The sequence below is a fragment of the Sphingomonas sp. MJ1 (PH-R8) genome (assembly GCF_048058635.1).
Classification (GTDB): Bacteria; Pseudomonadota; Alphaproteobacteria; order Sphingomonadales; family Sphingomonadaceae; genus Sphingomonas.
Genome location: NZ_JBBEFX010000001.1, coordinates 55,416 through 110,756, shown reverse-complemented (window position 1 = coordinate 110,756; position 55,341 = coordinate 55,416). Strand labels below are relative to the sequence as shown.

Here is a 55,341-nt window from a genome sequence, read left to right as displayed (position 1 = left end):
GGCAGGCCGATCGACGCCATGGTGAAGAACAGGAAGAACACGGCGTAGCGCGGCATGTTTTCCGCCAGACCGCCGTAGCGGGCGATCTCACGGGTGTGCAGGCGGTCGTAGATGACGCCCACGCACAGGAACAGCGCGCCCGACACCAGGCCGTGGCTGAGCATCATGATCATCGCGCCTTCGATGCCCTGCCGGTTGAAGGCGAACAGGCCGATGGTCACGATCGCCATGTGCGCGACCGACGAATAGGCGATCAGCTTCTTCATGTCCGACTGCACCAGCGCGACCAGCGAGGTGTAGACCACCGCGATGGCCGAGAGCAGGAACACCAGCCAGGCGAGATCGCCCGAGGCGTCCGGGAACATCGGCAGCGAGAAGCGCAGGAAGCCGTAGCCGCCAAGCTTCAGCAGCACGCCCGCCAGGATGACCGAGCCCGCGGTCGGCGCCTGCACGTGCGCGTCCGGAAGCCAGGTGTGGACCGGCCACATCGGCATCTTGACCGCGAACGATGCGAAGAACGCCAGCCACAGCCAGGTCTGGACCTGCGGCGGGAAGTCGTACGCCATCAGCGTTGGGATGTCGGTCGTGCCGGCAACCGAACGCATGTAGATCATCGCGATCAGCATCAGCACCGAGCCGAGCAGCGTGTACAGGAAGAACTTGTACGACGCGTAGATGCGGTTCGCCCCGCCCCAGATGCCGATGATGAGGTACATCGGGATCAGGCCACCTTCGAAGAAGATGTAGAACAGCAGCAGGTCCTGCGCCGCGAAGGTGCCGATCATCAGCACCTCGGTAAGGCAGAAGGCGGCCATGTATTCCGGCACGCGATCCGTCACCGACTTCCAGCTGGCGCCGATGCAGATCGGCATCAGGAAGACGCTGAGCATGATCAGCAGCAGCGAGAAGCCGTCGATGCCGAGCGCCCAGTTAAAGCCGCCGACGTTGATCGGGCCTTCCACGAACTGCCACTGGGCGCCGCCGACGTCGAACGACGCCCACAGCAGGATGCCCAGCGCAAAGTCGATCAGGGTGGCGAGGAGCGCGATCCAGCGCGCCGCCTCCGCCTTGACGAACAGGCAGGCGATGGCCGCGATCGCGGGGACCGCCAGCATCACCGACAGGATCGGGAACTCCATCACTTCGCGAACCCCCGAACCACGATCGTTACATAGCCGGCCATTGCCGGACCCCCCATTGCTTGTTCGGCCATCCCGGTGCCGCGCACGGCCGGTGCGCTCGCGCCGCCGATCACGACGCGATCGCCCAGGTGACCGCCGCCGTCAGGCCGATCAGCATGACGAAGGCATAGGTGTAGAGATAGCCGGTCTGCATCTTCACCGCGACGCGGCTGCCCAATGCCACCACCGCGGCCGAGCCGTTGGGCCCGAACCGGTCGATGGTGCCCTCGTCGCCGCGCTTCCAGAAGAAGCGGCCGAGCGCGAACGCCGGGCGGACGAAGATGAGGTTGTACAGCTCGTCGAAGTACCACTTGCGCAGCAGGAACTGGTGCAGCGGACGCAGGGCGGTTGCCGTGCGGCGCGACGTTCCGGGCTTGAGCACATAGGTGACCAGCGCCGCCACGAAGCCGAGGATCATGACGATCGTCGCCGCCAGCTTCACCAGCATCGGCACCTCGTGCATCGCGTGCATCAGATGCTCGTTGAAGAACAGGCTGCCGCCCCAGAAGCGCGCGCCCTCCTCTGCCCCGATGAACCACGGGTTGAACACGAAGCCTGCGGCCACCGCGCCCACCGTCAGCACGATCAGCGGCACCAGCATCGGCAGCGGGCTTTCGTGCGGGTGATAGCCGCCGGTGCCGGCCGGAATCTGGTCCGCGTGCGCCGCAAGGGTCGAAGGCGCATGGCCTGCATCCTCGGCATCCGCGTGCACTTCCTGGCCGTGCGAGTCCGCGGCGGCATGGGCATGGGCGTGGTCGTCGTGACCGTGCGCGTCATGGCCATGGCCGTGGGCGTCGTGGAGCGCATGCTGGATGTGCTCCGACGCGGCCCAGCGGGGCGTGCCGAAGAAGGTCAGGAAGATCAGGCGCCACGAATAGAAGCTGGTCAGCAGCGCGGCGAAGGTCCCGACATAGAACGCCAGCGTACCGGTGCCGCCGGCTGCAAACGCCGCCTCGAGGATCGCGTCCTTCGAGTGGTAGCCCGCAAAACCGCCCACGCCGTAGATGCCCACGCCGGTGATCGCGAGCGTGCCCGCCATCATCGCCCAGAAGGTGAGCGGGATCGACTTTCGAAGGCCACCGTAGAAGCGCATGTCCTGCTCGTGGTGCATCGCGTGGATCACCGAGCCCGCACCCAGGAACAACAGCGCCTTGAAGAAGGCGTGGGTGAACAGGTGGAACATCGCCGCGCCATAGGCGCCGACGCCGGCCGCGAAGAACATGTAGCCGAGCTGCGAGCAGGTCGAATAGGCGATCACACGCTTGATGTCGGTCTGCACGAGGCCGATCGTCGCGGCGAACAGGCAAGTCGCGGCACCGACGACGGTGACGACGGTGAGCGCCGTCGGGCTCACCTCGAACATCGGCGACAGGCGGCACACCATGAAGACGCCCGCGGTGACCATGGTCGCCGCGTGAATCAGCGCCGACACCGGGGTCGGGCCTTCCATCGCGTCCGGCAGCCAGGTGTGGAGGCCGAGCTGCGCCGACTTGCCCATCGCGCCGACGAACAGCAGCAGGCAGAGGACGGTCATCGTATCGAAGCGCGCGCCCAGGAAGCCGATCGTCGAGCCGGCCATGCCCGGTGCCGCCGCCAGGATCTCCGGGATCGAGACGGTGCCGAACACCAGGAAGGTGCCGAAGATGCCGAGCATGAAGCCGAGATCGCCGACGCGGTTGACGACGAACGCCTTGATCGCGGCGGCGTTGGCGCTGGGCTTATAGTACCAGAAGCCGATCAGCAGGTAGGACGCGAGACCCACGCCTTCCCAGCCGAAGAACATCTGCACCAGGTTGTTCGCCGTCACGAGCATCAGCATCGCGAAGGTGAACAGCGAGAGATAGGCGAAGAAGCGCGGCTGCGACGGGTCCTCGCTCATATAGCCCCAGCTATAGAGGTGGACGAGCGCGGACACGCTGGTGATCACCACCAGCATCACGGCCGTCATCGCATCGACGCGCAGCGCCCAGGCGATGTCCATGTCCCCGGAAACGATCCAGGTGAACAGCGGCTCGACGTGCGGGACCTGCGTGCCCGTCATGAAGCCGATGAAGATCGGCCAGGACATGGCGCACGAGGCGAACAGCGCGCCCGTGGTCACGATCTTGGGAAATGCGGTGCCGAACGCACGGTTGCTCAGGCCCGCGATCGCGGCGGCCAGGAGCGGCAGGAGAACGATAAGCTGGATCACCGAATGATCACCCCTTCATCCGGTTGACGTCGTCGACCGAGATCGAGCCGCGGCCACGGAAATAGATCACCAGGATCGCGAGGCCGATGGCGGCTTCGCCGGCGGCCACGGTGAGCACGAACATCGCGAACACCTGCCCCACAAGGTCGCCCAGGTAGGAGGAGAAGGCCACGAAGTTGATGTTCACGCTGAGCAGGATCAGCTCGATCGCCATCAGCAGCACGATCAGGTTCTTCCGGTTGAGGAAGATGCCGAGCACGCCGAGCGTGAACAGGATCGCCCCCACGACCAGATAATGGATCAGACCGATCACAGCTCCACTCCCTGCCCGACGGGCTGATTGACGTTGCGGGTCGCGTCCTTGGAACGACGGTTGACCTGACGGCTGACGTTCTGGCGATGGCTGTCGGTGCGGTTGCGGTGCGTGAGCACGATCGCGCCGATCATGGCGACCAGCAGCACCAGCCCTGCGCCTTCGAAGACGTAGAGATAGCGCGTGTAGAGCAGGTGGCCGATCGCCTCGATGTTCGGGAGCGCGCCGTCGATCGGCGCGATGCGCCGGCCGAGCTCGATGCGGCCTGCCGACCAGGCGCCGACCGCGATCAGGATCTCGGCCACCAGCGCAACCGCGAGCACCAGGCCCAGCGGCAGGTAGCGGACGAAGCCCGCGCGCAGCTCCGCGAAGTCGATGTCGAGCATCATGACTACGAACAGGAACAGCACAGCGACCGCGCCCACATAGACGATGACGAGCAGCATCGCGATGAACTCGGCACCGACGAGCACCATCAGGCCGGCCGCGTTGAAGAACGCGAGGATCAGCCAGAGGACGGCGTGGACCGGGTTGCGCGACGTGATCGTCAGCGCCGCCGACACGATCACCACCGCGGCGAAGAGATAAAAGGCGAGTGTATGGATCACGGACGCGTTGGGCCCCCTGCCCTCCGTTCGCCCCGCGCGCTGCGCGAGGCCGGTTCACTTCTTGAGGAAGCAGCGCAGGGCCTCGACTGGCTCGGCCCGAACGGCATGAATTTCGAAGTCGCGCGCATTACCGGTACGGCGCGTCGCTCGCAAGGTTCGCGGCGATGGCGCGTTCCCAGCGGTCCCCGTTCGCGAGCAGCTTGTCCTTGTGGTAGATCAGCTCCTCGCGCGTCTCGGTCGCGAACTCGAAGTTGGGTCCCTCGACGACGGCGTCCACCGGGCATGCCTCCTGGCAGAGACCGCAGTAGATGCACTTGGTCATGTCGATGTCGTAGCGCGTGGTGCGGCGGCTGCCGTCCTCGCGCGGTTCGGCCTCGATCGTGATCGCCAGCGCCGGGCACACCGCCTCGCACAGCTTGCACGCGATGCAGCGCTCTTCGCCATTGGGATAGCGACGCAGCGCATGCTCACCGCGGAAGCGGGGCGACAGCGGGTTCTTCTCGTACGGATAGTTGATCGTCGCCTTGGGCTTGAAGAAATAGCGCAAGGTCAGCGCGTGGGCCTTGATGAACTCCCACAGCGTGAACGATCGGATTACCTGTGCGACGCTCATGCGGGCACTCCAACGCGGTCGAGCATGAGATACCCCGACACCATGAACACGAACAACAGCGACAGCGGCAGGAAGATCTTCCAGCCAAGCCGCATCAGCTGGTCGTAACGGTACCGCGGCACCGTCGCGCGAACCCAGCTGAACACGAAGAAGAAGAACAGGATCTTGGCGAACAGCCAGATGATGCCCGGCACCATGTACAGCGGCGCCCAATCGACCGGCGGCAGCCAGCCACCCCAGAACAGCGTCGCGTTGAGCGCGCACATCAGGAGGACGTTGGCATATTCACCCAGCCAGAACAGCGCGAACGCCATCGAGCTGTATTCGGTCTGGTAGCCGGCGACGAGCTCGGACTCCGCCTCGGTCAAGTCGAACGGCGCGCGCTGGGTCTCGGCCATGGACGAGATCAGGAACACGACGGCCATCGGGAACAGCAGCGGGTTGAAGCCGAAGCCGTTGATGAAGCCGAAGATGTGACCCTTCTGCTCCGTCACGATGGTCGAGAGGTTGAACGACCCGGCCCAGAGCACGACCGCGATCAGCACGAAGCCGATGGCGACCTCGTACGACACCATCTGCGCGGCACCGCGAAGCGCCGAGTAGAAGGGGTATTTCGAGTTGGATGCCCAGCCCGCGATGATGATGCCGTAGACGCCAAGCGACGAGGCCGCGAGCACGTAGAGCAGGCCGACGTTGATGTTCGAGAGGACCACGCCCTCCTGGAACGGCACCACCGCCCAGACGATCAGCGCCACCGAGAAGGTGATGATCGGCGCGAGCAGGAACAGGCCCTTGTTCGCGCTGGTCGGGATGATGGTTTCCTGGAGGAACACCTTCAGGCCGTCCGCGAAGCTCTGCAGCAGGCCGAAGGGGCCGACCACGTTGGGGCCACGGCGCAGCGCCATCGCCGCCCAGATCTTGCGATCGGCGTAGATGATCATGGCGACGGCCAGCATCAGCGGCAGCGCGATCAGCAGGATCGAGACGACCGTGCCGACGAACCACGCCCAGTCGTAGGGAAGCCCTACGGTATTCTGAAAGAACGAAGTCACTCCGCGGCCTCCGCGAAATCCTGGCCATGGACCAGTTCAGCCGAGCAGCGCTGCATCGTCGGGCTCGCGCGGCAGATGGCGTTGGTGAGATAGAAGTCGGCGATCGGATAGGTCACGCTGCCTTCGGCACGCGCGTCCAGCACCGGCGGGTTCCAGTCGTAGCGGACCAGCCCCTCGGTGGCGAGCGCGGGCACTTCGGCGAACATCGCCGCGCGCAGCCCCTGGAACGTGTCGAACGGCAGGGTCGCGCCGAGCCGATCCGAGAGCGCCCGCAGGATCGTCCAATCCTCGCGCGCGTCGCCCGGTGCGAACACCGCCGCGTCGCCACGCTGCACTCGCCCTTCCAGGTTCACATAGGTGCCCGCCTTTTCGGCGTAGCTCGCACCCGGCAGGATCACGTCCGCATGGTGCGCGCCCTTGTCGCCGTGGTGGCCGATGTAGACCTTGAAGCTGCCCGCAAAGGCCGAGAAGTCCACCTCGTCGGCGCCCAGGAAGAACACGAGCTTCGGATTGGCGGCGACGATATCGGCGATGCCGCCTGCTTGCGCGAAGCCGAGCATCAGCCCGCCCATGCGTGCCGCCGCGGTGTGGACGACGTTAAAGCCGTTCCAGCCATCGCGAACCAGATTGCCGTCGGTGGCAAGCTTGAGCGCGGCCGCATGACCGTTCTTGAGCGCGCCCGGGCCGACGATGACCATCGGCCGCTCGGCCGCGTCCAGCGCCTCTGCGGCGCGGTCGGGAAGACCGCCCAGCAGCGACAGGTCCTCGCCCAGCCACTCGACCTTGTAGGTCAGGTCCGTCTCCGGCCCGATCGCGAACACGCGCGCGCCGCGCTTGATCGCCTTGCGCACGCGGGTGTTCACCAGCGGTGCCTCATGGCGGAGGTCGGTGCCGACCAGCAGGATCGCATCGGCCTGCTCGACGCCCGCGATGGTGGTGTTGAACGCCACCGCGCCGAGGTTCGAGACGTCATAGGCCATGCCGGTCTGGCGGCCCTCGATCAGCGACGAGCCCAGGTTGCGGACCAGCGCCTTGGCGGCGAACATCGTCTCGCAATCGAGCAGATCACCCGCGATCGCGGCGACGCTGGAGCCGGCGTTGACGGCGGCGATCGCATCGAACGCCTCGTCCCACTCGACCGCGACCAGCTTGCCGTCGCGGCGGACGTACGGGCGGTCGAGCCGCTTGCGCACCAGACCGTCCACCGCGTGGCGGGTCTTGTCGTGCGCCCACTCCTCGTTGACGTCCTCGTTGATGCGCGGCAGCGCGCGCAGCACCTGGCGACCGCGGCTGTCGAGCCGGATGTTGGTGCCGACCGCGTCCATCACGTCGATGGCGAGCGTCTTCTTGAGCTCCCAGGGCCGCGCTTCGAACGCATAGGGCTTGGAGGTCAGCGCACCGACCGGGCACAGGTCGACGACATTGCCCGAGAGCTCGCTCGACACCGCGCGTTCGAGGTAGGAGGTGATCTGCATGTCCTCGCCGCGATAGATCGCGCCGATTTCCTCCACGCCCGCGACTTCCTCCGCAAAGCGGACGCAGCGCGTGCACTGGATGCAGCGGGTCATCACCGTCTTGACGATGGGGCCCATGTACTTCTCGGTCACGGCGCGCTTGTTCTCGTCATAGCGAGAAATGCCGCGGCCATAGGCGACCGACTGGTCCTGCAGGTCGCACTCGCCGCCCTGATCGCAGATCGGGCAGTCGAGCGGGTGGTTGATGAGCAGGAACTCCATCACGCCTTCGCGCGCGGCCTTCACCATCGCGCTGTCGGTGCGGACTTCCTGGCCGTCGGCGGCCGGAAGCGCGCACGACGCCTGCGGCTTGGGCGGCCCGGGCTTCACCTCGACCAGGCACATGCGGCAGTTGCCGGCGATCGACAGGCGTTCGTGGTAGCAGAAGCGCGGGATTTCCTTGCCCGCGATCTCGCACGCCTGGAGCACCGTGGCGCCCTGGGGGACCTCTACTTCGATCCCGTCTACTTTGAGCTTCGGCATTACTCGGCAGCTTCCATCATCGGTTCCAGCCCGCCGCCGCGCTTCTCGAGGATGCGGCGTTCGATTTCGGGGCGGAAGTGTCGGATCAAGCCCTGGATCGGCCATGCCGCCGCGTCGCCGAGCGCGCAGATGGTATGGCCTTCGACCTGCTTGGTGACCTGTTGCAGCGTGTCGATCTCGGAAATGTCGGCGTCGCCGGTGCGCAGCCGCTCCATCACGCGCCACATCCAGCCCGTACCCTCGCGGCACGGCGTGCACTGGCCGCAGCTCTCGTGCTTGTAGAAGTACGACAGGCGGCTGATCGCGCGGACGATGTCGGTGGACTTGTCCATGACGATGATCGCCGCGGTGCCCAGGCCCGAGCCCAGCGCCTTCAGGCCATCGAAGTCCATCGGCGCGTCCATGATCTGCGCCGCCGGCACCAGCGGCACGGACGAGCCGCCCGGGATCACCGCGAGCAGATTGTCCCACCCGCCGCGAATGCCGCCGCAATGCGTCTCGATCAGTTCGCGGAAGGAGATCGACATCGCCTCCTCCACCACGCACGGACGGTTCACATGGCCGCTGATCTGGAAGAGCTTGGTCCCCTTGTTGTTCTCGTTGCCGAAGCTGGAGAACCACTCGGGACCGCGCCGCAGGATCGTCGGCGCGACCGCGATCGACTCGACGTTGTTGACCGTCGTCGGGCAGCCATAGAGGCCCGCACCGGCCGGGAACGGCGGCTTCAGGCGCGGCTGGCCCTTCTTGCCTTCCAGGCTCTCCAGCATCGCGGTCTCTTCGCCGCAGATGTAGGCGCCGGCACCGCGGTGCACGAAGACGTCGAAGTCATAGCCCGAGCCGCAGGCGTTCTTGCCGACCAGGCCGCGCGCGTAGGCCTCGGCCACGGCTGCGAACAGCGTCTCTGCCTCACGGATATATTCGCCGCGGATGTAGATGTAGGCCGCCCGCGCGCGCATCGCAAAGCCGGCGACCAGCGCGCCCTCGATCAGCTTGTGCGGATCGTGACGGATGATCTCGCGGTCCTTGCACGAGCCCGGCTCGGACTCGTCGGCGTTGATGACCAGGAAGCTCGGCCGTTCCGGCGTCGGGTTCTTGGGCATGAAGCTCCACTTCATGCCGGTCGGGAAGCCTGCGCCCCCGCGGCCGCGCAGGCCCGAGGCCTTGATGCGATCGATGATCACATCCGGGCCGAGCTGGAGCAGCGCCTTGGTATTGTCCCAGTCGCCGCGCTTGATGGCGGCGTCCAGGTTCCACGGCTGGAAGCCGTAGACGTTGGTGAAGATACGGTCCTTGTCCGCGAGCACGGTCAGCGCCCCTTCCCGATAAGCTTTTCGGCCAGCAAATAGGCCACAACCGCCACGCCGATCGCGATCAGGACGCCGATCAGCTTCAGCGCCCCCACGAACAGCTGCAGCAGCACCCAGAGCGCCACGAACCCGACGAGGATCGCCAGGACCAGGGATCCCAGCGCCTTCACGCCGCCGAGCCCCATTCGCCGCGATAGTCGTGGTTCTCGGTCACCATCGCCTGGAGCGACGTCGGGCCGCCTTCCGGCGCGCTCGCCTGACGCTCGATCTGCGGACCGGGCTTCGGAGTCTCGCCCCGGGCCAGCGCGTCCAGGATCGCGACGGTCTTGTCGTAGTCGAGATCTTCAAAATTATCGTCGTTGATCTGGACCATCGGCGCGTTGGCGCAGGTACCCAGGCACTCGACCTCGGTCAGCGTGAACAGGCCGTCCGGCGTGGTCTTGCCCTTGGCCAGACCGCGGTTCTTGCAGGCCGCGAGCACGTCGTCGGAGCCGCGCAGCATGCACGGCGTCGTGCCGCAGACCTGCACATGGTAGCGGCCGACCGGCGCCAGGTTGAACATAGTGTAGAAGGTCGCGACCTCGAACACGCGGATATAGGCGACGCCGATCTCGCGCGCGACGAACTCGATCACCGGGACCGGCAGCCAGCCCTGGGTGTTCGTCTCCTCGCCGACCTGGCGCTGCGCCAGGTCGAGGAACGGGATCGAGGCCGATTGCTCGCGGCCGGCCGGATAGCGCGACAGGATCTCGCGCGCCTTTTCGGCGTTCTTCTCGTTCCACGCGAAACTGCCCCAGCGTGCGCGGGTCTCTGCCTCGTCCGGGATATGGGGTGCGTCAGCCATCAGCGGTCACATTCACCAAAAACAATGTCCATCGCGCCCAGGATGGCGGTCGTGTCGGCGAGCATGTGCCCCTTCGACATGAAGTCCATCGCCTGGAGGTGGCTGAACGCGGTCGGGCGGATCTTGCACCGGTACGGCTTGTTGGTGCCGTCGGAGACCAGATACACGCCGAACTCGCCCTTGGGGCTCTCGGTCGCGACATAGACTTCGCCGGCGGGCACGTGGAAGCCCTCGGTGAAATATTTGAAGTGGTGGATGAGCGCTTCCATCGAGCGCTTCATCTCGCCACGCTTCGGCGGCGCGACCTTGCGGTCGAGGCTGAGCGTGGGACCTTCCGGCATTTCGGCCAGGCACTGCTTCATGATGCGCGCCGACTGGCGCACCTCTTCCACGCGAACCATGAACCGGTCGTAGCAGTCGCCCCGCGTGCCGACCGGCACGTCGAAGTTCATGCGACCGTAGACGTCGTAGGGCTGCGACTTGCGCAGATCCCAGGGCAGACCCGCGGCGCGGATCATCGGACCCGAGAAGCCCCACTTGAGCGCGTCTTCGCGGCTGACGATCGCGATGTCGACGTTGCGCTGCTTGAAGATGCGGTTTTCAGCCACCAGGCTGATCGCATCCTCGAACAGGCGCGGCAGGCGGGTATCAAGCCACTCGGCGATGTCGGTCAGGAGCTTCAGCGGCACGTCCTGGCGCACGCCGCCGGGGCGGAAATAGTTCGCATGCATGCGCGCGCCCGAGGCACGCTCATAGAAGTTCATGCAGTCTTCGCGCAGCTCGAACAGCCACAGGTTGGGCGTCATCGCGCCCACGTCCATGATGTGCGAACCGAGGTTCAGCATGTGGTTCTTGATGCGGGTCAGCTCCGCGAAGAACACGCGAAGGTACTGCGCACGCAGCGGCACCTCGAGGTCGAGCAGCTTCTCGATCGCGAGCACATAGCTGTGCTCCATGCACATCGGCGAGCAGTAATCGAGCCGGTCGAAGTACGGGATCGACTGCAGATAGGTCTTGTGCTCGATGAACTTTTCAGTCCCGCGATGCAGCAGGCCCACGTGCGGGTCGACCCGCTCGACGATCTCGCCGTCGAGCTCCATCACGAGACGAAGCACGCCGTGCGCGGCCGGGTGCTGGGGCCCGAAGTTGATCGTGTAGTTCTGGATCTCGACATCGCCGGTCGACGTATGATCGTCGGCGCGATGCTCGAGCTGGTCGAGATACTCAGCCATTACTGGTTCTGCCCTTCGCCCTTGGACGGAATCACATCCGGATCCTTGGGCTTTTCCTCCGGCTTGTTGCCCGGATCGGACTTGCCGACGCCGGTCTGCGCGGGAGAGTCGGTGACCTTCGCCTCCGGCGCGTTCGGCGGCGAATCCTTCTTGTCGTCGTCGGCGCGGCGCACCTGCTCGGCCGTCACCGGCGAGGGCGCACCCTTGGCCTGCGGCAGCGCCGCCTTGTGCTCGCCCGCAGGTGCCGCCTTCTCGTCACCCGGAAGGACGTATTCCGCACCCTCCCACGGGCTCATGAAGTCGAAGCTACGGAAGTCTTGCGCCAGCTGCACCGGCTCATAGACCACGCGCTTGGCGGCTTCGGAATAACGCACCTCGGCGAAGCCCGAGAGCGGGAAGTCCTTGCGCTGCGGATGGCCGCGGAAGCCATAGTCCGTCAGAATGCGGCGCAGGTCGAGGTTCCCCTCGAAGATCACGCCGTACATGTCGAACACTTCGCGTTCGAGCCAGCCCGCGACGGGCCAGATGCCCGTCACCGACGGCACCGGCTGCACCTCGTCGGTGCGCACGCGCACGCGGAGGCGGTGGTTCCGGGTGACCGAGAGCAGGTGGTAGCAGACGTCGAACCGCTCGACGCGCGACGGATAGTCGACGCCGGCGATTTCCATCAGCTGCTGATATTCGAGGCCGGGCGTGTCGCGCAGCGCGATCATCGCCGGCACGAGCTGATCACGCTCGACCAGCAGCGTCACTTCGCCGACGAGATCCTGCGCCTCGAGCAGCGCCGCGCCGAGGGCCGCGGTCGCCTTGTCGATGACGCCGTCGTTGGCGGCATAGGCAGGTGCGGGCGCCCTCACCGTTCGATGCTCCCCGAACGGCGGATCTTCCGCTGCAGCTGCATGACGCCGTAGAGCAGCGCCTCTGCGGTCGGCGGGCAGCCAGGGACGTAGATGTCCACGGGCACCACGCGATCGCAGCCGCGCACGACGCTGTAGCTATAGTGGTAATAGCCACCGCCGTTGGCGCACGATCCCATCGAGATCACGTACTTCGGTTCCGACATCTGATCGTACACGCGACGCAGCGCCGGGGCCATCTTGTTGCACAAGGTGCCCGCGACGATCATCACGTCCGACTGGCGCGGAGACGCGCGCGGGGCGGCACCGAAGCGCTCCATGTCATAGCGCGGCATGTTGACGTGGATCATTTCGACCGCGCAGCATGCGAGGCCAAAGGTCATCCACCACAAGCTGCCGGTGCGCGCCCAATGGAACAGGTCTTCGGTCGAGGTGACAAGGAAACCCTTGTCGGTCAGCTCGCCGTTCAGGTCGTCGAAGAAGCGCTGGTCCGGCGCGACGTGCGCACCGGGGGCCAGGGCGTTCTGCTCACCGAAAGCGGCAGGCGACGGGTTCAGTTCTACTCCCAATCCAACGCTCCCATCTTCCACGCGTACACGAGGCCCAGCGCCAGTTCGCCGATGAAGATCATCATGGAGATCCATGCCGTCCAACCGAGGTCGAACACCGACACTGCCCAGGGATATAGGAACGCCGCCTCCAGATCGAAGACGATGAAGAGGATCGCCACCAGATAGAAGCGGACGTCGTACTGGCTGCGCGAGTCCTCGAACGCGGGGAAGCCGCATTCATATTCCGAGAGCTTCTCGGCATTGGGCTTGTCCGCGCCGGTAAGGCGCGACACCAGGATCGGCAGCGCCACGAAGGCACCGGACAGGAGAAGCGCGATCCCAAGGAAAATCAGGATCGGCAGATATTGCGATAGGTCGACCAAGGTCATCTCGCGGTTGCGGAATGCTGAGGGGCTTCTAGGCGCATGACCCGGAGGCATCAAGGCGCAAACCCCTTGAGAATCGCTCGCAATTAGGCTCTAATATGCGCTGGAACCGGCTTGCCGCGGCCACGCGCGGCGCCGCCCGCGGCCAAGTGGCGCGGACGGTGCGGAGCAGGACAAGATTTGTAACGGAACGCGGCGTCAGCCTGCCCTGCAACCGGGCGGCGGGACGAATCGCACGGGGGCCGCGAAAAGGCGGCGGAACGCACGAGGTTCCGCCGCGGTCAGGTCAGCGCAGGGCGCCTGCGACCAGCTTGTGAAGGCGCGAGTGGAGCGCGTCGTTGGCGGCCAGCACTTCGCGCTTGATGAAGGCGCGGTCGGCGCCCTTGAAGTCGGTGACGAAGCCGCCGGCCTCGCGCACCAGCAGGATGCCGGCGGCGATGTCCCAGGGCTGGAGACCCGATTCCCAGTAGCCGTCGAAGCGGCCGGCAGCGACCCAGGCCAGGTCGAGCGCGGCGGAGCCGAAGCGGCGGATGCCGGCGACCTCGGGTGCGACGGCGCCGAAGATGCGGCTCCACTCGGCGAAATTGCCGTGGCCCATGAAGGGAATGCCGGTCGCGATCAGCGACTCGGTCAGGTCGCGGCGGGCCGAGACGCGCAGCCGCTGGTCCTGGTGCCATGCGCCCCGGCCCTTTTCGGCCCAGAAGCTCTCGTCGGTGATCGGCTGATAGACGAGCGCGGTGGTGATTTCCGGCTGGCCGCCGGCGCCCATCGGCTCCTCGACCGCGATCGAGATCGCGAAGTGCGGGATGCCGTGGAGGAAGTTGCTGGTGCCGTCGAGCGGATCGATGATCCAGCGCGGCTTGGTGGGATCGCCTTCGATCTTGCCGCCTTCTTCCAGCAGGAAGCCCCAGTCGGGACGCGCCTTACGCAGTTCCTCGACCAGCGTCTGTTCGGCGCGCTTGTCGGCGACGGAGACGAAGTCGGCCGGGCCCTTGCGGCTGACCTGGAGGTTCTGGACCTCGCCGAAGTCGCGACGCAGGCGGGGACCCGCCTTGCGCGCGGCGCGCTCCATGACCGTGAAGAGGCCGGAATGTGCAACCATGATATTTAGCGTCCCTGGGGCTTCTTGGCAGCCGGCGCGGCGCCGGGAGGCGCTTCGCGCACGCCGCACACGGCCGCGACCGCCGAGAGGCGATCGGTCGTGTTGGACGCGTTCAGCTTGTCCTTGTTCTTGTTGAGCATCTCGGTCGTGCGCAGGCTGATCTCCGCCAGCGGCGCGCGATAGATGCAGGCGAACAGCGCGCTCTTCACCTGTTCGGGCACCTTTTCCGACTGGAGCCCGCCGATCATCGCAGCAAGCGTCTTGGAAGCGTTCTCCACCTCCTCGCGGGAGGGCTGGCCGGCGGCAGGCTTGGCAGCCGCGGGCTTGGCACCGCTCTTCGCCTTCTGCGCCGAGGCGCCGGGGCTCAGGACCAGGGCGGCCGCGGCCGCGAGGGGGAGGAGAAGCTTCATACGCGTTACTCTCGTTGCTCAGTCCGCGCGGCGGACGTAGGTCTGCTCGTACACGTCAACCACGATGCGGGTTCCGCTGGCGATGTGCGGCGGCACCATGACGCGCACGCCATTGTCCAGCACGGCCGGCTTGTAGGACGACGAGGCGGTCTGCCCCTTCACCACCGCGTCCGCCTCGACGATCGTGGCTTCGATCGTGTCGGGCAGCTGAACGCTGATCGCTTCCTCGTCGTAGAGTTCCATCACCACGTCCATGCCGTCCTGAAGGAAGGCGGCCGCGTCGCCGAGCAGGTCGCGCGGGAGCGAAACCTGATCATAGGTTTCCTTGTCCATGAAGACGAGCATGTCGCCTTCCGGATACAGGAACTGGAAGTCCTTGGTGTCGAGGCGCACGCGCTCCACCGTCTCTGCCGAGCGGAAGCGGACGTTGTTCTTGCGGCCGTCGCGCAGGTTCTTGAGTTCCACCTGCATGTAGGCGCCGCCCTTGCCGGGCTGGGTGTGCTGGATCTTCACCGCACGCCAGATGCCGCCTTCATATTCGATGATGTTGCCGGGACGGATGTCGACGCCGCTGATCTTCATGCTGGAACCTGTGGTGGAAAGAGCCAAGGGCCGGCGACGCAAATCGCCCGGGCCACGATGCGCGCGGCTTTAGCCGCCGCCACCGGTTCCGGCAAGCAGCGGATAGGGGTTGAGCGGCGTGCCCTGGTGCCAGCGCTCGCCCGGTGCCATGTGCTTCACCGCGAAATGGAGGTGGGGACCGTCCGGGCTGGCGTTGCCGGTGGAGCCGACGGTGCCGATCCCCTGCCCCCGGCGCACCAGCTGCCCCTCCTGCAAGCCGGGGGCATAGGCGTCGAGGTGCGCGTAATAGTCGACGTGGGCGCCATCGGCGGTGCGGATGTAGATGGTGTGGCCGCCAGCGGCGCTGTCGAACAGCTTTTCGATGCGTCCCCCGCGGGCGGCGAGCACGGGCGTGCCGCGCGGCGCCATGATGTCGATCGCCTGATGCTCGCGCGCGCCGCCGTCGCGGCTCTGGTCCCAGGTGTCAACGAGCTGGTCGGGCGCGATGCCGGCGACGGGGACGATGAGGCCTGCGGCGTTGGGGCGCAGCCGCGTGGGGGGTGGGGCAACGGCGGGCGCGGATGCGGCACCGGGTGGCGGTGGTGTGGTGCCCGGCGACAGCATCAGGATGAACGCGCCGCCCGCGACCACCAGCAGCAGCAGGATCGACCAGCCGAGGCGGTTCATGGCTGGCGTGCCCGCCGGTTGGTGGTGCCGCCGATTGCTGTCCGACCCATCGCGCGCTCCCAGGATGTTTCGGGTGGAGAACGTTCGAGGGGGCGGTGGTATCCCGCGGCGGCGGCGGCGCGAGTCTCACGGGCGCCTTCCCAACTGGGCCCTGGCCTTCGCCGGGGTACAGGAGGGTTGTGCCGGCCCGCCCCACTCCCGGCGTATCCCCGCGCAGGCGGGACTTCTGCGAAACAGGGCCGCCGTCCTTTGGCCACACCCGTATTCCTGCGCAGGCAGGAGTCCAGGGCCAAGCAGAGCAACGACGTGCGGTGCTTAGGACCCTGGACTCCTGCCTTCGCAGGAGCACGGGGACGTGAAGCCTAGCGCGTCTTGCCCTTGGCGAGCAGCTCGGTGAAGGCGCGGACGGCGGCGGCTTCGTCGCCGTTCCAGACCGAGCCGCTCACCGCCAGGAAATCGGCGCCGGCGTCGATCAGCGGCTGCGCATTGTCCGGCGTGATGCCGCCGATCGCGACGCAGGGCAGCTCGAACAGCGTGGTCCACCAGGACAGGATCGCCGGCTCCGCGCGGTGGCGGACTTCCTTGGTGGTGGTGGGGTAGAAGCTGCCGAAGGCGACATAGTCGGCACCGGCCTCCCCCGCTCCCATCGCCAGGTGACGGCTGTCGTGGCAGGTCACGCCGATCTGGACCGACGGGCCGAGCGCGGCACGCGCCTCGCGCGGGTCGCCGTCTTCCTGGCCGAGATGGACACCGTCCGCGCCCAGCCGCTTGGCGAGGCTGACGCTGTCGTTGACGATGAACGCGACTTCGCGATCGGCGCAGAGGCGCTGGAGCGGTTCGGCGAGACGCGCCGCGGCGTGCTGGTCCATGTCCTTCACGCGGAACTGGAAGGCTGCGACGGGGCCGGCGTCGAGCGCGCGGGCGAGCCGGTCCGGGAAGGCGCCGGACACGTCGAGCGGCGAGATGAGGTAGAGCTGGGTGGCCGGCCTGCGATTATGGGCCTCGAATTGATCCGCAAAGCCTTCCAGCGCGTTGTCGGCTTCGAGGTCGTCTTCGGGATCGTGCATGCAAAGCTCCGGGTTCGCGGCAGTTCGGGTGGGGTGTTCCGGTTGGATCTACCCGCATTGGCGTGGCCGCTTCTACCCCGAGAAGCTGGCGGTCAAGGGCTGGTTCGCCTTCTACGCCGAGCATTTCGACACGGTGGAGATCAACAACAGCTTCTATCGCCTGCCGAAACCCGAGACGTTCGACGGCTGGGCGGCACAGGCGCCGCCGGGCTTTCGCTATGCGGTGAAGGCCAATCGCTTCCTGACTCAGGCCAAGAAGCTGAAGGATTGCGAGGAGCCGATGGCGCGGATGATGCCGGCATTCCGGCATCTGGGGGAGACGCTCGGGCCGGTGCTCTACCAGCTGCCGCCGCGATTCAAGATCAACCTGGAGCGGCTGGAGGCGTTCCTAGAACTCGTGCCAAAGGACGTGGTCAACGTCTTCGAATTCCGGGAAAAGAGCTGGTACGACGACCGGGTGTTCGCGTTGCTGGAGCGATATGGCGCGAGTTTCTGTGCGCACGACATGCCGGGGTCGGACAGCCCGGACCTGGCGGTGGGGCCGGTGGCCTATGTCCGCTTCCATGGCGGCGAGGGAAAGTATTGGGGGCGCTATTCCGAGGAGCGGCTGCTGCGCTGGACCGACTGGATGATGGCGCAGGCGGGCGCCGGGCGCGCGGTGTGGGCGTATTTCAACAACGATGCCGAGGCGCATGCGGTGGAGGATGCGCTGACGCTGAAGGCGATGCTGCGGCAGGCCGGGCGGTAGGTAGCGTGCAGTGCGGTGGGAGGCTCACTTCCGGTATCCCGGCGGAGGCCGGGGTCCAGTTGCGGGCGGCCCGCGGGATGCGGAAAGGTTGCCCACCTGGACCCCGGTCTTCGCCGGGGTACGAAAAAGCGGATGCGATCAGCCGCCGGCGAGGAAGCTGCCGGGGACCGGGCGGGTCTCGGCGCTGAGGTCGAAGCCGGCGATCAGGGGGCGGCCCTTGGCGATCGCGTCCTGGACGGCGGGGAGCTTCAGCGAGGCGGCGTGGCTTTCCTTGGCATCCCAGAGTTCGGTGATCCAGATCGCGTCCGGATCGGCCGCGTCCTCGGCGATCAGATAGGCGAGGCAGCCCGGCATCGCGCCGGTGCCGCTGGCGAGGATGGCGACGAGCTCGGCGCGGGTGCCCGGCCTTGCCTTGATCTTGCCGATCATGCCGAAACCTGCGGTCGTGCCTGCCATCGCCATCTCTCCATTGAAAAGGCGCCCGCCGACCAGCGCGAGCGCCAGCCCAGCCAGCAGCGGGCGCCGCTCCATCAGTCCTGACCCTGATAGATGCCGATGATCTTGTCGAGCATCGCAAGTGCCTTGTCGCGCGGACGCTGGAAGGTGTTGCGGCCGATGATCGAGCCGTTGCCGCCCCCGTCGCGGATGTCGCGTGCGTCCTGGTAGACCGCGTCGGCACCCTTGGCGGCGCCGCCCGAGAAGACGACGATACGGCGGCCGTTGAAGCAGCTCTTCACGACATGGGCAACGCGCTTGGCCTGGGTGGAAGCGTCGAAGCCCTCATAGACCTTCTTGGCTTCCTTCTGCTCGATGTGATCGGTCGGCAGCTTCACCTTGATGATGTGCGCGCCGAGCAGCGCCGCCATGTGCGCGGCATAGGCGCCGACGTCGAGCGCGAGCTCACCGTCCTTCGACAGGGTGCCGCCACGCGGATAGGACCAGATCACGGTGGCGATGCCGACCGACTTGGCCTGGGCCGAAAGCTCGCGGATCTCCTCCATCATGTCGAACACGTCGTCGGCGCCCGGGTAGATGGTGAAGCCGATCGCCGAGCAGCCGAGGCGGAGCGCATCGTCGACGCCGCCGGTCACCGCCTGGTTGATGCCGGTCGCCCAGCTGTTGGACGAATTGACCTTCAGGATGGTCGGGATCTGGCCGGCGAAGGTGCCCGCCCCCGCCTCCAGCATGCCGAGCGGCGCCGCATAGGCGGAGAGGCCCGCGTCGATCGCGAGCTGGAAGTGGTAATGCGGGTCATAGGCCGGCTCGTTGACCGCGAAGCTGCGGGCGGGGCCATGCTCGAACCCCTGGTCGACCGGCAGGATGACCAGCTTGCCGGTGCCGCCCAGCCGACCCTGCATCAGGATGCGGGCGAGGTTCGCCTTCACGCCGGGATTGTCGGACTCGTAGTTCGCGAGAATTTCTCTGACGATCGGCGTCATTCTGGAGGTCTCCCATGCTGCTGGTTCGCTGCGGCTGTTACCGCTTGCCCGACTTCGTTAGGCGGGCACCGCCGGCCCCACAAGGGCAGCCCAGCCATGGGAGCGCTCACTTCGTCGCGGTGCAACAAACTCGGGCTCGACGCGTATGTCCGTGATGCCTGAATGGCCCCCTGCGACCCCGCGCCACCGCCCGCTGAGCCCCGGCGAGACGGCCATGCTGCGCAGCGTGTTCGGCGAGGGTATCGACTATGCCCGCGTGCGCATCCACCCGCGAAAATGGTGGTTCGTGTTTCCGGGCAACCGGCCGATGGCGCCCAACGGGCAGGCCTATTTCCCCGGCGACACCCATGTTCCCGATTTCGCCGCGCCCGGCGTGCCGCTGTGGCGCAAGGCGAGCTTCGTGCACGAGGGGACGCACCTCTACCAATGGTATGGGCTGAAGCAGTGGGTGTGGGTGCGCGGGCCGTTCCAGCGCAACTACGACTATCGGCTGGAGCCGGGGAAACCCTTCACCGCCTATGGGCTTGAGCAGATGGGCATGATCGCCCAACATTATTTCACGCTGGCGAACGGCGGCCGCATCCCCCTGCCCTATACACTGGCGGACTATGCGCCGCTGCTGCCGCTGACATGAGGCGGCCGTTGCTGGCGCTGGCGGTCGTGCTGGCGGGCTGTTCGAGCCAGAGCGCCGACGATCCGGACTGGCATTCGAGCAAGCGCGCGACCGACCTGGTCGTGGAGGAAGCGCTTGCGGCCGAACCGCCGGACTATGCGCGGGCGATCACCGCGATCGAGCGATCCGGGCGACCGAGTGCGACGGTGGCGCTGGAAGCCGGCGACCTGATCGTCGCCGGACATCGCGAGGTGGAGCCGGACCGACGTCCGGCGGCGACGCTGGACCAGGGGCTGTCGCTGCTCGAACAGGCTGCGAGCGGTCGCGGCGAAGCGGCTGATATCGCGCCACAACATCTGCGGCTCTGGTTCGAACGCGGGGTCGGCAGCGGCGTGTACCAGGCGATGCCGCCGCGGCCCGAGCTGGCGCGATGCTGGCGGGCGGTCGAGGACCGGGAGATGCGCGCGGCGGTGTGTATCGCGATGCGGGCTAGCGGGCGGTAGGCTGACCCGAGACCGCGCCAAGAGGTGACGGTACCCCGGCGGAGGCCGGGGCCCAGGTGGAGCGGATCGCGAGGTGCGAAAAGACATCCCAACTGGACCCCGGCCTTCGCCGGGGTACGAGTTAGGCTTTAGCGCGCCAGGGCGGCGACGCCGGGGAGTTCGCGGCCTTCCATCCACTCCAGGAAGGCGCCGCCTGCGGTGGAGACGAAGGTGAAGGCGCCGGCCGCGCCAGCCTGGTTGAGGGCTGCGACCGTGTCGCCGCCGCCCGCGACCGACACGAGCGAGCCGTCGCTGGTGAGCGCGGCTGCGGTCTTGGCGAGCGACACCGTGGCGGCGTCGAACGGCGGCGTCTCGAACGCACCCAGCGGGCCGTTCCACACCAGCGTGCGACAGTTCTTGAGCACGTCGCCGAGCGCTTCCACCGCGGCCGGGCCGACGTCGAGGATCATCTCGTCGGCGGCAACCTCGTGGACGTTGACCGTGCGGGTAGCGGGGTTCGGCTTGAACTCGGTCGCGACCACCACGTCATACGGCAGGTGGATGGTGCAGCCGGCCTTGTCGGCGGCGTCGAAGATCTCTTCGGCGGTGCCGGTGAGGTCGTGCTCGCACAGGCTCTTGCCCACGTTCACGCCACGCGCCGCGAGGAAGGTGTTGGCCATGCCGCCGCCGATGATGAGGTGGTCGACCTGCCCGACGAGGTGCTTGAGCACGTCGAGCTTGGTCGAGACCTTGGCGCCGCCCACGACCGCCGCGACCGGGTGCTCGGGGTTGCCGAGCGCCTTGTCCAGCGCGTCGAGCTCGGCCTCCATCTGGCGGCCGGCGAACGCCGGCAGCTTGTGGGCGAGGCCCGCCGTCGATGCGTGGGCGCGGTGCGCGGCGGAGAAGGCATCGTTGACGTAGAGGTCGCCAAGTGCTGCGAAGCGATCAACCACGGCGGGATCGTTCTTTTCCTCGCCGCCGAAGAAGCGGGTGTTTTCCAGCAGCGCGATGTCGCCCGGCTGGAGCGTGGCGACCGCGTCGGCTGCCCCCTCCCAGTCGATGTAGCGGACCGGGCGGCCGAGCACCTGGCCGAACGGGATCGCCAGCTGGGCGGTGGAGAACTCCGGGCTCGGCACGCCCTTGGGGCGGCCGAAGTGGGCGAGCACCAGCACGATGGCGCCGCGATCGGCGAGTTCGGTGACGGTGGAGATCGCCGCGCGCAGACGGGTAGCGTCGGTGACATGGCCGTCGGCCATCGGCACGTTCAGATCCTCGCGGACCAGCACGCGCTTGCCCGCGATGTCACCCATGTCGTCCAGGGTCTTGAAATTGCGTGTCATGTCTCGATCCTGATTGTGTCGCCCACGGCGATCGTTCCGCCCGCCAGCACGCGCGTGCAGGCCCCGCCGCGCCAGTCCGGCAACAGCGCCTCGAAGAGCCCCGGCACCAGCGCGTCCATGCGCTGGCACGGGTCGCATTCACAGGTGATTTCCAGCACCACGTCGGCGCCGATCCGCAGCAGGGTGCCGGGCACCTGCGGCACGTCGAACCCGTCGACCAGCAGGTTGGCGCGGCGTTCCTGCCATGGAAGGGCCCGGCCGACCGCAGCAGTGGCCGCTTCCCAGTCGCCGCGCTCCATCAGCGTCACCTGGCGCTTGCCGGTGCCGCCGGGCTTGCGCCGGCCGCGGTGGTCGCCGGCGATGCCGGCTTCCACGCTGACCTCGGCGCGGTCGAGCACCTCCATGGGTGCCCTCACAAAGGCGTGGCGCGCGATGCCGGCGATCGTGCCGACCCGCGCGCCCGCTTGCCCGTCCTCTCCGGCATCCGCCAGCGCGACGGGCATCGACATCAGCCGAACTTGGCCATCGCGCAGGCGGTGTCGACCATGCGGTTGGAGAAGCCCCACTCGTTGTCGTACCAGCTGACGACGCGCACCAGCTTGCCGTCGATCACCGCCGTCTCCAGGCTGTCGACGGTCGAGGATGCCGGCGTGTGGACGATGTCGATCGAGACGAGCGGCTCGTCCGAATAGACCAGGATGCCCTTGAGCGGGCCCTCTTCCGACGCCGCCTTCAGGATGGCGTTGACCTCTTCCTTCGTGGTGTCGCGCTTGGGCGTGAAGGTCAGGTCGACGAGGCTGCCGTCCGGCACGGGCACGCGCACCGACGAACCGTCGAGCTTGCCCTTGAGCTCCGGAAGCACCTCACCCACCGCGCGGGCAGCGCCCGTGGTGGTCGGGATGATCGACATGGCGGCCGCACGCGCGCGACGCAGGTCCTTGTGGATCTGGTCCAGGATCTTCTGGTCGTTGGTGTAGGCGTGGATCGTGGTCATCAGGCCACGCTCGATACCGATCGAGTCGTTCAGCACCTTGGCGACCGGCGCCAGGCAGTTGGTGGTGCACGATGCGTTGGAGACGATCGTGTGGCCCGCCTCCAGCTTGTCGTGGTTCACGCCATAGACGACGGTCAGGTCGACGTTCTTGCCCGGAGCCGAGATCAGCACCTTCTTGGCGCCCGCGTCGATGTGCTTCTGCGCGCTTGCACGGTCGGTGAAGAAGCCGGTGCACTCCAGCACCAGATCGACGCCGTTCTCGCCGTGCGGCAGGTTCGCGGGATCGCGCTCTGCGGTCACCTTGATGCGCTTGCCGTCGATGACCAGGTCGTTGCCGTCGGCCGAGACTTCACCCGGATAGCGGCCGTGGATGCTGTCGCGGCTGAACAGCCAGGCGTTGGACTTGGCGTCCGACAGATCGTTGATGGTGACCAGTTCGAGGCCGCAGTCCGGGCGCTCCAGAATGGCCCGCGCCACCAGGCGGCCGATGCGCCCGAACCCGTTGATCGCTACCTTCGTCATGTTGCCGATCCTTTCACTTGGATGGTCCATGCCCGCGTTGCCGCGAGCCTCAATTCTCGAGCGCGGCCGCAACCTTGGTGGCGATCGCGTCCGCGGTTAGTCCGAAATATTCGTAGAGCTTGGGTGCCGGGCCCGATGCGCCGAAGCGGTCGATGCCGAAGCGCAGGCCGTCGAGCCCGGTATAGCGTTCCCAGCCCATGGTGGTGCCGGCCTCGATCGAGACGATCAGGGCATCCTTGGGCAGCACATCGCGACGATAGTCGGCAGGCTGTGCGTCGAAGCGCGACCAGCAGGGCATGGACACCACATCGGCACCGATACCCCGCGCTTCAAGCTGCGCGCGGGCGGAAACCGCGAGTTCGACCTCGGAACCGGTGGCCACGAGCACCACACGGCGCGGCGCCTCGGCCGCGACCAGGCGGTATGCGCCCTTGGCGCACAGGTTTTCCGAGGCGTCGGTGCGCAGCTGCGGCAGGTTCTGACGCGACAGCGCGAGCAGCGACGGACCGGTCGCGTCCTGGAGCGACAATTCCCAGCACTCGGCCGTCTCGATCGTATCGCACGGGCGATAGACGTCGAGGTTGGGGATCAGGCGCAGGCTGTTGAGGTGCTCGATCGGCTGGTGGGTCGGGCCATCCTCGCCAAGGCCGATGGAGTCGTGCGTCATCACATAGATGACGCGCGCGTTCTGGAGCGCCGACAGGCGGATCGCCGGACGGGCATAGTCCGCAAACACCAGGAAGGTGCCGCCGAACGGGATGATGCCGCCGTGCAGCGCCAGGCCGTTCATTGCCGCCGCCATGCCGAACTCGCGGATGCCGTAATAGACATAGCGGCCGGCATAGTCGTTGCGGTTGAGCGGCTGCAGCGCCTTGGTCTTGGTGTTGTTCGAGCCGGTGAGGTCGGCGGAGCCGCCGACCGTCTCCGGCAGCTGCTCGGTGATGGTGCCGAGCACCAGTTCCGACGCCTTGCGGGTCGCGAGCTTCTGCGGATTGGCGAGCAGGCCGTCGAGATACGGCTTGAGCGTGAAGCCCTCGGTCAGCTCGCCGGACATGCGGCGGCGGAAGGTCGCGCCTTGCGCATCGGCGTCGCACCGCGTTTCCCAGGCGAGGCGGACGTCGCGGCTGCGGACGCCGGCGGCGGCCCAGGTCTCAGTGATTTCCTCCGGCACCTCGAACGCCTCGGGCTCCCAGCCCATGGCGAGGCGGGTCTTGGCGACGATGTCGGGGCCGAGGGCGGCGCCGTGGACGGCGCTGGTGCCTTCCTTGCCGGGCGCGCCCTTGCCGATGATGGTGCGGCACGCGACCAGCGACGGACGCGGATCGGCGAGCGCCTCGTCGATCGCGCGGCAGATGTCGGCGGGGTCGTGGCCGTCGCAGGCAACGGTGTGCCAGCCGGTGGCGGCATAGCGCGCGGCGACGTCCTCGCTCGACGATAGCTCGACCGCGCCGTCGATGGTGATGCGGTTGTCGTCCCACAGCACGATCATGCGGCCGAGGCCGAGGTGGCCGGCAAGGCCGATCGCCTCGTGATTGATGCCCTCCATCAGGCAGCCGTCGCCGGCGATCACCCAGGTGCGGTGGTCGACCAGGTCATCGCCAAAGGTGGCGTTGAGGTGGCGCTCGGCGAGCGCGAGGCCGACCGCGGTAGCCAGGCCCTGGCCGAGCGGACCGGTGGTGGTTTCGATGCCCGGCAGCTCGAAATTCTCGGGGTGGCCGGCGCACGGGCTGTGCAGCTGGCGGAAGTTCTTGATGTCGTCGATGGTCGGGCGCGCATGGCCGGTCAGGTGCAGCAGCGCATAGATCAGCATCGAGCCATGGCCGGCCGACAGCACGAAGCGGTCGCGGTCCGGCCACTTGGGGTCGGCGGCATCGAACTTGAGGTAGCGCGTCCACAGCACCGTCGCCACGTCCGCCATGCCCATCGGCATGCCCGGATGTCCGGAATTGGCGGCCTCCACCGCATCCATCGCAAGCGCACGAATCGCGTTGGCGAGCAGGGTATCCGAGGCGGCCATGAGTCATCCTTGTGACGGCGCGGTCCCCCTTGACCGCGTATGCCCGCCTTTGGGGCGGCGACCCGCCTTCGTCAACCGGCGAGCCGTGCTTGCCGCGGCCGGTCACCCCTCCTATCCGGGAACCATGGACCAGCCCCAAGCGAACCCAGGCCTCGCCCGCATTGACGCCGCGCTCCGGCGGATCGAAGCGGCTGCGCGCGCCCGTGCGGCTGCGGCCGACTCGCTCGAGCAGCGGCACGCGGCGCTGCGCGCCAGCATGGCGGAGGCGATCACCGCGCTGGACCAGGTGATCGCGGGCCAGGGCGACGACTGATGGCGCAGGTAAGCTTCACCATCGCGAATCGCTCCCACAGCGTCGCCTGTCGCGACGGCGAGGAGCCGCACCTGCTGGCGCTGGTCGAACGGCTGCAGCGGCATGCGCCGGCCGCGATGCGGGCCTCGGCCGGCACCTCGGCCGAGCGGACGCTGCTGTTGATCGCGCTGATGCTGGCGGACGAGCTGGACGAGCGCGACCGGACGCCTGCCGCCCCGTCCCCGGCACCCGCGCCCGAAGCCGCGGTGCAGGAGCCGGAGCTGCCGCAGGACCTGCTCGACGAAATCGCCGAACGGTTGGAAGCCGTCGCGGCAGCCCTTGAGGATCACGGCCACGTCGCCTAAGTTGGTCCACGGCGGGCACTGCCCGGTACGAGCCTTCATTATCCCTGAGGCTATTCATCATCCATGGGGGCTGTCCCTGCGCAGATCCTGGTCTGACGTACATGGTCCCCACCTGACGTACTGGGCGTCAGTGGATATCGCGGCCAACGGCCACGGCGGTCCCGCCACCCGCTCCCCCCGATGACGCGCGACAAAAAGGCCCTGCGCGCCCAGCTGCGCGCCGCCCGGGACGGGTTCTTTGCCGAGCACCGCCCGCGGCTGGCCGTGCCGGAGCTGCTGCGCGCGCGGCTGGCGCCGGGCGTGGTGGTCGCAAGCTATCTGCCGGTCGGAAGCGAGGCGGACCCCGCCCCGCTGGTCGACGCGGCACGAGAGGCCGGCTGCGTGCTGGCGCTCGCCTGGGTGGCAGACCGCGCGACGCCGATGGAGTTCCTGCGCTGGGACGCGGACACCGCGATCGAGGCGGGGCCGATGGGGCTCCGCCAGCCGTCGCGCAGCGCGCCTGCGGTGGTGCCGGACGTGATCCTGACGCCGCTGGTGGGGTTCGATGCGACGCTCAACCGGCTGGGCCAGGGTGCCGGCTTCTACGACCGCGCGTTCGTGCAGCATGACGCGGCCTGGCGGCTGGGGCTCGCCTGGTCGGTGCAGCAGGTGCCCGAGCTTCCCGCCGATCCCTGGGACGTGCCGCTGCACGCCATCCTGACAGAGCAGGCGCTGCACCTGCCGGAGCAACGTTGATGCAACCGACCTGGCGCAAACCCGTGGGGATGCTCGGCATCCTGGCGTTCATCCTGTTCTGGCTGGTGGCGGTGGCGAGCCTGTCGCCCTGGATCGGCGCCCTGCCCGCGCTGGTGCAGATGCTGGTCTATGGTGTCGCCGGGGTGGCGTGGATCGCGCCGCTGAAGCCGGCGCTGCGCTGGATGGAGACGGGGCGCTGGCGGCGCTGAGCCTGGACTCGGAGGAGCAGGCGGCATCTTCTCGCCTGCCCTATCCCTGCGGAGGCAGGGATCCAGGGCCCAGCAGAGCAACGACCGCTAGCTCGTGGTACCCTGGGCTCCTGCCTACGCAGGAGCACGACTGAGGCTCAGCGAGAAACGCCTGCCAAATCGTCGATGTGGAGTGTTCGCAAGCGGCGGATCCTGCCATCGGCGGTTCAAGACCGCTGCAATGGCGCGAGTGACGGGGCTCGAACCCGCGACCTCCGGCGTGACAGGCCGGCGCTCTAACCAACTGAGCTACACCCGCTCGCTTGCGAGGAGGCGGGCTCTAGGCGAGCGATCGGGACCTGTCAAAGCCAGAATTGGCCGATTTCGCGATTTTCGCAAAAAAGTTTCGGGAGCGTATCGAAGAGGCGCAATGCCGCGTGCAGGCAAGTGCCTATGGGGTCGATATCGCGGTGTTCCAAGGGGAGTTTCGCAAGCGGCGGATCAGCCATCGGCGGTTCTACGAAACCGCTGCAATGGCGCGAGTGACGGGGCTCGAACCCGCGACCTCCGGCGTGACAGGCCGGCGCTCTAACCAACTGAGCTACACCCGCTCGCTTGCGAGGAGGCGGCCTCTAAGCGAGGGCTCCGGACCTGTCAACCGCCTTCCCGTCGGCTTTTTCGCCGGCGGGCGTGTTCCCGGCCTGAACCGGGGTGCCGGGCGGTGCGACGTCGTTCACGAGCGTGCCGTGCTCGAACAGGAAGCCCGCGATGTCGGGCTTGCCGGCCGCTTTCACGACCGTCTGGATGATGATGAGCAGCGGCACCGCGAGCAGCGCGCCGGGCGTCCCCCACACCCATCCCCAGAAGCTGAGCGCCACCAGGATCATGAGCGGGCTGATGGTCAGGCGATGGCCGACGATCAGCGGGGTGACGACGTTCGCCTCCACCAGATGCGCGCCGACCATGATCGCGGCCGGCAGCAGCGCCCACCAGACGTCGGTGAAGGTCATGAGCCCGCCCAGCGCCAGCAGCGCCGCCGACAGGATGGGGCCGAAATAGGGAATGTAGTTGAGCACGGCGACGATGCCGCCCCACATGAGCGGCGTCGGCATCCCCACGAACCACAAGGCACCCGCGACCAGCAGCCCGAGCGTGAGGTTGATGAACGAGATGGTGCCCAGATAGGCGGAGGTGAAGTCGACCACGTCCTGGATCACCCGCGCCGTCGCCATCGCGCCACCAAAGCTGGTGCGGCTGGTGATCGCCGAGCGCCTGAGCCGCGTCCAGCCGGCGAGGAAGAAGTAGATCACCAGGATCGCGAAGAACATCTCGATCAGGGCGGAGGGCGCCGTGCTGGCGGTGAAATCGAGCAATGACGCCGGGCGCTCGGCCGTGGTGCCGGTCTGGCGCACGGGCGTGTTCGCGACGTTGGCGAGCAGCTCGTTCACGAACCGCTCCAGGTTGGAATAGAAGTCGATCAGCGGGGCGATGTTCTGCTGCACGCGCTCGATCCGCTCGGGCAGAATCTCCGCCCAGCCCCAGGCCGGGAGCACGATCGAGGCGATGGCGCCGTTGGCGACGACCAGGAACAGGAGCACGCACACGAAGGCGGCGAGCGGGGCTGGCAGCCGGCGGCGCTCCAGCCACTCGAGCAGCGGCACCAGGGCGATCGCGATGACGATGGCGGCGGTGAGCGGCAGGAAGAAGCGCGACCCTGCCTTGAGCGCGAACGGCAGCGCGAGGACCAGGCCGGCCCCCGCGATCAGGGTGAGCGCGGCGAGCAGGCGGTCGCGGCGCAGCTCTTCCTTGGGGGCGCCCTCCGCCGCTTCGGACAGCGCCGGTTCGACCACGGTCGTGGCGGAAGAAGGGGCGGGAACGGATTCGGCGATACCGAAATGGTCCAAGTGCGGATGTCCTTTCGGTCGCACCGTAGCGGCTTTCCCGACGCGTGTAATCCCGTCCCGCTCGAAGCGTGCGCCGTAGATATGAAAGAGGCCGCCGAGCCCCCGCAGGGGCCCGACGACCTCAAGCATGGTCAGCGGCCGGAAGCTCCAGCCCGGGAGACCATGCGAACCGCGTTACGACACCCGGTCATGCGACCGGGCCGCCGTTCAGCGGCGCGTCTCCCGAACGAACTGAACCGACCCCACTGCTGAACCATGAGACATCGGATCACCTCCTTTCGCTAGTTGAGCTAGAGCGTGACCGCTGCTGCGATCACGACCCGAATGTGTGACACCGCGCCCCTGCAAACAAGTCTTGTAATGCGCGGCAGATTCAACGACCTTCTTCCGCCTGCCCGGCTCAGCGACCGCGACAGGCGCGGATCACCGCAGCGATCGCGGGATCGGCCGGCACGGCAAGGACCGGCCCCTCCCCCAGCGACACGCCGATCGGACCCTTCACCTTCTGCAGCGCGGCGAGGAAGCGATCGTCGATGCTGGCGCGTGCCTCCACCCTGCGGCCGCTTGCGACCACCGGATAGGAGGCCGCGGCCATGCCGGTGACGATCCGCAGCATGGTGCCCCCATCGGCAGTTCCGCTGCGCAGGAAGACGAGTTGGCGACGCGCGGAGTCGCAGCGGAGCGCGAAGGCACCCGTGCCGCCCGCGTCCACGAAACGGGCGTAGCCTTTGCCCGTGTGCCATCGCCCCGAGGCGAGTGCGACGCCGGCCAGTTCGGGCGCAGGCAACTCGCCCGGCGCGAGCGCGCCGACGTCGATCGGCGCCGGCGTCGGCTTGGGAGCAGCTTGCGGCGTCGGGCTAGGCGCGGGTGCGGGCTGCTCGTCGGAACAGCCCGCCAGTGCGAGCGCGAGCAGCCCTGCCCGCCACCCCATCACCCGCGGCAATCCTCCGTCAGGCGCAGCACCTCGGCCCAGGCAGGCACGACCAATGCCGCCTGGCCGGGCAGCTCCACGATGAAACGGCCGCGGCTGAAGCCCATCGCATCGAGCAACGGGTCCTGCGCGGGAAGCGCGGCGGCGACCGTCCCCGCCCCCGCCGTCACCGGAAGGGTCCGCGCGGTGCTGGAGGTGCGGATCGTCAGCGCGGCGCCGGGCGCGGCGGCACCCGTGCGGGTGAGCGTCACCTGGCGGCGCGCGCGGTCACAGCGAAGCGTCAGCACGGGTGCGGCGCCGGGGGTGCCGAAGGAGGCAACCGAGCCCTGCCCGTCCTGCGCATAGCGCCAGTCGCCGCGGGTGACCGGCCAGTCGCGCCAATCCCCCACCGGCGGCGGCGCCGGCGGTGCGACGGGCGCAGCGGCGACCGGCGCGGGCGGCGGAGGGGCCGGCGGCGGTTCGGAGGGACGGACGCACTGGGTCAGGACCAGCAGGGGCAGGATGAGGACGACGCGACGCATGTCCGGCTTATGGGGGAAGCCGGCGGACGGCTCAACCACCCCTCCCTTCTCCGCGCGGCGAGCGGTTCGCCGCAGATGCGGTTGGCCCCGTTCGTCCGATGCATGGTGTGGGCCGGCCCGGTTGCGCTATCCGGACGCCATGACGATCAAGCTCATCTGCCTCGATGCCGACGACACGCTGTGGCACAACATGCGGCACTTCCACGCGACCGAAGCGGCGCTGCTCGCGCTCATCGAGCCGTTCGCGGCCCGCGACATCGCCCGCGAGCGGCTGAACGCCTGCGAGGCGCGCAACCTGAAGCTCTATGGCTATGGGGCCAAGGGCTTCACACTGTCGATGATCGAGACGGCGATCGAATTGGCCGACGACCCGCTGCCCAAGGCGGTGATCGCCGAAATCCTGGCGGCGGGACGCGCGTTGCTGTCCCACCCGGTCGAGCTGTTCGAGGGGATCGCCGACACGCTGGAACAGCTGGCAGACCGAGGCCGGCTGGTGCTGGTGACCAAGGGCGACCTGCTCCACCAGGAAGCGAAGCTCGCCGCATCGGGACTCGGCGAGCGGTTCAGCGGGATCGAGATCGTCAGCGACAAGACGGCCGACACCTTCCGGCGGCTGTTCGCCCGGGAAGGCGTCGCGCCGGAGGAGGCGGTGATGGCCGGCGATTCGCTGCGGTCCGACATCAACCCGGCCCTGGACGCCGGCGCCTGGGCAGCGTTCATCCCGCAGGAGGGCGCCTGGTCGCACGAGCACGCACAGCTGCCCGCCGAGCACCCGCGCTTTTGCCAGCTGCGAACCCTCGCAGAACTGCCGGGGTGGATCGACGCGATCTCCTAGCTCGGCCGCGTCCCGGGCGGGAGCGGCATCACGGCAGCGCCGTTGCCGATTCCGCGCCGGGACGTTCGCCTCAACCGCGCTTGGAGGCGATCCAGCGGTCGATCTTCTGCTCCAGGATGTTCATCGGCAGCGAGCCCGTCATCAGCACCTGCGCGTGGAATTCCTTGAGATCGAACTTCGCACCCAGCGCCTGCTCGGCCCTGGCGCGCAGTTCCAGGATCTTGAGCTGGCCGATCTTGTAGGAGAGCGCCTGGCCCGGCATCGCGATGTAGCGCTCGACCTCGCTGGTCGCATCGGTGCGGCCCATCGAGCTGTTGTCGAGCATGTACTTGATTGCCTGGTCTCGGGTCCAACCCTTGGCATGGATGCCGCTGTCGACGACCAGCCGCATCGCGCGCAGCATCTCGTCGTTCAAGCCACCAAAGCGCTGGTAGGGATCGGTCTCCATGCCGAGCTCGTCCCACAGCGTTTCGGCATAGAGCGCCCAGCCCTCGACATAGGCGGTGTTGCCACCGAAGCGCATGAAGTTGGGAAGCTCGGCATTCTCCTGCGCAAGGCTGATCTGGAAGTGATGCCCGGGCGCGCCCTCGTGCAGGTACAGCGTCTCCTGCCCCCAGGTGGAGCGGGAGGGCAGGTCGTAGGTGTTATAGTAGAAGATGCCCGGCCGCGATCCGTCCGGCGCGCCCTGCATATAGGAGCCGCCGGCGTCCGTCTTTTCGCGATAGTCGGGCACCGGGCGGATCTCGAGCGGGGTCTTGGGTAGCGTCGAGAAGAGCTCGCCCACGCGGGCGTCGACACGCTTGCCGATCGCATAATATTCGTCGCGCAACGCCTGCTTGCTGGCGGGACGGAACTCGGGGGCTGTGCGCAGGAACTCGAAGAAGGCGGGGAGCGTGCCCTTGAACCCGACCTGAGTCTTCACCGCCTCCATCTCACGGTGGATGCGCGCCACTTCGCTCAGCCCCAGGTTGTGGACGTCGTCGGCCGACAGCGGCAGGGTCGTGTTCTGTTCGATCAGGAAGGCGTAGAGCTTGGGGCCGCCCTTCATGTGGACGAGGCCGACGCCCTCGCGGGCAGCCGGCAGATATTCCTTGGCGAGGAAGTCGCGCAGGCGCTGGTAGGCCGGGCGGATTTCGTCGCGAATCACGGCGGCCGTCTCGGTGCGCAGCTGCGCCTGCTCGGCCGCCGGAATGTCAGCCGGGAACGCCTTCAGCGGCGCATAGAAGGTCGAACCCTCGACGCCCTGGGCCAGCTGCAGGTCGAGCTGGTCGATGACGTTGCGCACCACCAGCTTGGGCTGGACGACGCCGGCCGCCATGCCCTGGCGGAAGCGGCCGATCGCGGCGTCCAGAATCTGGGCATAGCGGTGATGGCGGCTGATGCTGTCGCGATAATCCTTCACCGTCTTGAAAGGCGCCGCGCTCTGGCCCGAGGCGAGATCGGGGTAGAAAGTGTGGATGCCGGTGAAATGGTCGATCGGACGCACCACCGACAGCGGCAGGATGTCGGGGCCGAGCGCCCGCAGCCCGAGTTCCGTCTGCCAACGGAACACGTCGTAGGCGAGCTGATCGGTGGGCGAGAGCGCCGCCCGATCGATGCGGCGCAGCGCCGCCAGGTCCCGCTCGCCGGCCGCCCGCTCCGCGTCGAAATAGGCGTCGCTGATCATGTCGCCGAGCTGGTCGGCATAGCGCATGTCGCCGCGGAACAGCGCGTTGAGCGGATTGCGGCGAAGATTGTCCTCGTCGCTCTGCTTGAACAGCGCGTGGAGGGCCGTGGCGGCGTCCACGGGCGCAGCCTCGGGCGCGGCCACGGAAGGCGGCGAAGAGGCAAGCGGCGGAGTCGTGGCGCAGCCTGCCAGAAGCGCCGCGGCCGAAGCGGCGAGAAGTCGAACGCGCAAGTGGATCCCCCCAAATACAACTGTGTTGCAGGAATGCAGCACCGCATCGACCGAGGCAAGCGCCGTTCGGAGACCGCCCGCCTCCGGCGAGCGCCGTGGCTGTTCATCCCCGTTGTCCGCGAGCCGGTTTAAGCGCAGAGGGGCGGTGCCGAGATCGGCAGGAGGCTCGAATTGCGTTTTTCCGTTGCCCTGGCGCTTGCGTTGGCGGCCGCTGCCACTCCGGCGGCGGCGCAGGAGCACGACGCGCAGCTGTGGCTGACGGCGAACGCCTCCACCGAGCTGCGCGAAGGGCTTAAGCTGGAGCTGGAGACCAACCAGCGGTTCAGCGACGACAGCGGCGAGCTGTACGAGAGCCAGTATCTCGCTGCACTCACGGTTCAGGCCGCGACGGGGGTGACCTTGACCGGCGGCCTCAACCGGGTGGTCCGGCCGCGCGACGGCAGGGTTCAGAACACCGAATGGCGGCCGCGCCAGCAGATCGGGTTCGCGATCGCAAAGCTGGGTTCAGGTCAGCTGGCGGGTCGCGTTCGCCTGGAGCAACGCTTCCGAAGCGACGACAGCGAGACGGGGCACCGGGTTCGTCCCGAAATCACCTATACCCTGCCCGTCTACCGCGACGTCAAACTGCGTCTGGCGCACGAAAGCTACTTCAACCTCAACAGCACCGGCTTCCAGGACCGGGGACATGAGCGGATGCGCAACTGGGCGATCGCGACCGTGCCGTTCACGAAGAACCTCAGCGCGCAGCTCGGCTACATGAACCAGTATCGCTTCAACGACGAGGACCCCGACGTCATGGAGCACGGGCTGATGACGGCTCTGTACGTGACGTTCTGACGAGAAGGCGGGCGCGCGGCCATTGCTTCGGCCGCGTGCCGCCCCTCCCGCGTCGCGGCCCGGCTATGCCCGCCGGTGGCTCATGCGGGTCTTCTGCTGCTTGCCGTAGCGGGTCTTGCGCGTGCCCGGCTTGCCCTCGTTGGAGCGGCCCATCACCGGCGCCTTGTGCTCCGCTACCGGGAGGCCGAGTTCCTCGTTTTCCAGGCTGCGGATCTCGTCGCGCAGGCGCCCGGCTTCCTCGAACTCCAGGTTCGCGGCGGCCTCGCGCATCTTCTTTTCCAGGCTCTCGATGTACGACCGCAGGTTGTGGCCGACCATGTGCGGCCGTTCCTCGTCGATCTCGACCGTGACCTGATCCTTGGACGCGACATGGGCGATGATGTCGCCGATGTTACGCTTGATCGTGGTCGGCGTGATGCCGTGTTCGAGGTTGTACGCCTTTTGCTTTTCGCGGCGGCGGTCGGTCTCGGCGATCGCGCGCTCCATGCTGCCGGTCATGCGATCGGCATAGAGGATCACGCGGCCCTCCACGTTGCGCGCGGCGCGGCCGATCGTCTGGATCAGCGAGGTCTCCGAACGCAGGAAGCCTTCCTTGTCCGCGTCGAGGATCGCGACCAGCCCGCATTCGGGGATGTCGAGCCCCTCGCGCAGCAGGTTGATGCCCACCAGCACGTCGTACACGCCCATGCGCAGGTCGCGGATCAGCTCGATGCGCTCCAGCGTCTCGACGTCGGAGTGCATGTAGCGGACCTTCAGACCCGCCTCGTGCATGAACTCGGTCAGATCCTCCGCCATGCGCTTGGTGAGCGTCGTCACCAGCGTGCGATAGCCGGCTTGCGCGGTCTTCTTTGCCTCGTGGATCAGATCGTCGACCTGTTCCTCGACCGGCTTGATCTCGATCGGCGGGTCGATAAGGCCGGTGGGGCGAATGACCTGTTCGGAGAACACGCCACCGGTCTGCTCCAGCTCCCAGCCGCCCGGGGTCGCGGAGACGCAGACGGTCTGCGGGCGCATCGCGTCCCATTCGTTGAAGCGCAGCGGCCGGTTGTCGATGCACGACGGCAGGCGGAAGCCGTACTCCGCAAGCGTGATCTTCCGCCGGTGGTCGCCCCGCGCCATGCCGTTGACCTGGCCGATGGTCTGGTGGCTCTCGTCCACGAACAGCAGCGCGTTTTCGGGGAGATACTCGAACAGCGTGGGCGGCGGCTCGCCGGGGAGGCGGCCGGTCAGGAAACGGGAGTAGTTCTCGATGCCCGCACAGCTGCCGGTGGCGGCGATCATCTCCAGGTCGAAGTTGGTGCGCTGCTCCAGCCGCTGGGCTTCCAGCAGCTTGCCCTCGGCATGCAGCTCCTTCAGCCGCTCGGCGAGCTCGTGCTTGATCGCCTCGCTCGCCTGCTTGAGCGTGGGCCCGGGCGTTACATAGTGCGAGTTGGCGTAGACGCGCACGGAGTTCAGCTCGGCAACCTTCTTGCCGGTCAGCGGATCGAATTCGGTGATCGCCTCGATCTCGTCGCCGAAGAAGGTGATGCGCCAGGCGCTGTCCTCATAGTGCGAGGGGAACAGCTCGAGGCTGTCGCCGCGCACGCGAAAGGCGCCGCGCTGGAAGGCAGCGTCGTTGCGCTTGTACTGGAGGGCGACGAGCTTGCGCACGATCTCGCGCTGATCGACCACCTGCCCTTTCTTCAGGTCGAAGATCATCGCCGAATAGGTCTCGACCGAACCGATGCCGTAGAGGCACGACACCGAGGCGACGATGATGACGTCGTCGCGCTCCAGCAGCGAGCGCGTGGCCGAGTGGCGCATCCGGTCGATCGCCTCGTTCACCGAGCTTTCCTTCTCGATGTAGGTGTCCGACCGCGGCACATAGGCCTCGGGCTGGTAATAGTCGTAGTAGCTGACGAAATACTCGACCGCGTTGTCGGGGAAGAAGCTCTTGAACTCGCCATAGAGCTGGGCGGCCAGGATCTTGTTGGGCGCCAGGATCAGCGCCGGGCGCTGAAGCGCCTCGATCGTCTTGGCCATAGTGAAGGTTTTGCCCGAGCCGGTGACGCCGAGCAGCACCTGGTCGCGCTCGCCGGCCTGTGCGGCGGCCACCAGTTCCGCGATGGCGGTGGGCTGGTCGCCCGACGCTTCATATTCGGAGACGAGCTTGAACGGCTTGCCGCCCTCCACCTTGGGCGGGCGTGCCGGCCGGTGGGGCACGAACGAGGGGCCGGTTTCCGGCTCGGCAAGGCTGGTGCGGATCTGGATCGCCATAGGTCGCCAATATGGGGACGCGGTGAAGCAGCGGCAACGCGGGGCACAAGCTTTGCTTTGGTTGACCGGGCGCCGTGCAGCCCATAGTGCGATGCCCTCGCAACAAGCCCAGGCAAGACGAACCGCGCCTGTCCAGACGCGGCTGAAGGAAGAAGTGCATGACCGACGTCCGCGAACCCGTGCTCATTCCGGAAACCAAGGCGTTCCTGAACGCCAAGGTGCTGTGGGTCCGCCATTGGAACGACCGGCTGTTCTCGTTCGCGGTCGAGCGGCCGTCGAGCTTCCGCTTTCGTTCGGGCGAGTTCGTGATGATCGGGCTGCCGGGCGAGACCAAGCCGATCATGCGCGCCTATTCGATCGCCAGCCCGCATTATGCCGAGGAGCTGGAGTTCCTGTCGATCAAGGTCGAGGACGGCCCCCTCACCTCCAAGCTGCAGCTGATCCAGCCCGGCGACGAAGTGTATCTGGGCAAGAAGCCCACCGGCACGCTCGTCACCGACGCGCTGACCGGCGGCAAGCGGCTGTTCTTCTTCTCGACCGGCACCGGCCTGGCACCGTTCCTGAGCCTGGCCCGTGACCCGGACGTCTATTCGATGTTCGATCAGGTGATCCTGGTGCATTCGGTGCGCCAGGTGAGCGACCTTGCCTATCATGACGAGCTGGCGTCGCGGCTGGCGGACGACCCGCTGGTCTCGGAAGAGGCGCAGGCGCAGTTCCACTATATCCCGACGGTGACCCGCGAAGCGTTCCGCAACACGGGCCGCATCAACGACCTGATCGAGAGCGCCGCGCTGTTCGGTGAGCCGGTCCAGGGCCCGAAGAAGCTGGACCCGGAGACCGACCGCATCATGCTGTGCGGCAGCATGGCCATGATCCGCGACTTTGCCGCGATGCTCGAGGGCATGGGCTTCGTCGAGGGTTCCAATGCGGCGCCCGGTCAGTTCGTGATCGAGCGCGCCTTCGTCGACTGATCGTATCCGGTTCCGCACTTCCTTTATCGTGCTCCTGCGCAGGCAGGAGCCCAGGGCCAAGCGGAACAGCTGCTAGCGCATGGTACCCTGGGCTCCCGCCTGCGCGGGAGCACGAAGCGGTAGCGCTCGCCCATCTTGCCGCAGCGCAGCGAGCTTGCTAGAGGCGCGCCAGCATCGAGAGTCGGGGCGACCCCGACACCAACCTGCTCCCGAGCAAGGTGGTGCCTTCGCGCTTCGCGGGAAGGGATGTGGCCGGTCGGCAAACCACGGGACCCAAGCCACGCGTCGCACCGACTCTCCAACGAGAGTACGACACAGGCATGACCCAAGAACCCCAGCAGTTCGCCAGCGACAACTACGCCGGCATTTGTCCCGCGGCATGGGCGGCGATGGACGAGGCCAATCGCGGCTATGTGCCCGCCTATGGCGAGGACCCGTGGACGCAGCGTGCCTCCGACTCGTTCCGCACGCTGTTCGAGACGGACTGTGAGGTGTTCTTCGCGTTCAACGGCACCGCGGCCAATTCGCTGGCGCTGGCGGCGCTCTGCCAGTCCTACCACAGCGTGATCTGCTCCTCCTCCGCCCACGTCGAGACCGACGAGTGCGGCGCGCCGGAGTTCTTCTCCAACGGCTCCAAGCTGCTGGTCGCCCAGACCGAGGGCGGCAAGCTGACGCCCGAGGCCGTGCGCGCGCTCGCGACCGGGCGCTCCGACATCCACTTCCCGAAGCCGCGCGCGGTGACGATCACCCAGCCGACCGAGACCGGCCAGGTCTATTCACTGGATGAGATCCGGGCGCTGTCCGCGACCTGCCGCGAGCTGGGCCTGCGGCTGCACATGGACGGCGCGCGCTTCGCCAACGCCTGCGCCGCGCTCGGCTGCTCGCCGGCCGACATGACGTGGCGCTCGGGCGTCGACGTGCTGTGCTTCGGCGGCACCAAGAACGGCATGGCGGCCGGCGAGGCGATCCTGTTCTTCGACCATGCCCTCGCCGTCGACTTCGACTATCGCTGCAAGCAGGCGGGACAGCTTGCCTCCAAGATGCGCTTCCTGGCGGCGCCGTGGGTCGGCATGCTGGAAAGCGGCGTGTGGCTGAGCAACGCCGCGCACGGCAATGACTGCGCCCGCCGCCTGGCGACCGCGATCGCCGACCTGCCGGGCGTCGAGCCGATGTTCCCGGTGGAGGCGAATGCGGTGTTCCTGCGCGCACCGGAGGCGGTGCTGGAGGGGCTGCGCGCCCGCGGATGGCGCTTCTACACCTTCATCGGCGGCGGCGCGCGTTTCATGTTCGCCTGGGATGCGGACCTCTCCCGGGTCGACGCCCTCGCCCGTGACCTGCGCGCGGCAGTGACGGAAGCGAACGGCGGCGAGACGCTCGCCGCCTGAGGGGCGCCGAAGCGCCCGCGGGGTGCGGCGCCGTGGGGGAACCGCGCCGCATCCTCGTCCATTGCAGAAATCCTGGCATGCAACGGACGAGGTCTACCATGACGGATGCACGCAGTTTCGAAAACAAGGTCGCGATCATCACGGGAGCCGCAGGCGCCATCGGTGCCGAGACGGCAGTGCTCATGGCCGAACGCGGCGCAAAGATCGTCGCGGTGGACATCGCCGGCGCCAATGTCGACGTTCTGAAGGAACGGATCGACGCGGATCGGCTGGTGATCGTGGAGGCGGACGTCAGCGACGAAGCGTCGGTGCGCAACTATGTCGAGGAAGCGAAGCGGGCGTTCGGCGGCCGCATCGACGTCTTCTTCAACAATGCGGGGATCGAGGGGCCGGTGAAGCCGATCGGCGACTACCCGCTGGACGCCTTCAAGAAGGTGATGGCGGTCAATGTCGATGGCGTGTTCCTGGGGCTGAAATACGTGCTGCCGGTGATGCTGGAGCAGGGCGGCGGCGCGATCGTCAACTCGTCCAGCGTGGCAGGGCTGAGCGGATCGCCGGGAACCTCCGCCTATAACGCCAGCAAGCATGCGGTGCTGGGCCTGACCCGCGTGGCGGCGATGGAGGTCGCCGACAAGAACATCCGGGTGAACTGCATCAACCCCGGCCCGATCCACAGCCGCATGATGGATTCGCTGGACGAAGGCAGCAAGGGTTCGGAAGCCGAGCGCGCCAAGGCACTGCCGGCGAAACGCTATGGGCGCCCCGAAGAGGTGGCGCAGCTGGTGGCGTTCCTCGCGTCCGACGCCGCGGGGTACATCAACGGCGCCTATCACCCGATCGATGGCGGCCTGCACGCGTCGACGTAAGTGCGCTTCCGGCCCACGTGCTCCTGCGCAGGCAGGAGCCCAGGGTTCGGGCGATCACGGGCGTTGCTCTGCTTGGCCCTGGATCCCTGCCTGCGCAGGGATACGGCTTGGGTGCAGGGTGGCCCTCCCTCGCGCCGCCATCCCAGCTGGGCCCCGGCCTTCGCCGGGGTACGGGTGGGCTTGGCGCGAGGGACCTCTTCCGTCTGACCGGCGTCAGGCGTTTTCGAGCAGGCGTTCCTTGGCGATTTTCTCGCGCCAGACGAGCGGCGCGAGCGTGTGGACGTTCTGCCCCTCCGCATCCACGGCCACGGTGACGGGGAAGTCCTGCACCTCGAACTCGTAGATCGCCTCCATGCCGAGATCCTCGAAGCCGACGACCTTCGAACCCTTGATCGCGCGGGCGACGAGGTACGCAGCCCCGCCGACCGCCATCAGATAGGCGCTCTTGTTCTCGCGGATGGCGTCGGTCGCGGCTGGGCCGCGCTCGGCCTTGCCCACCATCGCGAGCAGGCCTTGGTCGAGCATCATGCGGGTGAACTTGTCCATGCGCGTCGCGGTGGTGGGACCAGCTGGGCCGACGACTTCCTCACCGACCGGATCGACCGGGCCGACATAATAGATCACGCGGCCCTTGAACTCGACCGGCAGCTCCTCGCCGCGGGCGAGCATGTCGGCGATCCGCTTGTGCGCGGCGTCGCGGCCGGTGAGCATCTTGCCGTTGAGCAGCAGGCGATCGCCGTGCTTCCAGGACTGCACCACTTCCGGGGTGAGCGTGTCGAGGTCGACGCGCTTCGCCTCGACCGAGGGCTTCCACTCGACCTTTGGCCACTCGTCGAGCTTGGGCGCTTCCAGATAGACGGGGCCCGAGCCGTCGAGGGTGAAGTGTGCGTGGCGGGTGGCGGCGCAGTTGGGGATCATCGCCACGGGCTTGGACGCGGCATGGGTCGGCCAGTCGAGGATCTTGATGTCGAGGATGGTGGACAAGCCGCCCAGCCCCTGCGCGCCGATGCCGAGCGCGTTGACCTTGTCGAACAGCTCGATGCGCAACGCCTCGATGTCGTTCTGGGGCCCGCGCTGCTTCAGTTGGGCCATGTCGATTGCGCCCATCAGCGATTCTTTGGCGAGCAACATCGCCTTTTCGGCGGTGCCGCCGATGCCGATGCCGAGCATGCCGGGCGGGCACCAGCCGGCACCCATCTGCGGGACCATCTCCAACACCCAGTCGACGATCGAGTCGCTGGGGTTCATCATCTTGAACTTGGTCTTGTTCTCCGAGCCGCCGCCCTTGGCCGCGACGTCGACCGACACCGTGTTCCCCGGCACCATTTCGACGTGCATCACGCTCGGCGTGTTGTCGCGGGTGTTGCGGCGGGTGAAGGCGGGGTCTGCGAGGATCGAGGCGCGCAGCTTGTTCTCCGGGTGGAGATAGGCGCGGCGGACGCCCTCATCGACGACCTCCTGCAGCGAGCGGTTCGACTGGAGGCGGCAGTCCTGGCCCCACTTCACGAACACGGTGACGATGCCGGTGTCCTGGCAGATCGGGCGATGCCCCTCCGCGCACATGCGGCTGTTGGTGAGGATCTGGGCGATGGCGTCCTTGGCCGCCGGGCTCTGCTCGGCCTCATAGGCCTGGCCCAGCGCGCGGATGTAATCCATCGGATGATAGTAGCTGATGAACTGGAGGGCGTCGGCGACGCTTTCGATCAGGTCGGCTTCGGTGATGATGGTGGTCATTGCGGGTCCATGGTGGTTTGCGCCCCTATGCAACATGGGGGCGGCCACGAAAACCGCTGTCGCATCGACGTGCGCGCGCCTTGATCGGCGCGGCGGCCGTGCGTACCGACCGGGCATGGACCCGCTGCCCCAGACCGACCAGGACGCCGCCCAGGAGCTCGCCGCGCTCTCCGCGGAGATCGCGCGCCACAACCAGCTCTATCACGACGCCGATGCGCCCGAGATCAGCGATGCCGACTATGACGCGCTGGTCCGGCGGAACGCCGCGATCGAGGCGGCCTTCCCGCACCTGGTGCTGAGCGACTCGGCGGCGCGGCAGGTGGGTGCGACGCCGACCGGGCACCTGGCCAAGGTGGCGCACGCGCGGCCGATGCTGAGCCTCGACAATGCGTTCTCGGACGAGGAGGTCGCGGATTTCGTCGGCCGGGTGCGGCGGTTCCTGGCGCTGGCTCCCGATGCGCCGGTGGTGCTGACCGCCGAGCCGAAGATCGACGGGCTTTCCTGCTCGCTACGCTATGAGGACTGCCGGCTGGTGCGTGCGCTCACCCGCGGCGACGGCGCGGTGGGCGAGGACGTGACGGCGAACGTCCGCACCATCGCCGACATTCCCGAGACTCTGCCCGAGGACGCGCCCGAACTCTTCGAGGTGCGCGGCGAGGTCTATATGGAGAAGGCGGCGTTTGCGGCGCTGAACGCGCGGCTACTGGCCGAGGCGGCCGATCCGGCCAAGGCGCGCCAGTTCGCCAACCCGCGCAACGCCGCCGCCGGATCGCTGCGCCAGAAGGATGCGGGCGTCACCGCCACCCGGCCGTTGCGGTTCCTGATGCACGGCTGGGGGGAGACCAGCAGCCTGCCGGGCGACACCCAGGCCGCCGTGGTGGCGGCGATCGCCGGCTGGGGCTTCCCGGTCGCCGACAGCTTCGCGCTGACCCCGACACTGGAGGACGCGCTGGGAGTGTATCGGGCGATCGAGGCGCAGCGTGCGGACCTGCCGTTCGATATCGATGGCGTCGTCTACAAGGTCGACCGGCTCGACTGGCAGGCGCGGCTGGGCCAAGTTGGGCGCGCGCCGCGCTGGGCGCTGGCGCACAAGTTCCCGGCCGAGCGCGCGCAGACGACGCTGGAGCGGATCGACATCCAGGTCGGCCGTACGGGCAAGCTGACGCCGGTCGCGCGGCTGGAGGCGGTGACGGTCGGCGGCGTGGTCGTCACCAACGCGACGCTGCACAACGCCGACGAGATCGCGCGACTGGGCGTGCGGCCGGGCGACCGCGTGGTGCTGCAACGCGCCGGCGACGTGATCCCGCAGATCGTGGAGAACCTGACCCGCGACGTGGCGCGGGAGCCCTGGGTGTTCCCGACGCATTGCCCGGAGTGCGGGTCCGATGCGGTGGCCGAGGAAGGCGAAGTCGACATCCGCTGCACCGGCGGCCTCATCTGCCCGGCGCAGCGGGTCGAGCGCTTCAAGCATTTCGCCAGCCGCGGCGCGCTCGACATCGAGGGGCTGGGCGCGACCACGATCGAGGCGTTCGTACGCGACGGGCTGCTGCATTCGCCAGCCGACATCTTCCGCCTGAAGGACCGGCGCGCCGACATCCTGGCGCGCGAACGCTGGGCTGAGATTTCGGTCGACAATTTGCTGGCTGCGGTCGAGGCGAAGCGTGCGCCGGATCCGGTGCGGCTGCTGTTCGGCCTCGGCATCCGCCACATCGGCATCGTGACCGCGCGCGACCTGCTCAAACGCTATGCCACCCTGCCCGCGATCCAGCTGCTGGCCGACGAGATCATCGCGCTGCGCCAGGGCATGGCGCCGGTGGTCGGCGAGAGCGACCAGAAATTTCAGGCGCGCATCGACAAGGCGATCGCCGAGCATATCGGCGTCGAGAACGTCGGCGCGGCGGTGGGCCATGCGCTCGCCGACTTCTTCGCAGAACCGCACAATCGGGATCTTTGGGCGGACTTGCTGGGCGAAGTATCGCCGCCCGCCTTCGTGCCGGAGATTCGCGACTCGGAAGTAACCGGCCTCACGGTGGTGTTCACCGGAACGCTGGAGACGATGTCGCGCGACGAGGCGAAGGCCCAGGCAGAGGCATTGGGGGCGCGCGTCGCCGGGTCCGTGTCCGCCAAGACCGGGCTGGTCGTCGCCGGTGCGAACGCCGGCTCCAAGCTCAAGAAGGCGGCAGAACTGGGCGTCCGCGTGGTAAACGAGAGCGAGTGGGCGCAAATCGTTACGACAGCAGGCTAATTTCCGGGGAGCCACCGAGTGTGGCGTTTGTGCAACGCAGCAAAAAGCTTTTGGTTCCCCCTCCCCTCATTGTCACAAAGCGGACATATGAATCGCCCACGGGGCGGCCAGACGGTGAACGGGCACCGCGTCTGAGCATCCGCTCACGATAGGGGAACACATGCGTACGAAGCTTTTTGCAGGCGTGGCTTTTGCCGCGCTGGTCATTCCGGCTGCCGCAATGGCGCAGTCGACTGCATCGCAGGAGTTTAACGAGGGTAGCGAAGTCGTCGTCACGGGCCGGGCCGATCGCACGATCGGGGGCGTGGACCTTCCGAACCAGCCCAAGGCGCAGGTGGTCCTCGACAGCGAGATCATCCAGCGGCAGCGTCCGGGCCAGACGATCAACGACGTCATCAACCTGGTTCCGGGTGTCAGCTTCCAGAACAACGACCCCTATGGTTCGTCGGGCGGTGGCTTCCGCATCCGCGGCTTCGACTCGTCGCGCATTTCGCAGACGCTGGACGGCATTCCGCTGAACGACAGCGGCAACTATGCCATCTACACCAACCAGCAGGTCGACAGCGAGATCATCGACAACGTCAGCGTCAACCTGGGCGCAACCGACGTCGACAGCCCGACTGCATCGGCCGTCGGCGGCACCGTGAACCTGCGCACCCGCGTCCCCGGCGACGAGCTGGGCGCGATGTTCACCGCTTCCTATGGTGAGTACGACTATCACCGCGTGTTCGGCATGATCGACACCGGCGACATCACCGGCATGGGCACCAAGGCGTTCGCCTCGGCCTCGTGGGTTTCGTACGACAACCCGTTCAACAACTACGGCCGCATCAAGAAGCAGCAGTACAACGCCCGCATCTACCAGGATCTGGGCGGCAACGGCGACTTCATCTCGATCGCAGGCCACTACAACCAGGCTCGCAACAACTTCTTCGGTTCGGGTCCGCTGCGTGGCGATCCCGGCCGCGAGACCGGCACCGGCAGCGGCAACCGCTTCCCGACCAGCTTCGACGAAGCCAGCTACGACGTTCCGGTGTGCAGCACCGACACGCCGGAGACCGGCGTGGTCGACACGACGAACAGCTGCGGCACCCAGTATGACCGCCGCTACAACCCGTCGAACACCGGCAACATCCGTGGTTCGTCGCGCTTCACGCTCGCCGATGGCCTGACCCTGACGGTTGATCCCAGCTATCAGTACACCAAGGCGAACGGCGGCGGCACGGTGACGGGCCGCGAAGGCGTCCGCACCATCAACGGCGTCAACTACACGGGCTTCATCGGCGGCCAGTACTACTTCGGCCGTGACCTGAACTTCGACGGCGACGTACTCGACACCTGCAGCACCAGCGGCGCGGCATGCGCCAGCAGCAACGCCAACGGCGTCACCCTGCTCGCTCCGAGCCAGACCGTGACCAACCGCTACATGGTGATCTCGAACCTGGTGTATCAGATCAACGACGCACACCGCGTCCGCTTGTCCTACACCTACGATCGCGCGCGCCATCGTCAGACCGGCGAAACCGGCTTCCTGTACAGCAACGGCGAACCGTTCGACGTGTTCCCGATCAACGACCCGATCACGGACCTCAACGGCAACGTCGTTCAGAAGCGTGACCGCAAGTCGTACGCGATCCTGAACCAGGTGTCGGGCCAGTACCGCGGCGAGTTCCTCGAGAACAACCTCGTCCTCGACCTCGGTCTGCGCGTGCCGTTCTTCAAGCGCGACCTGAACCAGAACTGCTTCACCACGGCAGCCAACGGCAACGTCGACTGCGTCGCCTCGGACAACGCCTCCGGCTATGCGGCGGCCAACCCGAACTATGCGGCACCGCGCTCGCGTGATTACACGTACAACCGTGCGCTTCCGAACGTCGGCCTGACCTACAACATCACGCCGCAGGCGAGCATCTTCGCCAGCTACGCAAAGGGCCTCTCGGTCCCGGGCACCGACACGCTGTACAGCGCGCTGTACTTCGCCGATGGCACGGAAGGGGCCGATCCGGCACCGGAAACCACGGACAGCTTCGACCTCGGCCTGCGCTACCGCTCCGGCATCGTCACGGCGCAGCTGGGCGGCTATTACATCAAGTTCAAGAACCGCATCGCGACCGCGTTCGATGCCGAGCTTGGTGAAAGCGTCTCGCGCAACATCGGCAAGGTCGACCGCTACGGCTTCGACGGCAGCATCTCGGTGCAGCCGATCCGCGAGATCACGGCCTATGTCTTCGGTTCGTACCTGAACTCGGAGATCCAGGACGATGTGCAGACCGGTGCGAACACCTTCCTGCCGACCGCCGGCAAGCAGGAGTCGGGCCTGTCGAAGTGGAGCTTCGGTGGTCGCCTGCAGGGTACCCTGGGCCCGGTCGAGCTCGGCGCACAGGTCAAGTACACCGGCCCCCGCTACATCAACGACATCAACGAGCCGTTGGTGCAGACGATCTCGGGCGTGGTGACCGATGTCTTCCCGGCGAAGGTGGACGGCTACACGCTGGTCGACCTCGACGCCCGCTTCTCGCTGGCCCAGTTCGGTCTGGACAAGACCTTCTTCCAGCTGAACGTGTCGAACCTCTTCAACGAGTTCTACGTCGGCTACATCAGCGGCAGCTCGAACAACACGAGCGTTCCGTTCGTGCAGTTCGGTGCTCCCCGCGCCGTCAGCGGCTCGATCGTGATCGGCTTCTAAGCCCTCGATCCGAACGCGACCTAACAGCAGGCCGCCGTTCCCCACCCGGGGAGCGGCGGTTTTGCTTTTTGGCGGGGGGTGTGGTTCCCGCGCCCCTTCCCCGCGAAGTTGACCCGCAGTAAGGCGGCGGCACGATGGCTGCCGTGTCTTCCCTGTTCTCGCGCCCGTTCTTCGAAGAGAAGAGCCGCGCCTTCTGGATCCTGCAGGCCGCGGGATGGAGCGGCTATCTGCTGCTGCGCACCGTCTCCACGGTGTTCAATGCGCCCAGCCTCAAGGTGGTGCTGGGCGTCATCGTGGAATCCATCGTCGGTTATTGCCTGACGCTGCTGATGTCGGTGCTCTACGGCAGCTATCGGCGCCTGCCCCGGATGTGGGCGATCATCTGCACGCTGCTGACGCTGTTCGCGGCCACGCTGCTCTATGCGATCATCGAGACCTATACCTTCTCGCTCTCGCGCGCCAACGCGCCGTCGACGGCGGTGCTGGACCTCTCGCTGCTGCCGGGGCTGTTGTTCCTCACCTTCACGGTGCTGGCCGGCTGGTCCGCCCTCTATTTCGGCATCAACTTCTACCTGATCGTCGAGCAGCAGACCCGCACCATGCAGGCGCTGGAGAACCAGGCGTCGTCGGCGCAGCTGGCGATGCTGCGCTATCAGCTGAACCCGCACTTCCTGTTCAACACGCTCAACTCGATCTCCACGCTGGTGCTGCTCAAGCACACCGAGCGCGCCAACATCATGCTGTCGCGGCTCGCGTCGTTCCTGCGCTACACGCTCGCCAACGAGCCGACCGCGCATGTGACGCTGTCGCAGGAGGTGGAGACGCTGAAGCTCTACCTCGACATCGAGAAGATGCGCTTCGAGGAGCGGCTGCAGATGCGGTTCGACATCGACCCGCGGGTGGCGAACGCCCGCCTGCCCTCGCTGCTGCTGCAGCCGCTGGTCGAAAACGCCATCAAATACGCGGTCACCCCGAAGGAAGAGGGTGCCGAGATCGCGGTTACGGCTCGGCTCGCCGGGGAACGGGTGCAGATTGGCGTTTCGGATACCGGCCCGGGCTTGAACGAAGCGTCGCGCAGGCCGACCTTATCGACCGGCGTGGGACTGGCAAACATCCGAGAGCGACTGGCGCAGGCATATGGTGAAGACCATCGCCTCGATACGCGGTCGATTCCGGGCAGCGGGTTCAGCGTCGAGATCGAAATTCCGTTCCAGGTCGAGGAACGCACGCGAGAGGCTGCATGACCATCCGTACCATATTAGTCGACGACGAGCCGCTGGCCATCCAGGGGCTGGAACTGCGCCTGCAGGCGCATGAAGACGTCGAGATCGTCGACAAGTGCGTCAACGGCCGCGAGGCCATCCGCTCGATCAAGACCCACAAGCCCGACCTCGTGTTCCTCGACATCCAGATGCCGGGCTTCGACGGTTTCTCCGTCGTCCAGGGGCTGATGGAGGTGGAGCCGCCGCTGGTGGTGTTCGTCACCGCCTATTCCGACCACGCCCTGCGCGCGTTCGAGGCCCAGGCCGTCGACTACCTCATGAAGCCGGTGGACGACGCCCGCCTGGCCGACACGCTCGACCGCGTGCGCCAGCGCCTCAACGAGAAGCGCGGCCAGGCCGAGGTCGACCGGCTGAAGGAAGTGCTGGCCGAGGTCGCTCCGGAAGCCGCCGAGACGCTGTCGGACGGCAGCGACGGCGCGCACAATGCCAATCGGTTCGAGAAGCTGATCAACATCAAGGATCGCGGGCAGATCTTCCGCGTGGACGTCGACACGATCGAGCGCATCGACGCGGCCGGCGACTATATGTGCATCTACACCGGCGACAATACGCTGATCCTGCGCGAGACGATGAAGGACTTGGAAAAGCGGCTCGACCCGCGCCGCTTCCAGCGCGTCCACCGTTCGACCATCGTCAACCTGGACCTGGTGAAGCAGGTGAAGCCGCACACCAACGGCGAATGCTTCCTGGTGCTGGATTCCGGTGCGCAGGTGAAGGTGAGCCGCAGCTATCGCGACGTGGTGGCGCGCTTCGTCCACTGAGTTCCGGCGCATGGCGTCACTTGACGATGTGGAAAGTCAGTGTCACTTTCCACATCGGAAAGTGGAGAAACGCTGATGTCGCACCCTGATTCGCCTGATCCTGCCAGCGCCGCGCTGGCGCTTGCCGCCACCAATCGCGCGCGCTCCCGCATGGCCGCCGGCGATCTTGGCACCAGCTGGTACGCGCCCCTCTACGGCGTCGCCATCGCGGCGCTGATCGCCAGCTATGCGCTTCCCGAGCACCTGATCCCGATCGGTGTGGCCGGCAGCATCGCCGGCATGGCGCTGCTGTTCCGGTTCTGGAAGCGGCGCACCGGGCTTTCGGTGAACGGGTATCGCGCCGGCAGCACCCGCCCGACCGTGATCGCATTCGCGGTGCTGATGCTGGGCATGCTGATGGCTGGCGTCGTGCTCCGCTTCCGCCTGGGGATCGTGTGGGCGCCGCTGCCGCTGGGGGCGGTGGGCGGCGTCGTGGCGACGCTCGCGAGCCGACGCTTCGATCGCATCTGGCGCGAAGAACTGGCGGCGCCGCTGTGAGCGCGATCCCGGGCTATGATGCGGTGCTGAACGCCCCCGTGCGCCTGCAGGTCTGCGCGCTGCTGATCGAGGCGGAGGAGGTGGAGTTCGCCCGCATCCGGGAAGCCATCGGCATCAGCGAATCCGTGCTGTCCAAGCACGCGGCGCAGCTGGATGCGGCAGGCTATGTCCGGCTGCGCAAGGCCAGCATGGGGGGGCGGCAACGAACCTGGCTGGCGCTGACGACGCCTGGCAAGCAGGCGTTTCGAACGCATGTGGCCGCACTCACACGCCTGGCCGCCATGGCCGAGGCGGCGGAGTAACGCGCGGGCATAGCGACCCGCGCGCCCTGGGGTCGGACGGTCAGCCCTGCTCGGCTTCGCCGGCCGCAGCTTCGTCTTCAGTGCCGGTCTGGAACCAGGCTTCCACCGGGCCGATCAGCTTAATCGTGAGCGGCTGGCCGTGGCGGTCGACCTTCTTGCCCAGGCCGACGCGGATCCAGCCTTCGGAGATCGAATATTCCTCGACGTCGCGGCGCTCCACGCCCTTAAAGCGGATGCCGACGCCGCGCTCCAGCGCCTCGCGGTCGAAATGCGGGCTGCGCGGGTTGATCGAAAGGTGGTCGGGGGGTGTATCGCTCATGGGCGGCCGCATGGCGCAAAACCGCGCCCGCGCCAACAAAAAAAGGGCGGCGCGTGGCCCCTGCCCGCGCCGCCCTCCGATGGTGGCAGCGTCAGTTGCAGACGCGCACGCGCACCGGATAGCCGTAGTAGGGATCGAAGCGCTCCTCGTCCCAGCACTGGCGGTGATCGCGATAGCGATAGGCGTAATAGCCGTCGGCGGGATAATAGCCCCGCTGACGATAGTAGCGATCGTCATAGTCATAGGCGTAGCCGCGGTCGCGGTAGTAGCGATCGCGGTACCGGCGGTCGTTGGCGCTGGATGCGAGCGCTGCGCCCAGCACCACGCCGACGACACCGGCCGCAATCGCCGGACCGGCCGAGCTGCGCCCGCGATAGCCCCGATAGCCGGGGTAGTAGCCGTGGTAGCCGCCGTGCGGGTAATAGCCGCCGCGGTAGCGCTGGGCCTCTGCAGGCGCCGACGCGGTCAGCGCGGTGGCGGCAAGCGCGACGCCTAGCCCGGCCTTCTTCAACAAGGATTTCATCTCCGAACTCCTCCTCTCTTCTCGCGTCCGGGCGTGACGGAGATCACGCAGCGGGCACGACAGGCAGGCAGTAGCGCGGATGCGCTGAACCGGGGGGTAACCCGTTGTTCAGCCAGGGTTTAGTCAGCCAGCAAAAAGGCGCCGGATGCTGGTGCATCCGACGCCTCTTGCGTTGGTTCGCAGATCGCGAAGGCTAGGCCGGGATCAGGCCGCCTTCGAACGCGACATGCGCTTGCGCACGTTCGGGTCGAGGAAGCGCTTGCGCAGCCGGATGTTCTTCGGCGTGACTTCCACCATCTCATCGTCGTCGATGTAGGCGATCGCCTGTTCCAGCGTCATCTTCTTCGGCGGAGTCAGGCGGATCGCATCGTCCTTGCCGCCCGATGCGCGGAAGTTCGTCAGCTGCTTCGCCTTCATCGGGTTGACCTCGAGGTCATCCGTCTTGGCGTTCTCGCCGATGATCATACCCTCGTAGAGGGCCTCGCCGTGGCCGACGAACAGGATGCCGCGGTCCTCGAGCGGGCCGAGCGCATAGCCCTGGGCCTCGCCGGCGCCGTTGGAGATGAGCACGCCGTTCTTGCGGCCCTCGATCGTACCCTTGAAGGGGCCATAGCGCTCGAACAGGCGGTTCATGATGCCGGTGCCGCGGGTGTCCGACAGGAACTCGCCGTGGTAGCCGATCAGGCCGCGCGACGGTGCCGAGAAGGTGATGCGGGTCTTGCCGCCACCCGACGGACGCATGTCCGTCATCTCGGCCTTGCGCTGGTTCATCTTGTCGACGACCGTGCCCGAGAACTCATCGTCCACGTCGATCACCACCGTCTCGTACGGCTCGGTCTTGGCGCCGTTCTCGTCGGTGCCGAACAGCACGCGCGGACGACTGATGCCGAGCTCGAAGCCCTCGCGGCGCATCGTCTCGATCAGCACGCCCAGCTGAAGCTCGCCGCGGCCGGCGACTTCGAAGCTGTCCTTGTCCTCGCTCTCGGTGACCTTGATCGCGACGTTGGACTCCGCTTCGCGCTCCAGGCGATCGCGGATCATGCGGCTGGTGACCTTCGAACCCTCACGCCCCGCCATCGGCGAGTCGTTGACGGCGAAGCGCATCGACAGCGTCGGCGGATCAATCGGCTGCGCCTGGATCGCCTCGGTGACGGTCGTGTCGCAGATCGTGTTCGACACGGTTGCGACGGCGAGACCGGCGAGCGAGATGATGTCGCCAGCCTTCGCCTCTTCGGTGGGCACACGCTCCAGACCCTGGAAGGTCATGATCTTGGAGGCGCGGCCGGTCTCGATCACGTTGCCGGCCATGTCGAGCGCGTGGATCGGCTGGTTGAGCTTCACCGTGCCCGACTGGACGCGACCGGTGAGGATGCGGCCCAGGAAGTTGTCGCGATCGAGCAGCGTCACCAGGAAGCTGAACGGCGCGTCGACGTCGAGGTTCGGCGCCGGCACGTGGCTGACGATCTTTTCGAACAGCGGGATCAGCGTGCCTTCGCGCGCATCGGGGTTGTCCGAGGCATAGCCGTTGCGGCCCGAAGCGTAGAGTACGGGGAAGTCGAGCTGCTCGTCGGTGGCGTCGAGCGAGACGAAGAGGTCGAAGACCTCGTCCAGCACTTCCTGTACGCGGCTGTCCGAACGGTCGATCTTGTTGACGACGACGATCGGCTTGAGGCCGAGCTTCAGCGCCTTGCCGGTCACGAACTTCGTCTGCGGCATCGCGCCTTCCGACGAGTCGACCAGCAGGATCACGCCGTCGACCATCGAGAGAATGCGCTCCACCTCACCGCCGAAGTCGGCGTGGCCGGGCGTGTCGACGATGTTGATGCGGACCGGCTCACCGCCGCCCGGAGGCGCCCATTCGACCGAGGTCGGCTTGGCGAGAATGGTGATCCCGCGCTCCTTCTCGAGGTCGTTCGAGTCCATCGCGCGCTCTTCCACGCGCTGGTTGTCGCGGAAGGTGCCCGACTGGCGGAACAGCTGGTCGACAAGGGTGGTTTTGCCATGATCGACGTGCGCGATGATGGCGATGTTGCGCAGGCTCATTCAATTTCCCGGAAAGTGGCCGACGCAGTGCGCGGGCGGTTTCGGCGCGGCCCTTAGCTTATTTCCTGCGCCGCGGAAAGGTCATTCGACGAAGCGGCCGCCGTCGAGCACGGCCAGCGGATCGGAAATCGTCAACATCTCTTCCAGCGCGCGGCGCTTGTCGGGCTGGCGTGCATACCAGCGCTCCCAGATGCGCTGCCCCATCCAGTACCCGGCTTCGCCAGGCCAGCCCTCGGGCGCGCTGCCATAGTTCCCGACCCAGCGATGCATCGCGACCGCCGCGGGCGAACCGCGTGCCGGATCGCCCTTGGTGTCGGCGGTGGTCGCCAGGTCGGCCTTGAGGATCTGCCAGAGCGCCGCCTCGCGGGCGCTGCCCCAGGCCGCGCGCTTCGGGTCCATTTCGGTACCGGTCGCCAGCGCGGCGATGAAGTCGGCCGCGCCCTCGGCCAGCACGGAGCGCAGCAGCGGTCCGCCGGGCGACGGCTCGCCGCCGTCCCGCTGCAACGCGTGGACGGTCTCGTGCGCATAGAATTGCCGGAGCACGGCGCGCAGTGCCTCGGGACTGCCGGAGATCCTGCACAGCGTCTCCAGTCCGAGCACCTGCATGCCCGGTGCTGCGGTTCCGCCGGAGTTGTCCGCCCCCACCACCAGGTAGATGCGGGGAAGTGGGCGGTCCGGAAACAGGGCACTCAGCGCAAGATAGGTGGCGCGAAGCTCCGGCGTCGTGGCCTTGACGACCGGCAGGCATTCCCGAACCGCTTCGGTATAGAGGCCGCGCTTGGCGGCGACGGTGCGCGCCAGATGGGCGGCATCGCGGATGCGGCCCGGCGTGAACACCCGCACGCCGTCGCTGGCGGCATCCAGATAGTCGCGCTGGATCTGCTCGGCCGTCAGCGGGCCCTCCGTGCGCGCGAGCAACGCCGCGAAGCGATCGGCGTCGCCGGTCTCGATCTCCACCGTCAGCGGATCGACGGCAGGCGGGGGAACCTCCACTTGGCCCAGCACGAGCGTGGCCCCGATCAGCAACTCCAGCAACGTACCCCCCTGCGATGCGTGTTATTTGCCTGATACACTTGCACAGCCGCGGCAAGCAACTATCCTCAAGGGACCAAGCACAGGAGACGATATGGCGACGCAGGTGGCGGAACAGGAGCTGAAACTCGAAGCGCCGGATCCCGTGCCCGCCGTGACGCCTGCCAAGGCTGCTGGGCTGGTGCCGGTGGACGACAAGAAGAAGTCGGAGCTGGAGACCCGCGTCGACAGCTTCATCGAGGACCTGATCGCACAGGACGTGAACTCGCCCGAGTTCGGCAAGCGCGTGGACGCGATCACCAACATGGGCGCGCGCGAAATCCGCGAGGCGGCGGGCCAGTCGAACCGCTTCCTCGATCGGCCGGTTAAGGCGATGGACCGCGAGAACGGCGTCGGTGCCGACCTCGCCCAGCTGCGCCGCACGATCGAGGACCTCGACCCCGGCAAGCAAGGCAATCTGCTGGCGCCCAAGAAGCTGTTCGGCATCCTGCCGTTCGGCAACAAGATGCGCGACTATTTCGACAGCTATAAGAGCTCGCAGACGCACATCGCGCAGATCCTGAAGAGCCTGCAGTCCGGCAAGGACGAGCTGCTGATGGACAATGCCGCGATCGACGTGGAGCGGCAGAACCTGTGGGCTGCGATGGGCCGGCTGGAGCAGATGATCTATCTCTCCAAGGAGATGGATCGCAAGCTGGAGGACCGGGCCAACGACCTGGACCACACCGATCCGGCCAAGGCCAAGGCGATCCGCGAGACCGCGCTGTTCTATGTCCGCCAGCGCACCCAGGATCTGCTCACGCAGATGGCGGTGACGGTGCAGGGCTATCTGGCGCTGGACCTGGTCAAGAAGAACAATGTCGAGCTGGTGAAGGGCGTCGATCGCGCCTCCACCACCACGGTCGGCGCGCTGCGCACGGCGGTGACGGTGGCGCAGGCGCTCACCAACCAGAAGCTGGTGCTCGAACAGATCACCGCGCTCAACACCACGACCGCGAACATCATCGATTCGACCGGCAAGCTGCTCAAGTCGCAGACCGCGCAGATCCACGAGCAGGCGGCGGCCTCCACCATCCCGGTCGAGACGCTGCAGCGCGCGTTCCAGAACATCTATGACACGATGGACGCGATCGACGTGTTCAAGCTCAAAGCGCTCGACAGCATGAAGACGACGGTCAACACGCTGTCGAACGAAGTCGAGCGGTCCAAGGGCTATATTGCCCGGGCCGAAGGCGCCGCGCAGAACGCCGGCGGCGGCGGCGAGACCTTCAAGCTCGAGGCGCTGTAAGGAACCGCCATGCAGAGCGAAGTCGACCACCAGATCGCCCGATCGACCGAAGTGTTGGAGCGATCGCGCGACCGTTATCGCGGCGGTGCGCAGCGCGTGAAGCGCAGGCGCGAGGCCGAGGTGCTGCGACGGCTGGGCCGCATCGCCGCGGCCGACCTCGCGATCCTGATCGGGGCGCTGGTAGTCGGCTGGTTCGTGCCGCTGGGGATCGGCGGGGCGATGCTGGTGATGGCGCTGCTGATCGCCGCCACCGCGCTGTTCGCGATCTTCCCGGTCGTGAAGGCGGCCACGCCCGAGACGTTCGCGACAGCGCCGCTGAAGGCGCTACCGCAACAGACCGAGCGCTGGCTGGAGACGCAGCGCCCCGCCCTCCCCGCGCCGGCGCGGACGCTGACCGATTCCATCGGCGTGCGGCTGGATACGCTCAGCCAGCAGTTGGGGGCGCTCGACGAGCGCGAGCCGGCCGCGGCCGAGGTGCGCAAGCTGGTCGGCGAGCAGCTGCCCGAGCTGGTGCGCGGCTATCAGCGCGTGCCCGAGCCGCTGCGCCGGGTGGAGCGCAACGGCCGCACTCCGGACGACCAGCTGGTCGAGGGGCTGAAGCTGATCGACGAGGAGATCGACGACATGAGCCGGCAGCTGGCGCAGGGCGACCTGGACAGCCTGGCGACGCGCAACCGGTACCTGCAGATCAAGTATCGCGACGACGAGACGCTGGCGTAACAGGCCGGCAGAGGCGTAGCATCGCGTCCGAGACGGGCCTGCGCCCGCTTTCGAGGAGAGTCGCGATGACGGTGCGTCCTGCCTTGATCCCGGTGCTGCGCTATGCCGATGCCCTCGGGGCGATCGACTTCCTGTGCACGGCCTTCGGCTTCGTGCGCCATGCCGTCTACAGCGACGCGGACACCTCCCGAGTGGACCATGCCGAGCTGGTGTGGGCGGGGCAGATGATCATGGTCTCGTCTGCGATCGACACGCCCTTTGCGCAGGCGGCGCGCATGCGCACGGCTGCCGAGGCGGGCTGCGTGACCCAGTCGCTCTACCTGGTGGTGGACGATGTGGACGGCCATGCCGCAACGGCCGCCGCAGCGGGTGCCGAGATTTTCCTGCCGCCCGAGGACCAGCCCTATGGGGGCCGCAGCTACAGCGCCCGCGATCCCGAGGGGAATGCCTGGACCTTCGGCAGCTACGATCCCTATGCGGGCTGAGGTCGGCTGATCCGCAGCGCGGATTGGACAGAGGGGCCAGGCCGGCCCACATGGCGAGCGTGACCGATACCGTTCTTCTGGAAGCGCCCGACACCGACCCGCCCCGCCAGCCGCAATGGACGGCATATGGGACGCCGGCCTACCGCCGCATCAGCCTGGCGCTGTTCCTGGCCGGGTTCGCCACCTTTTCGCTGATCTACTGCGTGCAGCCGCTGCTGCCGGAGTTCGCGCGCGATTTCGGCGTGGCGCCGGGGATTGCATCGCTGGCGCTGTCGCTGACCACCGG

57 protein-coding genes, 2 tRNA genes and 1 riboswitch (2 of these 60 running past the window's edge) are annotated in these 55,341 nt (G+C 67.3%); of the genes, 22 read left to right on the top strand and 37 right to left on the bottom strand.

The genetic code is table 11. The features are described 5' to 3' along the window. From VPH46_RS00565 to thiE, 19 genes are all read right to left on the bottom strand, one after another. Nucleotides 1-1,142 carry the 5' portion of an NADH-quinone oxidoreductase subunit M gene (locus VPH46_RS00565; protein WP_416607910.1) on the bottom strand. The gene continues 427 nt to the left of window position 1, outside the view, so 1,142 of the gene's 1,569 nt are visible here — the first part of the coding sequence; it begins with the start codon at nt 1,140-1,142; the stop codon falls past the left edge of the window. Nucleotides 1,143-1,251: 109 nt separating this feature from the next. After that, entirely contained in the window at nt 1,252-3,372 is a 2,121-nt protein-coding gene (gene nuoL / locus VPH46_RS00560; protein ID WP_416607907.1) for an NADH-quinone oxidoreductase subunit L, read from the bottom strand. A 7-nt stretch (nt 3,373-3,379) separates the two neighbouring features. Next, a complete protein-coding gene (nuoK, locus tag VPH46_RS00555) occupies nt 3,380-3,685 on the bottom strand; it encodes an NADH-quinone oxidoreductase subunit NuoK (protein WP_125960038.1) in 306 nt (101 codons plus the stop codon). Beyond that, nucleotides 3,682-4,293: an NADH-quinone oxidoreductase subunit J gene (locus tag VPH46_RS00550; protein ID WP_125960039.1), complete on the bottom strand. Its 612-nt coding sequence runs from the start codon at nt 4,291-4,293 to the stop codon at nt 3,682-3,684. Before VPH46_RS00550 ends, nuoK begins: the two co-directional genes overlap by 4 nt. Before the next feature lie 127 nt (nt 4,294-4,420). After that, nucleotides 4,421-4,906, bottom strand: a complete 486-nt coding sequence (nuoI, locus tag VPH46_RS00545; protein ID WP_125960040.1) for an NADH-quinone oxidoreductase subunit NuoI — start codon at nt 4,904-4,906, stop codon at nt 4,421-4,423. Then, a complete protein-coding gene (gene nuoH / locus VPH46_RS00540; protein ID WP_416607902.1) occupies nt 4,903-5,958 on the bottom strand; it encodes an NADH-quinone oxidoreductase subunit NuoH in 1,056 nt (351 codons plus the stop codon). The genes nuoI and nuoH overlap by 4 nt, the downstream gene beginning before the upstream one ends. Next, nucleotides 5,955-7,955 carry an NADH-quinone oxidoreductase subunit NuoG gene (gene nuoG, locus VPH46_RS00535; RefSeq protein WP_416607899.1) on the bottom strand — a complete coding sequence of 667 codons (2,001 nt, stop codon included), beginning with the start codon at nt 7,953-7,955 and terminating at the stop codon, nt 5,955-5,957. The genes nuoH and nuoG overlap by 4 nt, the downstream gene beginning before the upstream one ends. Then, a complete protein-coding gene (gene nuoF, locus VPH46_RS00530; RefSeq protein WP_125960043.1) occupies nt 7,955-9,259 on the bottom strand; it encodes an NADH-quinone oxidoreductase subunit NuoF in 1,305 nt (434 codons plus the stop codon). Before nuoF ends, nuoG begins: the two co-directional genes overlap by 1 nt. A 2-nt stretch (nt 9,260-9,261) precedes the next feature. Beyond that, a complete protein-coding gene (locus VPH46_RS00525; RefSeq protein ID WP_125960044.1) occupies nt 9,262-9,447 on the bottom strand; it encodes a hypothetical protein in 186 nt (61 codons plus the stop codon). After that, a complete protein-coding gene (locus VPH46_RS00520; RefSeq protein ID WP_416607895.1) occupies nt 9,429-10,106 on the bottom strand; it encodes a complex I 24 kDa subunit family protein in 678 nt (225 codons plus the stop codon). Before VPH46_RS00520 ends, VPH46_RS00525 begins: the two co-directional genes overlap by 19 nt. Continuing rightward, entirely contained in the window at nt 10,106-11,338 is a 1,233-nt protein-coding gene (locus tag VPH46_RS00515) for an NADH-quinone oxidoreductase subunit D (protein WP_416607892.1), read from the bottom strand. The genes VPH46_RS00520 and VPH46_RS00515 overlap by 1 nt, the downstream gene beginning before the upstream one ends. After that, nucleotides 11,338-12,195, bottom strand: a complete 858-nt coding sequence (locus VPH46_RS00510; RefSeq protein WP_416607889.1) for an NADH-quinone oxidoreductase subunit C — start codon at nt 12,193-12,195, stop codon at nt 11,338-11,340. Before VPH46_RS00510 ends, VPH46_RS00515 begins: the two co-directional genes overlap by 1 nt. Next, nucleotides 12,192-12,752: a NuoB/complex I 20 kDa subunit family protein gene (locus VPH46_RS00505; protein WP_317893264.1), complete on the bottom strand. Its 561-nt coding sequence runs from the start codon at nt 12,750-12,752 to the stop codon at nt 12,192-12,194. The genes VPH46_RS00510 and VPH46_RS00505 overlap by 4 nt, the downstream gene beginning before the upstream one ends. A 2-nt stretch (nt 12,753-12,754) precedes the next feature. Continuing rightward, the gene (gene ndhC / locus VPH46_RS00500) at nt 12,755-13,129 is read right to left on the bottom strand and encodes an NADH-quinone oxidoreductase subunit A (protein WP_125960149.1); all 375 of its coding nucleotides are present in this window, start codon (nt 13,127-13,129) and stop codon (nt 12,755-12,757) included. 289 nt (nt 13,130-13,418) lie between these two features. Then, nucleotides 13,419-14,234 carry an inositol monophosphatase family protein gene (locus tag VPH46_RS00495; protein WP_239434133.1) on the bottom strand — a complete coding sequence of 272 codons (816 nt, stop codon included), beginning with the start codon at nt 14,232-14,234 and terminating at the stop codon, nt 13,419-13,421. Nucleotides 14,235-14,239: 5 nt separating this feature from the next. Further along, nucleotides 14,240-14,644, bottom strand: a complete 405-nt coding sequence (locus VPH46_RS00490; RefSeq protein ID WP_125960049.1) for a hypothetical protein — start codon at nt 14,642-14,644, stop codon at nt 14,240-14,242. Between the two features lie 18 nt (nt 14,645-14,662). After that, nucleotides 14,663-15,226, bottom strand: coding sequence for an elongation factor P (gene efp, locus VPH46_RS00485; protein ID WP_125960050.1), 564 nt, complete (start codon nt 15,224-15,226; stop codon nt 14,663-14,665). A 69-nt stretch (nt 15,227-15,295) separates the two neighbouring features. Further along, entirely contained in the window at nt 15,296-15,892 is a 597-nt protein-coding gene (locus VPH46_RS00480) for a M23 family metallopeptidase (protein ID WP_416607886.1), read from the bottom strand. A 362-nt stretch (nt 15,893-16,254) separates the two neighbouring features. Further along, complete coding sequence (thiE, locus tag VPH46_RS00475; protein ID WP_239434131.1) at nt 16,255-16,959, bottom strand: thiamine phosphate synthase; 705 nt, start codon at nt 16,957-16,959, stop codon at nt 16,255-16,257. On the opposite strand from thiE, the gene VPH46_RS00470 reads away from it, so the two are divergent. After that, nucleotides 16,958-17,707 (top strand): DUF72 domain-containing protein, encoded by a 750-nt coding sequence (locus tag VPH46_RS00470; RefSeq protein WP_416607883.1) that lies wholly within the window; start codon nt 16,958-16,960, stop codon nt 17,705-17,707. The genes thiE and VPH46_RS00470 overlap by 2 nt on opposite strands. Nucleotides 17,708-17,845: 138 nt before the next feature. Here the strand turns inward: VPH46_RS00470 and VPH46_RS00465 are convergent, their stop codons facing one another. Further along, a complete protein-coding gene (locus tag VPH46_RS00465) occupies nt 17,846-18,238 on the bottom strand; it encodes a putative quinol monooxygenase (RefSeq protein ID WP_416607881.1) in 393 nt (130 codons plus the stop codon). Continuing rightward, nucleotides 18,238-19,146 carry a class I fructose-bisphosphate aldolase gene (locus VPH46_RS00460; RefSeq protein WP_416607879.1) on the bottom strand — a complete coding sequence of 303 codons (909 nt, stop codon included), beginning with the start codon at nt 19,144-19,146 and terminating at the stop codon, nt 18,238-18,240. The genes VPH46_RS00465 and VPH46_RS00460 overlap by 1 nt, the downstream gene beginning before the upstream one ends. A gap of 154 nt (nt 19,147-19,300) precedes the next feature. Here VPH46_RS00460 and VPH46_RS00455 point away from each other — a divergent pair, with 154 nt between their 5' ends. Both VPH46_RS00455 and VPH46_RS00450 read left to right on the top strand, forming a co-directional pair. After that, nucleotides 19,301-19,780, top strand: a complete 480-nt coding sequence (locus tag VPH46_RS00455) for a vgr related protein (RefSeq protein ID WP_416607877.1) — start codon at nt 19,301-19,303, stop codon at nt 19,778-19,780. Further along, entirely contained in the window at nt 19,777-20,262 is a 486-nt protein-coding gene (locus VPH46_RS00450; RefSeq protein ID WP_416607875.1) for a hypothetical protein, read from the top strand. The genes VPH46_RS00455 and VPH46_RS00450 overlap by 4 nt, the downstream gene beginning before the upstream one ends. A 128-nt stretch (nt 20,263-20,390) precedes the next feature. Here VPH46_RS00450 and VPH46_RS00445 read toward each other — a convergent pair whose 3' ends face one another. From VPH46_RS00445 to tkt, 4 genes are read right to left on the bottom strand one after another with little or no spacing between them, the layout of a single operon-like run. After that, nucleotides 20,391-21,581 carry a phosphoglycerate kinase gene (locus tag VPH46_RS00445; RefSeq protein ID WP_416607873.1) on the bottom strand — a complete coding sequence of 397 codons (1,191 nt, stop codon included), beginning with the start codon at nt 21,579-21,581 and terminating at the stop codon, nt 20,391-20,393. Continuing rightward, a complete protein-coding gene (locus VPH46_RS00440) occupies nt 21,578-22,084 on the bottom strand; it encodes an MOSC domain-containing protein (RefSeq protein ID WP_416608330.1) in 507 nt (168 codons plus the stop codon). The genes VPH46_RS00445 and VPH46_RS00440 overlap by 4 nt, the downstream gene beginning before the upstream one ends. A 5-nt stretch (nt 22,085-22,089) precedes the next feature. Continuing rightward, nucleotides 22,090-23,097, bottom strand: coding sequence for a type I glyceraldehyde-3-phosphate dehydrogenase (gene gap, locus VPH46_RS00435; RefSeq protein WP_416607871.1), 1,008 nt, complete (start codon nt 23,095-23,097; stop codon nt 22,090-22,092). Between the two features lie 49 nt (nt 23,098-23,146). Beyond that, on the bottom strand, nt 23,147-25,114 hold the full coding sequence (tkt, locus tag VPH46_RS00430) for a transketolase (protein ID WP_416607869.1): 1,968 nt from the start codon (nt 25,112-25,114) through the stop codon (nt 23,147-23,149). A gap of 124 nt (nt 25,115-25,238) precedes the next feature. On the opposite strand from tkt, the gene VPH46_RS00425 reads away from it, so the two are divergent. From VPH46_RS00425 to VPH46_RS00410, 4 genes are all read left to right on the top strand, one after another. Further along, on the top strand, nt 25,239-25,427 hold the full coding sequence (locus tag VPH46_RS00425) for a hypothetical protein (RefSeq protein WP_416607867.1): 189 nt from the start codon (nt 25,239-25,241) through the stop codon (nt 25,425-25,427). Beyond that, complete coding sequence (locus VPH46_RS00420) at nt 25,427-25,771, top strand: cell division protein ZapA (RefSeq protein ID WP_416607865.1); 345 nt, start codon at nt 25,427-25,429, stop codon at nt 25,769-25,771. Before VPH46_RS00425 ends, VPH46_RS00420 begins: the two co-directional genes overlap by 1 nt. Before the next feature lie 180 nt (nt 25,772-25,951). Continuing rightward, a complete protein-coding gene (locus tag VPH46_RS00415) occupies nt 25,952-26,506 on the top strand; it encodes a 5-formyltetrahydrofolate cyclo-ligase (protein ID WP_416607863.1) in 555 nt (184 codons plus the stop codon). After that, complete coding sequence (locus VPH46_RS00410) at nt 26,506-26,715, top strand: DUF2842 domain-containing protein (RefSeq protein WP_129340834.1); 210 nt, start codon at nt 26,506-26,508, stop codon at nt 26,713-26,715. The genes VPH46_RS00415 and VPH46_RS00410 overlap by 1 nt, the downstream gene beginning before the upstream one ends. Nucleotides 26,716-26,936: 221 nt before the next feature. Here VPH46_RS00410 and VPH46_RS00405 read toward each other — a convergent pair. The 5 genes from VPH46_RS00405 to VPH46_RS00385 form a co-directional block, all read right to left on the bottom strand. Continuing rightward, nucleotides 26,937-27,013 (bottom strand) — tRNA-Asp (locus VPH46_RS00405). Between the two features lie 215 nt (nt 27,014-27,228). Next, nucleotides 27,229-27,305 (bottom strand) — tRNA-Asp (locus VPH46_RS00400). A 21-nt stretch (nt 27,306-27,326) separates the two neighbouring features. Next, nucleotides 27,327-28,544 (bottom strand): AI-2E family transporter, encoded by a 1,218-nt coding sequence (locus VPH46_RS00395; RefSeq protein WP_416608328.1) that lies wholly within the window; start codon nt 28,542-28,544, stop codon nt 27,327-27,329. 454 nt (nt 28,545-28,998) lie between these two features. Beyond that, on the bottom strand, nt 28,999-29,529 hold the full coding sequence (locus VPH46_RS00390; protein WP_416607860.1) for a hypothetical protein: 531 nt from the start codon (nt 29,527-29,529) through the stop codon (nt 28,999-29,001). Further along, a complete protein-coding gene (locus VPH46_RS00385; protein WP_125960151.1) occupies nt 29,529-30,050 on the bottom strand; it encodes a hypothetical protein in 522 nt (173 codons plus the stop codon). Before VPH46_RS00385 ends, VPH46_RS00390 begins: the two co-directional genes overlap by 1 nt. A 139-nt stretch (nt 30,051-30,189) precedes the next feature. Here VPH46_RS00385 and VPH46_RS00380 point away from each other — a divergent pair, with 139 nt between their 5' ends. Beyond that, nucleotides 30,190-30,885 (top strand): HAD family hydrolase, encoded by a 696-nt coding sequence (locus tag VPH46_RS00380; RefSeq protein WP_132881977.1) that lies wholly within the window; start codon nt 30,190-30,192, stop codon nt 30,883-30,885. Between the two features lie 70 nt (nt 30,886-30,955). Here VPH46_RS00380 and VPH46_RS00375 read toward each other — a convergent pair whose 3' ends face one another. Next, nucleotides 30,956-32,782 carry a DUF885 domain-containing protein gene (locus tag VPH46_RS00375; protein ID WP_416607857.1) on the bottom strand — a complete coding sequence of 609 codons (1,827 nt, stop codon included), beginning with the start codon at nt 32,780-32,782 and terminating at the stop codon, nt 30,956-30,958. Between the two features lie 171 nt (nt 32,783-32,953). Here VPH46_RS00375 and VPH46_RS00370 point away from each other — a divergent pair, with 171 nt between their 5' ends. Then, nucleotides 32,954-33,619 (top strand): DUF2490 domain-containing protein, encoded by a 666-nt coding sequence (locus VPH46_RS00370; RefSeq protein ID WP_416607856.1) that lies wholly within the window; start codon nt 32,954-32,956, stop codon nt 33,617-33,619. 63 nt (nt 33,620-33,682) lie between these two features. Here the strand turns inward: VPH46_RS00370 and uvrB are convergent, their stop codons facing one another. Continuing rightward, on the bottom strand, nt 33,683-35,875 hold the full coding sequence (gene uvrB / locus VPH46_RS00365; RefSeq protein WP_317893243.1) for an excinuclease ABC subunit UvrB: 2,193 nt from the start codon (nt 35,873-35,875) through the stop codon (nt 33,683-33,685). Nucleotides 35,876-36,033: 158 nt separating this feature from the next. Here uvrB and VPH46_RS00360 point away from each other — a divergent pair, with 158 nt between their 5' ends. The 3 genes from VPH46_RS00360 (at nt 36,034) to VPH46_RS00350 (ending at nt 39,097) form a co-directional block, all read left to right on the top strand. Then, nucleotides 36,034-36,846 (top strand): ferredoxin--NADP reductase, encoded by an 813-nt coding sequence (locus tag VPH46_RS00360; protein WP_125960073.1) that lies wholly within the window; start codon nt 36,034-36,036, stop codon nt 36,844-36,846. 166 nt (nt 36,847-37,012) lie between these two features. Next, a riboswitch (SAM-I-IV-variant riboswitch) is annotated at nt 37,013-37,123 on the top strand. Nucleotides 37,124-37,166: 43 nt separating this feature from the next. Further along, nucleotides 37,167-38,231, top strand: coding sequence for a threonine aldolase family protein (locus VPH46_RS00355; RefSeq protein ID WP_416607853.1), 1,065 nt, complete (start codon nt 37,167-37,169; stop codon nt 38,229-38,231). 98 nt (nt 38,232-38,329) lie between these two features. Beyond that, nucleotides 38,330-39,097, top strand: a complete 768-nt coding sequence (locus VPH46_RS00350; RefSeq protein WP_125960075.1) for an SDR family NAD(P)-dependent oxidoreductase — start codon at nt 38,330-38,332, stop codon at nt 39,095-39,097. Nucleotides 39,098-39,310: 213 nt separating this feature from the next. On the opposite strand, the gene VPH46_RS00345 is transcribed toward VPH46_RS00350, so the two are convergent. Further along, on the bottom strand, nt 39,311-40,831 hold the full coding sequence (locus VPH46_RS00345; RefSeq protein ID WP_416607850.1) for a fumarate hydratase: 1,521 nt from the start codon (nt 40,829-40,831) through the stop codon (nt 39,311-39,313). Nucleotides 40,832-40,946: 115 nt separating this feature from the next. Here VPH46_RS00345 and ligA point away from each other — a divergent pair, with 115 nt between their 5' ends. The 6 genes from ligA to VPH46_RS00315 all read left to right on the top strand — a co-directional run bounded on the left by ligA (nt 40,947) and on the right by VPH46_RS00315 (nt 48,645). Next, complete coding sequence (gene ligA, locus VPH46_RS00340) at nt 40,947-43,076, top strand: NAD-dependent DNA ligase LigA (RefSeq protein ID WP_416607848.1); 2,130 nt, start codon at nt 40,947-40,949, stop codon at nt 43,074-43,076. Between the two features lie 160 nt (nt 43,077-43,236). Further along, a complete protein-coding gene (locus VPH46_RS00335) occupies nt 43,237-45,762 on the top strand; it encodes a TonB-dependent receptor (protein WP_416607846.1) in 2,526 nt (841 codons plus the stop codon). 134 nt (nt 45,763-45,896) lie between these two features. Next, entirely contained in the window at nt 45,897-47,006 is a 1,110-nt protein-coding gene (locus VPH46_RS00330) for a sensor histidine kinase (protein WP_125960079.1), read from the top strand. Beyond that, nucleotides 47,003-47,806, top strand: a complete 804-nt coding sequence (locus VPH46_RS00325) for a LytR/AlgR family response regulator transcription factor (protein WP_239434107.1) — start codon at nt 47,003-47,005, stop codon at nt 47,804-47,806. The genes VPH46_RS00330 and VPH46_RS00325 overlap by 4 nt, the downstream gene beginning before the upstream one ends. Nucleotides 47,807-47,881: 75 nt before the next feature. Beyond that, nucleotides 47,882-48,343, top strand: a complete 462-nt coding sequence (locus VPH46_RS00320; RefSeq protein WP_416607843.1) for a hypothetical protein — start codon at nt 47,882-47,884, stop codon at nt 48,341-48,343. Continuing rightward, nucleotides 48,340-48,645 carry a transcriptional regulator gene (locus VPH46_RS00315; protein WP_132881967.1) on the top strand — a complete coding sequence of 102 codons (306 nt, stop codon included), beginning with the start codon at nt 48,340-48,342 and terminating at the stop codon, nt 48,643-48,645. Before VPH46_RS00320 ends, VPH46_RS00315 begins: the two co-directional genes overlap by 4 nt. A 40-nt stretch (nt 48,646-48,685) precedes the next feature. Here VPH46_RS00315 and VPH46_RS00310 read toward each other — a convergent pair whose 3' ends face one another. The 4 genes from VPH46_RS00310 to VPH46_RS00295 all read right to left on the bottom strand — a co-directional run bounded on the left by VPH46_RS00310 (nt 48,686) and on the right by VPH46_RS00295 (nt 52,565). After that, the gene (locus VPH46_RS00310) at nt 48,686-48,964 is read right to left on the bottom strand and encodes a DUF3297 family protein (RefSeq protein WP_125960083.1); all 279 of its coding nucleotides are present in this window, start codon (nt 48,962-48,964) and stop codon (nt 48,686-48,688) included. A gap of 91 nt (nt 48,965-49,055) precedes the next feature. After that, complete coding sequence (locus VPH46_RS00305; RefSeq protein WP_416607840.1) at nt 49,056-49,487, bottom strand: hypothetical protein; 432 nt, start codon at nt 49,485-49,487, stop codon at nt 49,056-49,058. A gap of 204 nt (nt 49,488-49,691) precedes the next feature. Next, nucleotides 49,692-51,530: a translational GTPase TypA gene (gene typA, locus VPH46_RS00300; protein ID WP_125960085.1), complete on the bottom strand. Its 1,839-nt coding sequence runs from the start codon at nt 51,528-51,530 to the stop codon at nt 49,692-49,694. 81 nt (nt 51,531-51,611) lie between these two features. Further along, nucleotides 51,612-52,565 carry a hypothetical protein gene (locus VPH46_RS00295; protein ID WP_416607838.1) on the bottom strand — a complete coding sequence of 318 codons (954 nt, stop codon included), beginning with the start codon at nt 52,563-52,565 and terminating at the stop codon, nt 51,612-51,614. 91 nt (nt 52,566-52,656) lie between these two features. Between VPH46_RS00295 and VPH46_RS00290 the strand changes: the two genes are divergently transcribed. The 4 genes from VPH46_RS00290 to VPH46_RS00275 form a co-directional block, all read left to right on the top strand. Further along, entirely contained in the window at nt 52,657-53,850 is a 1,194-nt protein-coding gene (locus VPH46_RS00290; RefSeq protein WP_317893230.1) for a toxic anion resistance protein, read from the top strand. A gap of 9 nt (nt 53,851-53,859) precedes the next feature. Beyond that, entirely contained in the window at nt 53,860-54,570 is a 711-nt protein-coding gene (locus VPH46_RS00285) for a hypothetical protein (RefSeq protein WP_416607835.1), read from the top strand. Nucleotides 54,571-54,635: 65 nt separating this feature from the next. Beyond that, nucleotides 54,636-55,055 (top strand): VOC family protein, encoded by a 420-nt coding sequence (locus VPH46_RS00280; protein ID WP_416607833.1) that lies wholly within the window; start codon nt 54,636-54,638, stop codon nt 55,053-55,055. A 59-nt stretch (nt 55,056-55,114) separates the two neighbouring features. Beyond that, a protein-coding gene (locus VPH46_RS00275; protein ID WP_416607831.1) for an MFS transporter crosses the window boundary here: on the top strand, nt 55,115-55,341 show its start. The gene runs 1,018 nt beyond the window's last position; the window shows 227 of its 1,245 coding nt (coding positions 1-227); the start codon lies at nt 55,115-55,117; its stop codon lies off the right edge, out of view.

Excerpts from the sequence above, each read along its gene's own strand:
- nuoI (WP_125960040.1), bottom strand. The coding sequence starts at position 4,906 with ATGAGCGTCGCACAGGTAATCCGATCGTTCACGCTGTGGGAGTTCATC.
- nuoG (WP_416607899.1), bottom strand. The coding sequence starts at position 7,955 with ATGCCGAAGCTCAAAGTAGACGGGATCGAAGTAGAGGTCCCCCAGGGC.
- VPH46_RS00525 (WP_125960044.1), bottom strand. The coding sequence starts at position 9,447 with ATGGGGCTCGGCGGCGTGAAGGCGCTGGGATCCCTGGTCCTGGCGATC.
- VPH46_RS00520 (WP_416607895.1), bottom strand. The coding sequence starts at position 10,106 with ATGGCTGACGCACCCCATATCCCGGACGAGGCAGAGACCCGCGCACGC.
- VPH46_RS00515 (WP_416607892.1), bottom strand. The coding sequence starts at position 11,338 with ATGGCTGAGTATCTCGACCAGCTCGAGCATCGCGCCGACGATCATACG.
- VPH46_RS00495 (WP_239434133.1), bottom strand. The coding sequence starts at position 14,234 with ATGGTTGCACATTCCGGCCTCTTCACGGTCATGGAGCGCGCCGCGCGC.
- VPH46_RS00490 (WP_125960049.1), bottom strand. The coding sequence starts at position 14,644 with ATGAAGCTTCTCCTCCCCCTCGCGGCCGCGGCCGCCCTGGTCCTGAGC.
- efp (WP_125960050.1), bottom strand. The coding sequence starts at position 15,226 with ATGAAGATCAGCGGCGTCGACATCCGTCCCGGCAACATCATCGAATAT.
- VPH46_RS00480 (WP_416607886.1), bottom strand. The coding sequence starts at position 15,892 with ATGAACCGCCTCGGCTGGTCGATCCTGCTGCTGCTGGTGGTCGCGGGC.
- VPH46_RS00470 (WP_416607883.1), top strand. The coding sequence starts at position 16,958 with ATGCAAAGCTCCGGGTTCGCGGCAGTTCGGGTGGGGTGTTCCGGTTGG.
- thiE (WP_239434131.1), bottom strand. The coding sequence starts at position 16,959 with ATGCACGATCCCGAAGACGACCTCGAAGCCGACAACGCGCTGGAAGGC.
- VPH46_RS00465 (WP_416607881.1), bottom strand. The coding sequence starts at position 18,238 with ATGGAGCGGCGCCCGCTGCTGGCTGGGCTGGCGCTCGCGCTGGTCGGC.
- VPH46_RS00460 (WP_416607879.1), bottom strand. The coding sequence starts at position 19,146 with ATGACGCCGATCGTCAGAGAAATTCTCGCGAACTACGAGTCCGACAAT.
- VPH46_RS00455 (WP_416607877.1), top strand. The coding sequence starts at position 19,301 with ATGCCTGAATGGCCCCCTGCGACCCCGCGCCACCGCCCGCTGAGCCCC.
- VPH46_RS00450 (WP_416607875.1), top strand. The coding sequence starts at position 19,777 with ATGAGGCGGCCGTTGCTGGCGCTGGCGGTCGTGCTGGCGGGCTGTTCG.
- VPH46_RS00445 (WP_416607873.1), bottom strand. The coding sequence starts at position 21,581 with ATGACACGCAATTTCAAGACCCTGGACGACATGGGTGACATCGCGGGC.
- VPH46_RS00440 (WP_416608330.1), bottom strand. The coding sequence starts at position 22,084 with ATGCCCGTCGCGCTGGCGGATGCCGGAGAGGACGGGCAAGCGGGCGCG.
- gap (WP_416607871.1), bottom strand. The coding sequence starts at position 23,097 with ATGACGAAGGTAGCGATCAACGGGTTCGGGCGCATCGGCCGCCTGGTG.
- tkt (WP_416607869.1), bottom strand. The coding sequence starts at position 25,114 with ATGGCCGCCTCGGATACCCTGCTCGCCAACGCGATTCGTGCGCTTGCG.
- VPH46_RS00425 (WP_416607867.1), top strand. The coding sequence starts at position 25,239 with ATGGACCAGCCCCAAGCGAACCCAGGCCTCGCCCGCATTGACGCCGCG.
- VPH46_RS00420 (WP_416607865.1), top strand. The coding sequence starts at position 25,427 with ATGGCGCAGGTAAGCTTCACCATCGCGAATCGCTCCCACAGCGTCGCC.
- VPH46_RS00415 (WP_416607863.1), top strand. The coding sequence starts at position 25,952 with ATGACGCGCGACAAAAAGGCCCTGCGCGCCCAGCTGCGCGCCGCCCGG.
- VPH46_RS00410 (WP_129340834.1), top strand. The coding sequence starts at position 26,506 with ATGCAACCGACCTGGCGCAAACCCGTGGGGATGCTCGGCATCCTGGCG.
- VPH46_RS00390 (WP_416607860.1), bottom strand. The coding sequence starts at position 29,529 with ATGGGGTGGCGGGCAGGGCTGCTCGCGCTCGCACTGGCGGGCTGTTCC.
- VPH46_RS00385 (WP_125960151.1), bottom strand. The coding sequence starts at position 30,050 with ATGCGTCGCGTCGTCCTCATCCTGCCCCTGCTGGTCCTGACCCAGTGC.
- VPH46_RS00380 (WP_132881977.1), top strand. The coding sequence starts at position 30,190 with ATGACGATCAAGCTCATCTGCCTCGATGCCGACGACACGCTGTGGCAC.
- uvrB (WP_317893243.1), bottom strand. The coding sequence starts at position 35,875 with ATGGCGATCCAGATCCGCACCAGCCTTGCCGAGCCGGAAACCGGCCCC.
- VPH46_RS00360 (WP_125960073.1), top strand. The coding sequence starts at position 36,034 with ATGACCGACGTCCGCGAACCCGTGCTCATTCCGGAAACCAAGGCGTTC.
- VPH46_RS00355 (WP_416607853.1), top strand. The coding sequence starts at position 37,167 with ATGACCCAAGAACCCCAGCAGTTCGCCAGCGACAACTACGCCGGCATT.
- VPH46_RS00350 (WP_125960075.1), top strand. The coding sequence starts at position 38,330 with ATGACGGATGCACGCAGTTTCGAAAACAAGGTCGCGATCATCACGGGA.
- VPH46_RS00345 (WP_416607850.1), bottom strand. The coding sequence starts at position 40,831 with ATGACCACCATCATCACCGAAGCCGACCTGATCGAAAGCGTCGCCGAC.
- ligA (WP_416607848.1), top strand. The coding sequence starts at position 40,947 with ATGGACCCGCTGCCCCAGACCGACCAGGACGCCGCCCAGGAGCTCGCC.
- VPH46_RS00335 (WP_416607846.1), top strand. The coding sequence starts at position 43,237 with ATGCGTACGAAGCTTTTTGCAGGCGTGGCTTTTGCCGCGCTGGTCATT.
- VPH46_RS00330 (WP_125960079.1), top strand. The coding sequence starts at position 45,897 with ATGGCTGCCGTGTCTTCCCTGTTCTCGCGCCCGTTCTTCGAAGAGAAG.
- VPH46_RS00325 (WP_239434107.1), top strand. The coding sequence starts at position 47,003 with ATGACCATCCGTACCATATTAGTCGACGACGAGCCGCTGGCCATCCAG.
- VPH46_RS00320 (WP_416607843.1), top strand. The coding sequence starts at position 47,882 with ATGTCGCACCCTGATTCGCCTGATCCTGCCAGCGCCGCGCTGGCGCTT.
- VPH46_RS00310 (WP_125960083.1), bottom strand. The coding sequence starts at position 48,964 with ATGAGCGATACACCCCCCGACCACCTTTCGATCAACCCGCGCAGCCCG.
- VPH46_RS00305 (WP_416607840.1), bottom strand. The coding sequence starts at position 49,487 with ATGAAATCCTTGTTGAAGAAGGCCGGGCTAGGCGTCGCGCTTGCCGCC.
- typA (WP_125960085.1), bottom strand. The coding sequence starts at position 51,530 with ATGAGCCTGCGCAACATCGCCATCATCGCGCACGTCGATCATGGCAAA.
- VPH46_RS00290 (WP_317893230.1), top strand. The coding sequence starts at position 52,657 with ATGGCGACGCAGGTGGCGGAACAGGAGCTGAAACTCGAAGCGCCGGAT.
- VPH46_RS00285 (WP_416607835.1), top strand. The coding sequence starts at position 53,860 with ATGCAGAGCGAAGTCGACCACCAGATCGCCCGATCGACCGAAGTGTTG.
- VPH46_RS00280 (WP_416607833.1), top strand. The coding sequence starts at position 54,636 with ATGACGGTGCGTCCTGCCTTGATCCCGGTGCTGCGCTATGCCGATGCC.